This is a genomic window from Serratia sp. CY84636 (genome assembly GCF_052166245.1).
GTDB lineage: Bacteria > Pseudomonadota > Gammaproteobacteria > Enterobacterales > Enterobacteriaceae > Serratia > Serratia nevei.
The window spans coordinates 397349-455019 of the sequence record NZ_JBJNOX010000004.1 but is presented as its reverse complement, the minus strand read 5'-3'; the positions used below and the strand labels follow the sequence as shown (position 1 = coordinate 455019).

The 57671-nt window shown below is 61.2% G+C and carries 48 protein-coding genes and 1 riboswitch (2 of these 49 running past the window's edge); of the genes, 20 read left to right on the top strand and 28 right to left on the bottom strand.

Features of this window, described 5'->3' with window-relative positions:
- The 3 genes from ACJ8QI_RS16405 to sgrT all read right to left on the bottom strand — a co-directional run.
- Window positions 1-625: the 5' end (the start) of a DASS family sodium-coupled anion symporter gene (locus ACJ8QI_RS16405; RefSeq protein WP_442532826.1), read on the bottom strand. Its footprint begins 848 nt before the window's first position; the window shows 625 of its 1473 coding nt (coding positions 1-625); it begins with the start codon at window positions 623-625; its stop codon lies off the left edge, out of view.
- A gap of 144 nt (window positions 626-769) precedes the next feature.
- Window positions 770-1966, bottom strand: coding sequence for an MFS transporter (locus ACJ8QI_RS16400; protein WP_442532825.1), 1197 nt, complete (start codon window positions 1964-1966; stop codon window positions 770-772).
- Between the two features lie 154 nt (window positions 1967-2120).
- Window positions 2121-2294: a glucose uptake inhibitor SgrT gene (gene sgrT / locus ACJ8QI_RS16395; RefSeq protein ID WP_004932838.1), complete on the bottom strand. Its 174-nt coding sequence runs from the start codon at window positions 2292-2294 to the stop codon at window positions 2121-2123.
- A gap of 90 nt (window positions 2295-2384) precedes the next feature.
- On the opposite strand from sgrT, the gene sgrR reads away from it, so the two are divergent.
- From sgrR to ilvN, 7 genes are all read left to right on the top strand, one after another.
- Window positions 2385-4046, top strand: a complete 1662-nt coding sequence (gene sgrR, locus ACJ8QI_RS16390) for an HTH-type transcriptional regulator SgrR (RefSeq protein WP_060440783.1) — start codon at window positions 2385-2387, stop codon at window positions 4044-4046.
- Between the two features lie 37 nt (window positions 4047-4083).
- Window positions 4084-4202, top strand: a riboswitch (TPP riboswitch).
- Window positions 4203-4259: 57 nt separating this feature from the next.
- Entirely contained in the window at window positions 4260-5246 is a 987-nt protein-coding gene (gene thiB, locus ACJ8QI_RS16385; RefSeq protein WP_442532824.1) for a thiamine ABC transporter substrate binding subunit, read from the top strand.
- Window positions 5222-6829, top strand: coding sequence for a thiamine/thiamine pyrophosphate ABC transporter permease ThiP (gene thiP / locus ACJ8QI_RS16380; RefSeq protein ID WP_442532823.1), 1608 nt, complete (start codon window positions 5222-5224; stop codon window positions 6827-6829). The genes thiB and thiP overlap by 25 nt, the downstream gene beginning before the upstream one ends.
- On the top strand, window positions 6816-7520 hold the full coding sequence (thiQ, locus tag ACJ8QI_RS16375; RefSeq protein ID WP_038873430.1) for a thiamine ABC transporter ATP-binding protein ThiQ: 705 nt from the start codon (window positions 6816-6818) through the stop codon (window positions 7518-7520). Before thiP ends, thiQ begins: the two co-directional genes overlap by 14 nt.
- A gap of 88 nt (window positions 7521-7608) precedes the next feature.
- Entirely contained in the window at window positions 7609-7722 is a 114-nt protein-coding gene (ivbL, locus tag ACJ8QI_RS16370) for an ilvB operon leader peptide IvbL (RefSeq protein ID WP_154747116.1), read from the top strand.
- Window positions 7723-7833: 111 nt separating this feature from the next.
- The gene (gene ilvB, locus ACJ8QI_RS16365; RefSeq protein WP_038873428.1) at window positions 7834-9528 is read left to right on the top strand and encodes an acetolactate synthase large subunit; all 1695 of its coding nucleotides are present in this window, start codon (window positions 7834-7836) and stop codon (window positions 9526-9528) included.
- 3 nt (window positions 9529-9531) lie between these two features.
- Entirely contained in the window at window positions 9532-9825 is a 294-nt protein-coding gene (ilvN, locus tag ACJ8QI_RS16360) for an acetolactate synthase small subunit (protein WP_016929110.1), read from the top strand.
- Between the two features lie 29 nt (window positions 9826-9854).
- Here ilvN and ACJ8QI_RS16355 read toward each other — a convergent pair whose 3' ends face one another.
- Complete coding sequence (locus tag ACJ8QI_RS16355; protein ID WP_038873425.1) at window positions 9855-10631, bottom strand: DedA family protein; 777 nt, start codon at window positions 10629-10631, stop codon at window positions 9855-9857.
- A gap of 214 nt (window positions 10632-10845) precedes the next feature.
- Here ACJ8QI_RS16355 and ACJ8QI_RS16350 point away from each other — a divergent pair, with 214 nt between their 5' ends.
- The 3 genes from ACJ8QI_RS16350 (at window position 10846) to rluA (ending at window position 17074) form a co-directional block, all read left to right on the top strand.
- Window positions 10846-13212 carry a DNA polymerase II gene (locus ACJ8QI_RS16350; RefSeq protein WP_442532822.1) on the top strand — a complete coding sequence of 789 codons (2367 nt, stop codon included), beginning with the start codon at window positions 10846-10848 and terminating at the stop codon, window positions 13210-13212.
- Between the two features lie 247 nt (window positions 13213-13459).
- On the top strand, window positions 13460-16366 hold the full coding sequence (gene rapA / locus ACJ8QI_RS16345; protein ID WP_442532821.1) for an RNA polymerase-associated protein RapA: 2907 nt from the start codon (window positions 13460-13462) through the stop codon (window positions 16364-16366).
- A 57-nt stretch (window positions 16367-16423) separates the two neighbouring features.
- Entirely contained in the window at window positions 16424-17074 is a 651-nt protein-coding gene (gene rluA / locus ACJ8QI_RS16340; RefSeq protein WP_004932866.1) for a bifunctional tRNA pseudouridine(32) synthase/23S rRNA pseudouridine(746) synthase RluA, read from the top strand.
- A 143-nt stretch (window positions 17075-17217) separates the two neighbouring features.
- Here rluA and djlA read toward each other — a convergent pair whose 3' ends face one another.
- Entirely contained in the window at window positions 17218-18039 is an 822-nt protein-coding gene (gene djlA / locus ACJ8QI_RS16335; RefSeq protein WP_015376627.1) for a co-chaperone DjlA, read from the bottom strand.
- A gap of 228 nt (window positions 18040-18267) precedes the next feature.
- Here djlA and lptD point away from each other — a divergent pair, with 228 nt between their 5' ends.
- The 6 genes from lptD to apaH all read left to right on the top strand — a co-directional run bounded on the left by lptD (window position 18268) and on the right by apaH (window position 25029).
- Window positions 18268-20628 (top strand): LPS assembly protein LptD, encoded by a 2361-nt coding sequence (lptD, locus tag ACJ8QI_RS16330; RefSeq protein ID WP_060422429.1) that lies wholly within the window; start codon window positions 18268-18270, stop codon window positions 20626-20628.
- A gap of 65 nt (window positions 20629-20693) precedes the next feature.
- Window positions 20694-21995: a peptidylprolyl isomerase SurA gene (gene surA, locus ACJ8QI_RS16325; protein ID WP_048232625.1), complete on the top strand. Its 1302-nt coding sequence runs from the start codon at window positions 20694-20696 to the stop codon at window positions 21993-21995.
- On the top strand, window positions 21982-22974 hold the full coding sequence (pdxA, locus tag ACJ8QI_RS16320) for a 4-hydroxythreonine-4-phosphate dehydrogenase PdxA (protein ID WP_442532854.1): 993 nt from the start codon (window positions 21982-21984) through the stop codon (window positions 22972-22974). The genes surA and pdxA overlap by 14 nt, the downstream gene beginning before the upstream one ends.
- Complete coding sequence (gene rsmA / locus ACJ8QI_RS16315) at window positions 22967-23785, top strand: 16S rRNA (adenine(1518)-N(6)/adenine(1519)-N(6))-dimethyltransferase RsmA (RefSeq protein ID WP_060422426.1); 819 nt, start codon at window positions 22967-22969, stop codon at window positions 23783-23785. The genes pdxA and rsmA overlap by 8 nt, the downstream gene beginning before the upstream one ends.
- A 12-nt stretch (window positions 23786-23797) precedes the next feature.
- Complete coding sequence (gene apaG / locus ACJ8QI_RS16310; protein WP_016929119.1) at window positions 23798-24175, top strand: Co2+/Mg2+ efflux protein ApaG; 378 nt, start codon at window positions 23798-23800, stop codon at window positions 24173-24175.
- A gap of 2 nt (window positions 24176-24177) precedes the next feature.
- On the top strand, window positions 24178-25029 hold the full coding sequence (gene apaH, locus ACJ8QI_RS16305; RefSeq protein ID WP_442532820.1) for a bis(5'-nucleosyl)-tetraphosphatase (symmetrical) ApaH: 852 nt from the start codon (window positions 24178-24180) through the stop codon (window positions 25027-25029).
- Between the two features lie 44 nt (window positions 25030-25073).
- Here apaH and ACJ8QI_RS16300 read toward each other — a convergent pair whose 3' ends face one another.
- From ACJ8QI_RS16300 to ACJ8QI_RS16285, 4 genes are all read right to left on the bottom strand, one after another.
- Window positions 25074-26963, bottom strand: coding sequence for a PhoX family protein (locus tag ACJ8QI_RS16300; RefSeq protein ID WP_442532819.1), 1890 nt, complete (start codon window positions 26961-26963; stop codon window positions 25074-25076).
- Window positions 26964-27143: 180 nt separating this feature from the next.
- Window positions 27144-27626, bottom strand: a complete 483-nt coding sequence (folA, locus tag ACJ8QI_RS16295; protein ID WP_038873402.1) for a type 3 dihydrofolate reductase — start codon at window positions 27624-27626, stop codon at window positions 27144-27146.
- Between the two features lie 143 nt (window positions 27627-27769).
- The gene (locus ACJ8QI_RS16290) at window positions 27770-28234 is read right to left on the bottom strand and encodes a threonine/serine exporter (protein ID WP_033637072.1); all 465 of its coding nucleotides are present in this window, start codon (window positions 28232-28234) and stop codon (window positions 27770-27772) included.
- The gene (locus tag ACJ8QI_RS16285) at window positions 28231-29031 is read right to left on the bottom strand and encodes a threonine/serine ThrE exporter family protein (protein ID WP_442532818.1); all 801 of its coding nucleotides are present in this window, start codon (window positions 29029-29031) and stop codon (window positions 28231-28233) included. The genes ACJ8QI_RS16290 and ACJ8QI_RS16285 overlap by 4 nt, the downstream gene beginning before the upstream one ends.
- Window positions 29032-29158: 127 nt before the next feature.
- Between ACJ8QI_RS16285 and ACJ8QI_RS16280 the strand changes: the two genes are divergently transcribed.
- A complete protein-coding gene (locus ACJ8QI_RS16280; RefSeq protein ID WP_015376619.1) occupies window positions 29159-29773 on the top strand; it encodes a LysE family translocator in 615 nt (204 codons plus the stop codon).
- Between the two features lie 35 nt (window positions 29774-29808).
- Here ACJ8QI_RS16280 and kefC read toward each other — a convergent pair whose 3' ends face one another.
- The 8 genes from kefC to pvcA all read right to left on the bottom strand — a co-directional run bounded on the left by kefC (window position 29809) and on the right by pvcA (window position 41538).
- Complete coding sequence (kefC, locus tag ACJ8QI_RS16275; protein WP_038873391.1) at window positions 29809-31662, bottom strand: glutathione-regulated potassium-efflux system protein KefC; 1854 nt, start codon at window positions 31660-31662, stop codon at window positions 29809-29811.
- Window positions 31655-32212: a glutathione-regulated potassium-efflux system oxidoreductase KefF gene (kefF, locus tag ACJ8QI_RS16270; RefSeq protein WP_060422413.1), complete on the bottom strand. Its 558-nt coding sequence runs from the start codon at window positions 32210-32212 to the stop codon at window positions 31655-31657. The genes kefC and kefF overlap by 8 nt, the downstream gene beginning before the upstream one ends.
- A 171-nt stretch (window positions 32213-32383) precedes the next feature.
- Window positions 32384-35608, bottom strand: a complete 3225-nt coding sequence (carB, locus tag ACJ8QI_RS16265) for a carbamoyl-phosphate synthase large subunit (RefSeq protein WP_033649161.1) — start codon at window positions 35606-35608, stop codon at window positions 32384-32386.
- Between the two features lie 16 nt (window positions 35609-35624).
- Window positions 35625-36773: a glutamine-hydrolyzing carbamoyl-phosphate synthase small subunit gene (gene carA, locus ACJ8QI_RS16260; RefSeq protein ID WP_048232622.1), complete on the bottom strand. Its 1149-nt coding sequence runs from the start codon at window positions 36771-36773 to the stop codon at window positions 35625-35627.
- A 470-nt stretch (window positions 36774-37243) separates the two neighbouring features.
- On the bottom strand, window positions 37244-38065 hold the full coding sequence (gene dapB, locus ACJ8QI_RS16255; RefSeq protein WP_060422408.1) for a 4-hydroxy-tetrahydrodipicolinate reductase: 822 nt from the start codon (window positions 38063-38065) through the stop codon (window positions 37244-37246).
- 263 nt (window positions 38066-38328) lie between these two features.
- A complete protein-coding gene (locus ACJ8QI_RS16250) occupies window positions 38329-39588 on the bottom strand; it encodes a glycosyltransferase (RefSeq protein ID WP_060440791.1) in 1260 nt (419 codons plus the stop codon).
- 24 nt (window positions 39589-39612) lie between these two features.
- Window positions 39613-40476 (bottom strand): TauD/TfdA dioxygenase family protein, encoded by an 864-nt coding sequence (locus ACJ8QI_RS16245; protein ID WP_049272798.1) that lies wholly within the window; start codon window positions 40474-40476, stop codon window positions 39613-39615.
- Window positions 40477-40572: 96 nt separating this feature from the next.
- A complete protein-coding gene (gene pvcA, locus ACJ8QI_RS16240; protein ID WP_060422401.1) occupies window positions 40573-41538 on the bottom strand; it encodes an L-tyrosine isonitrile synthase in 966 nt (321 codons plus the stop codon).
- A 191-nt stretch (window positions 41539-41729) separates the two neighbouring features.
- Here pvcA and ACJ8QI_RS16235 point away from each other — a divergent pair, with 191 nt between their 5' ends.
- A complete protein-coding gene (locus ACJ8QI_RS16235) occupies window positions 41730-42656 on the top strand; it encodes a LysR family transcriptional regulator (RefSeq protein ID WP_060422398.1) in 927 nt (308 codons plus the stop codon).
- Window positions 42657-42930: 274 nt separating this feature from the next.
- Here the strand turns inward: ACJ8QI_RS16235 and ispH are convergent, their stop codons facing one another.
- The 5 genes from ispH to ribF are packed head-to-tail and all read right to left on the bottom strand — an operon-like array spanning window position 42931 to window position 48647.
- Window positions 42931-43884 (bottom strand): 4-hydroxy-3-methylbut-2-enyl diphosphate reductase, encoded by a 954-nt coding sequence (gene ispH, locus ACJ8QI_RS16230; protein WP_038873368.1) that lies wholly within the window; start codon window positions 43882-43884, stop codon window positions 42931-42933.
- The gene (gene fkpB, locus ACJ8QI_RS16225) at window positions 43865-44335 is read right to left on the bottom strand and encodes an FKBP-type peptidyl-prolyl cis-trans isomerase (RefSeq protein WP_033637057.1); all 471 of its coding nucleotides are present in this window, start codon (window positions 44333-44335) and stop codon (window positions 43865-43867) included. The genes ispH and fkpB overlap by 20 nt, the downstream gene beginning before the upstream one ends.
- A 1-nt stretch (window position 44336) precedes the next feature.
- Window positions 44337-44846, bottom strand: coding sequence for a signal peptidase II (gene lspA, locus ACJ8QI_RS16220; protein ID WP_038873364.1), 510 nt, complete (start codon window positions 44844-44846; stop codon window positions 44337-44339).
- Between the two features lie 13 nt (window positions 44847-44859).
- A complete protein-coding gene (ileS, locus tag ACJ8QI_RS16215; RefSeq protein ID WP_442532816.1) occupies window positions 44860-47676 on the bottom strand; it encodes an isoleucine--tRNA ligase in 2817 nt (938 codons plus the stop codon).
- 32 nt (window positions 47677-47708) lie between these two features.
- Window positions 47709-48647, bottom strand: a complete 939-nt coding sequence (ribF, locus tag ACJ8QI_RS16210) for a bifunctional riboflavin kinase/FAD synthetase (protein WP_033637054.1) — start codon at window positions 48645-48647, stop codon at window positions 47709-47711.
- A gap of 390 nt (window positions 48648-49037) precedes the next feature.
- Between ribF and rpsT the strand changes: the two genes are divergently transcribed.
- On the top strand, window positions 49038-49301 hold the full coding sequence (rpsT, locus tag ACJ8QI_RS16205) for a 30S ribosomal protein S20 (RefSeq protein ID WP_033637053.1): 264 nt from the start codon (window positions 49038-49040) through the stop codon (window positions 49299-49301).
- 71 nt (window positions 49302-49372) lie between these two features.
- Here rpsT and nhaR read toward each other — a convergent pair whose 3' ends face one another.
- From nhaR to dnaK, 4 genes are all read right to left on the bottom strand, one after another.
- Window positions 49373-50272, bottom strand: coding sequence for a transcriptional activator NhaR (gene nhaR, locus ACJ8QI_RS16200; RefSeq protein ID WP_004932962.1), 900 nt, complete (start codon window positions 50270-50272; stop codon window positions 49373-49375).
- A 192-nt stretch (window positions 50273-50464) separates the two neighbouring features.
- A complete protein-coding gene (gene nhaA, locus ACJ8QI_RS16195; protein WP_442532814.1) occupies window positions 50465-51631 on the bottom strand; it encodes a Na+/H+ antiporter NhaA in 1167 nt (388 codons plus the stop codon).
- A 236-nt stretch (window positions 51632-51867) separates the two neighbouring features.
- A complete protein-coding gene (dnaJ, locus tag ACJ8QI_RS16190; RefSeq protein ID WP_004932969.1) occupies window positions 51868-52992 on the bottom strand; it encodes a molecular chaperone DnaJ in 1125 nt (374 codons plus the stop codon).
- A gap of 106 nt (window positions 52993-53098) precedes the next feature.
- Window positions 53099-55012, bottom strand: coding sequence for a molecular chaperone DnaK (gene dnaK / locus ACJ8QI_RS16185; protein WP_004932972.1), 1914 nt, complete (start codon window positions 55010-55012; stop codon window positions 53099-53101).
- A gap of 324 nt (window positions 55013-55336) precedes the next feature.
- Between dnaK and satP the strand changes: the two genes are divergently transcribed.
- The gene (satP, locus tag ACJ8QI_RS16180) at window positions 55337-55936 is read left to right on the top strand and encodes an acetate uptake transporter (RefSeq protein ID WP_442532813.1); all 600 of its coding nucleotides are present in this window, start codon (window positions 55337-55339) and stop codon (window positions 55934-55936) included.
- A 44-nt stretch (window positions 55937-55980) separates the two neighbouring features.
- Here satP and ACJ8QI_RS16175 read toward each other — a convergent pair whose 3' ends face one another.
- The gene (locus ACJ8QI_RS16175; RefSeq protein ID WP_060422391.1) at window positions 55981-57288 is read right to left on the bottom strand and encodes an MFS transporter; all 1308 of its coding nucleotides are present in this window, start codon (window positions 57286-57288) and stop codon (window positions 55981-55983) included.
- A gap of 124 nt (window positions 57289-57412) precedes the next feature.
- Window positions 57413-57671 carry the final stretch of a molybdopterin adenylyltransferase gene (gene mog / locus ACJ8QI_RS16170; RefSeq protein ID WP_004932980.1) on the bottom strand. Its footprint extends 329 nt past the window's final position, so 259 of the gene's 588 nt are visible here — the last part of the coding sequence; its start codon lies beyond the right edge, outside the window; it ends in the stop codon at window positions 57413-57415.

Here is a 57671-nt window from a genome sequence, read left to right as displayed (position 1 = left end):
GCGGGTTAGGCGCGGTGGCGGTGATAAACATCGCCGAAGTGACCGGGTTGATGTTGTAATTCACCAGCGACAGATAGCGGCCGATCTTACCGGAGGTATTGAGCTCGGGTTTGGAACCGAAGCTGTCGGCGATCGACTTCATGATCGGATGAATGATCCCCCCGCCGCGTGCGGTGTTGCTCGGCGTCACCGGCGCCAGCGTGGTTTCCGCCAGCGTCAGCGCATAGGCGATACCCAGCGTTTTTTTGCCGAACAGCGAAATGAAGTAGTAGCCGATGCGCGCGCCCAGCCCGGTTTTGTTCAGGCTGAGGGAGATCATGATCGAAAAACCGATCAGCCAGATCAGCTGGTTGGAAAAGCCGCTGAGCGCGTCGTCCAGCGCGGCGCCCGGCTTGCCGGGGTTGGTGACGCCGGTCACCGCCACCAGGGCGATGGCAATCACCGAGACCGCGCCGATCGGCATCGCCTTGCCGATGATGGCGATGATGGTGCCGATAAACAGCGCCAGCAGCTGCCAGGCGTTGGGTGCAACGCCCTCCGGCACGGGAATGAGTAACCAGATAATCAGCGTGGCGGCGAGGGCGCACAGGGAAGGAAGCGGTTTGAGCGGTGTGAGTTTATCCATAACGTTCCCACTGTTCTAAACAACAAGGCGGCGTCTCAATAGCGAGACGGGCGTGGGCGCAACGATCGCGCTCCATATGCCTTCAGCTTGGGCGTCCGTTTCAGCCTTCTCAATGACTTGTATCAAGAATGCCGCCGTTTGACCTCACACTTCACGCACTTTGGCGCTCATCCAGAGCGCCGCCAGCGCCAACAGCGCCGCCATCCAATACACCGAGCCATGACCGAAGTTCTCCACCAGCGCCCCCTGCAGCACCCCGGCCAGGATCACCCCGGTCGAGATACTGTTGGTGAACAGCGTGGTGGCGGCGCCCGGTCGGCCCGGCATCAAATCTTGAAAATAGAGCATGCCGATACCGGCGACGATGCCGATAAACACCGCATTGAGCAGCTGCAGCGCTATCAGGGCCGGCTTGGCCGCCAGCACTATCAGCCCGAGATAAAACAGCACGCCCGCCGCCACCGCCAGCAGCATCATGTTGCGCTTGCCGAAGCGTTTGACGTAATAGCCGGCCAGCAGCATTGCCGGGATCTCCAGCCCGGCGGCGGTGCCCATCAGCACCCCGGCCAGCCCTTCCGGCAGGCCGAGATCGGCGGTGATATACAGCGGCATGTCGATGATGTACAGGGTGTTGCAGGTCCACATCAGCATTGAGGCGATGAATAGCCAGCGCACGTCGCGATTGCGCCAGGCACTGGCGGGCGCAATCGGCGCGGAAGCGCCTTCCCGCACCCCTTCGCCATCCGCCGCGCGCGGCACCGAAGGCAGCATGAATCCTACCAGCAGCACGCAGACCGCGAAGGTGGCGGCGGCGATCAGGAACATCACGGTAAAGCCGTAGTTCAGCGCCAACGCAAACGACAGCGGCGGGCCGATCACCCAGGCCAGCGAAAGCTGGGCGCGCATCACCGAGCTGAACATCACGACTTCACGCGCCTCGCTGTCGGCGTATTCCCGCGCCAACGCGAAGATCTGCGGCATGGCGGTGTTGGCGATCGCCGCCATCAATACTCCGGCGGTGATCAGCGTCAGGTAATCGCGGTTAAAGGCGAACAGCAGGCAGTTGCCGACCGCCATCAGGCAGCACAGCAGGATCAGTCTGCGCCGGTCGCCGCGGGTGTCAGAACGTTTGGCCAGCAGGAAGCTGACCACGATGCCGGCCACGGCGTTAGCGGTGTAAAACAGGCCGACCCACAGCGGCCGCACCTTGACCTCGGTGGTCAAAAACAGGCTGAGCGTCGGCGTCAGCAACGCGCCGGCGATGCCGGAGAGAAAAGCGATCAGCAGGAATGCGGCAAAGATGGGGTTGATGCGCAGTGACAACCGGCTCAGGCGTTGCATATCGTCTTCCCTGACCTTAAAGCAGAAGAATGAACCTTAGGCCACGACGAGAAAAATGCAAGCATATCGCCATGACCACGCATAAAAAAACCAGTGGGTCGCCCCACTGGCTGGTGAAACAGCACCATTACTCAGAAACTTGTTGCCGCCGCCCTTACAGGTGCTCGCGATACTGCTTATCGGTCATCTCTTTGATATCCCACTGGGTCAGGTGCGCCAGCATCGCCAGCCGCGCCTGTTCGGGCACCACGCTCAGCCAGTCGGCGCGCTGGCGGCGCACCGCGCTGAAATAGCGTTGATAGAACTGTCTGGATAAGAAAGCTTTCATGATTACGCCCTCCCCTTTCATTGATGAAAATTATCGGCGTAATATAGGGAAAGAAAAATTGACGAGTTGAGGCAGGAGTGTTCCTCTTTTATGTCTACGTCCCGATTGCAGCAGCAGTTCATCCGTCTGTGGCAACGTTGCCACGGTGAAACGACCGACACCACGCTGCAGGCGCTAGCGGAGGTGCTGAGCTGTTCGCGGCGCCACGTGCGCTCCCTGCTGAGCGCCATGCAGCGGGAGGGTTGGCTCACCTGGCAGGCGGAGTCGGGGCGCGGCAAGCGTTCGCGGTTAACCTTCCACTACACCGGCCTGGCGCTGCAGCAACAGCGGGCCGAGGAGCTGCTGGAACAGGACCGCATCGATCAGTTGGTGCAGCTGGTGGGCGACAAAAACGTGGTGCGCCAGATGCTGCTGTCGCAGCTGGGGCGCAGCTTCCGCCAGGGGAAACACATCCTGCGGGTGCTCTACTACCGGCAGCTGTACAACCTGCTGCCCGGCTCGGCGCTGCGGCGTTCGGAGACCCATTTGGCGCGCCAGATCTTCAACGGCCTGACGCGCATAAATGAGGAAAACGGGGAACTCGAGTCCGATCTGTCTCACCATTGGCAGGCGCTGACGCCGCTGCACTGGCGGTTTTACCTGCGCCCGGCGATCCATTTTCATCATGGCCGCGAGCTGGAAATGGCGGACGTCATCACTTCCCTTTCGCGACTGACCTCGCAACCGCTGTTCTCGCACATCGAGAGCGTCACCTCGCCGACGCCGTTCGTTATCGACGTGCAGCTGCGCAGCCCCGACCACTGGTTGCCCTGGCTGCTGGGCAGCGTGCAGGCCATGATCCTGCCGCGCGAATGGCGTGAACTGCCGGATTTCGCCCGCCATCCGGTCGGCACCGGCCCCTACCGCATGGTGCGCAACCATCCCAGCCAGATGAAGATCCACGCCTTCGACGACTATTTTGGCTACCGGGCGCTGATCGACGAGGTGAACATCTGGGTGCTGCCGGAGTTTTCAGAAGAGCTGGTGCACTCCGGCGTGCAGCTGCAGGGCGATGAAACCGGCAACAGCGAGCTGGAAAGCCGGCTGGAAGAGGGTTGCTATTTCCTGCTGTTCGATCAGCGTTCTCCGCTGGCCGCCGACCCCGCCATTCGCAGTTGGCTGTGCGAATTGATCAACCCCATTTCGCTGTTGAGCCACGCCGGGCCGCTCTACCAGCGCTATTGGTCGCCGGCGTACGGCCTGCTTCCGCGCTGGCACCACAACCGCACGCTGGCGCAGCAGCCCAAGCCCGCGGGCCTGACCGAACTGACGATGACCCACTTCAATGAACATTCGGAGTTTCACGCCATTCGCCAGGCGATCGAACCGCTACTGGCGCAGCACGGCATCCGCCTGATCGTGCAAAGCGTGGATTACGCCACCTGGCACCAGGGCGACGCGCGCAGCGATCTGTGGCTCGGCAGCGCCAACTTCTATCTGCCGCTGGAGTTTTCGCTGTTCGCCACGCTGTACGAACTGCCGCTGATGCAGCATTGCATGAACGAAGATCTGGCGCAGGACGCAGCGCTGTGGCGCGCCAACCGTTTGCCGTTGGCCGAGTTCTGCCAGCGTCTGGTCAGCAACCACCAGCTGCACCCGCTGTTCCACCACTGGCTGCAGCTGCACGGCCAGCGCAGCATGCGCGGCGTGCGGATGAACACCCTCGGCTGGTTCGACTTCAAGTCCGCCTGGTTTGCCCCGCCGGAGGCATAAGCGCCTTTCGCCCGGGTCGGTTAATCTTTACAATAGCGCCGTCTCAACGGGGTGCGGTAAGTCGGGCCGCGTGATAAGCCCGATTTTCCGCTGAGAGCACACCCGTCGAACCTGATCCGGTCAATACCGGCGGAGGGATTTGAGCCCAGCGAACCGGCGACGCCGCCTCGCCCCCTCAGATGCCCTTGCCCCCTTATTTTTCAGGAGTGCAACGTGGTCAAAACATATCTGCCCTGCTTATTGCTGCTGTGTGCCGCGCCGGTGTTCGCCAAGCCGACGCTGACGGTTTACACCTACGATTCCTTCGCCGCCGACTGGGGCCCAGGCCAGGCGGTGAAAAAAGCCTTCGAAGCCGAGTGCGACTGTGAACTGAAGTTCGTCGCGCTGGAAGACGGCGTCTCGCTGCTGAACCGCCTGCGCATGGAAGGCAAGAACAGCGCCGCCGACGTGGTGCTGGGGTTGGACAACAACCTGTTGCAGGCGGCGCAGCAAACCGGCCTGTTCGCGCCGAGCGGCGTCGACACCGCCAAACTGACGGTGCCGGGCGGCTGGCAGGACGCGACCTTCGTGCCATATGACTACGGGTACTTCGCCTTCGTCTACAACAAAGAAAAACTGAAGAACCCGCCAAAAAGCCTGCAGGAGCTGGTCAGCAGCGATCGCAACTGGAAAGTGATCTACGAAGATCCGCGCACCAGCACGCCGGGCCTCGGCCTGCTGCTGTGGATGCAAAAAGTGTATGGCGACAAGGCGCCGGCCGCCTGGCAGCAGTTGGCGAAGAAGACCGTCACCGTCACCAAAGGCTGGAGCGAAGCCTACGGCCTGTTCCTGAAAGGCGAAGGCGATCTGGTGCTCAGCTACACCACCTCTCCCGCCTATCACCTGATCGAAGAGAAAAAAGATCTCTACGCCGCCGCCACGTTCAGCGAAGGGCACTACCTGCAGGTGGAAGTGGCGGGCAAGCTGAAGGCCGCCAAACAGCCTGAGCTGGCAGAGCGCTTCATGCAGTTCATGGTGACGCCGGCCTTCCAGAACACCATCCCGACCGGCAACTGGATGTACCCGGTGATCAACACCCCACTGCCCGTCGGTTTTGAGCAGATGAACGTGCCGCATACCGCGTTGCAATACAGCGCCGAAGAGGTGGCCAAACAACGCAGCGGTTGGATCCGGGCATGGCAAACCGCCGTCAGCCGCTGATCCCCCGCTGGCTCTGGCCGGGGCTGCTGGCCGCCGGCGTGATCCTGCTGGTCGCCGCGCTGGCGATGGGCTCGCTGTGGCGTCACGCGCCGTACAGCGACTGGCGCGGCCTGTGGCAGGACAGCTACCTGTGGCACGTGGTGCGCTTCACCTTTTGGCAGGCGCTGCTGTCGGCGCTGATTTCGGTGCTGCCCGCCGTTCTGCTGGCGCGCGCGCTCTATCGCCGCCGCTTCCCCGGCCGGCAGCTGCTGCTGCGGCTGTGCGCTATGACGCTGGTGCTGCCGGTGCTGGTGGCGGTGTTCGGCCTGCTCAGCGTCTATGGGCGCCAGGGTTGGCTGGCGACGCTGTGCGGCTGGCTGGGCGTCGAGTATGGCTTCTCGCCCTACGGCCTGCAGGGCATTCTGCTGGCGCACCTGTTCTTTAACCTGCCGCTGGCCACCCGCCTGTTGCTGCAGGCGCTGGAGAATATCCCGGTGGAGCAGCGCCAGTTGGCCGCCCAGCTGGGCATGAATGGCTGGCAGCAGTTCCGCTTCGTCGAATGGCCGGCGCTGCGCCGCCAGATCCTGCCGAGCGGCGCGTTGATCTTCATGCTGTGCTTCGCCAGCTTCGCCACCGTGCTGTCTCTGGGCGGCGGGCCGCAGGCCACCACCATCGAACTGGCGATCTATCAGGCGCTGAGTTACGACTACGATCTGGGCCGCGCCGCCATGCTGGCGCTGATCCAGTTAAGCTGTTGTCTGGGGCTGGTGTTGATCAGCCAGCGGCTGAGCCAGGCGCTGCCGGTGGGCCATACCCACGCCCAGCGCTGGCGCAACCCGGAAGACAGCCTGTGGCGGCGCGTCGGCGATTTTCTGCTGATCGCCGCCGCGCTGCTGCTGCTGCTGCCGCCTCTGCTGGCGGTGATCGCCGACGGCGCCAATCAGGCCGTCGTCAGCGTGCTGCGCCAGCCGGTGCTGTGGCAGGCGCTGTTCACGTCGCTGCGCATCGCCCTCGGCGCCGGGCTGTTGTGCGTGGCGCTCACGATGATGCTGCTGTGGAGCAGCCGCGAGCTGAAGCTGCGGCAGCACCTGCGCGGCGGCCAGGCGCTGGAGCTGAGCGGCATGGTGATCCTGGCGATGCCGGGCATCGTGCTGGCCACCGGCTTCTTCCTGCTGCTGAGCGATACGATCGGGCTGCCGCAGTCGCCCTATGCGCTGGTGATCCTCACCAATGCGCTGATGGCGGTGCCCTATGCGCTGAAGGTGTTGGAGAATCCAATGCGCGACCTCGCCGAACGTTACAACCCGCTGTGCCTGTCACTGGATATCCACGGCTGGCAACGGCTGCGGCTGATCGAACTGCGCGCGCTGCGCCGCCCGCTGGCGCAGGCGCTGGCCTTCGCCTGCGTGCTGTCGATCGGCGATTTCGGCGTGGTCGCCTTGTTTGGCAACGAGCATTTCCGTACCCTGCCTTTTTACCTGTATCAGCAGATTGGCGCCTATCGCAGCAACGACGGGGCGGTGACCGCGCTGCTGTTGCTGCTGTTATGCTTCCTGCTGTTTACCCTGATCGAACGCTTACCGGGGCGCCATGCTGACGCTTGAAAAACTGACCTATCTGTATGAACACCTGCCGATGCGCTTTGATCTGCGCATCCAGCCGGGCGAGCGCGTCGCGGTGCTCGGCCCCAGCGGCGCCGGTAAAAGCACCCTGCTGAGTTTGATCGCCGGTTTTCTGCCGGCGGCCAGCGGCCGGCTGCTGCTGAACGACGAAGACCACACCGCCACGCCGCCGGCCAAACGGCCGGTGTCGATGCTGTTTCAGGAGAACAACCTGTTCGCGCACCTGACGGTGGCGCAGAACATCGGGCTGGGGTTGGATCCCGGTCTGCGCCTGACTGAACAGCAGCGCCAACAGCGGGCGCATATCGCCCGTCAGGTCGGTCTGGAGGAGCACCTGGAGCGCCTGCCGTCGCAGCTTTCCGGCGGTCAGCGTCAGCGCGCCGCGCTGGCGCGCTGTTTGATTCGCCAACGGCCGATCCTGTTGCTCGACGAGCCCTTCTCGGCGCTCGATCCGGCGCTGCGCAACGAGATGCTGCAACTGCTGCAGACGGTGTGCGAACAGCGCAACCTGACGCTGCTGATGGTGTCGCACAACCTCGACGACGCCGCGCGCATCGCGCCGCGCACGCTGCTGGTGGTCGACGGGCGCATCTACTACGACGGCCCGACGCAGGCCCTGCTGGACGGCAGCGCGCCCGAAGCGCGCGTGCTGGGCATTTCGGGTAAAGCGTGATCTGACGCGCGTTTTTTATGCTGCGGCAATAAACCTGTTGTGCGAATTTTGCGCCTGTGTTTTTATAAAAACCTGACTTTTTTTACTGATGATAAGGTTCCCTGTGATCGCATCCTCGCTGACTTCGACCCTACTAGTTACCGCGCTACCAGCCGCGGTGGTCGTCGTGCGTGTGGTGGTGGTCGTCGGCAATGCGCCGTAGGGTCCGAATCAACGCATCGATTCCCAAACCCCGCCGGCGCAAACCGGGCGGGGTTTCTTGTTTTAGCACCCTGCCCAGAAAAGCTCACCGGCCTTGAGAAAGGACAGGAACATGGCAACTTCGGGCACGCCTCAGCCGGGCACCAGCTTCACCGGCGCACAATTGATCGTTCATCTGCTGGAGCGGCAGGGCATCACCACCGTCGCCGGCATTCCCGGCGGCGCGGCGCTGCCGCTGTATGACGCGCTGAGCCAAAGCACCCGCATACACCACGTGCTGGCGCGCCACGAACAGGGCGCAGGCTTTATGGCGCAGGGCATGGCACGCGCCAACGGCAAAGCGGCGGTGTGCATCGCCTCCAGCGGGCCGGGCGCCACCAACCTGGTCACCGCCATCGCCGACGCCAAGCTCGACTCCATCCCGCTGGTGTGCATCACCGGTCAGGTGCCCTCCTCGATGATCGGCACCGACGCCTTCCAGGAGGTGGATACCTACGGCATTTCCATTCCGATCACCAAGCACAACCATCTGGTACGCGATATCCGCGAACTGCCACAGGTGATCGGCGACGCGTTCCGCATCGCCGAGTCCGGCCGCCCCGGCCCGGTCTGGATCGATGTGCCGAAAGACGTGCAGACCGCCACCATCACCCTGGAAGAGCTGCCGCCGATCGCCGTGCCGGACGCCGCACCGAGCTTCGATCCGGCGCTGGTTTCGCAGGCCGCCGCGATGATCAACCAGGCGAAACGCCCGATCCTCTACCTGGGCGGCGGCATCATCTGCGCTGACGCTCACCGGCAGGCGCTGGAACTCGCCGAACGCGCCGGTCTGCCGACCACCATGACGCTGATGGCGCTGGGGGCGATGCCGGTGGAACACCCGCTGTCGCTGGGCATGCTGGGCATGCACGCGGCGCGCAGCACCAACTTCATTCTGCAGGAGGCGGATCTGCTGATCGTGCTGGGCGCGCGCTTCGACGATCGGGCAATCGGCAAAACCGAGCAGTTCTGCCCTAACGCCGCCATCATTCACGTGGATATCGACCGCGCCGAGCTGGGCAAGGTCAAACAGGCCAACGTGGCGATCCATGCCGACGTCGGCCAGGTACTGCAACAGCTGCTGCCGCAGATCGACACGCAGCCGCGCAGCGCGTGGCTGAGCACCGTCAACGACCTGAAACGCGAGTTCCCGTTCAACATGCCGAACGCCGACGATCCGCTGAGCCATTACGGCCTGGTGCTGGCCGCCGCGCGCTGCGTGGACGACAGCGCCATTATCACCACCGACGTGGGCCAGCATCAGATGTGGGTGGCGCAGGCCTATCCGCTGAGCCGGCCGCGCCAGTGGCTGACGTCGGGCGGCCTGGGCACCATGGGCTTCGGTCTGCCGGCGGCGATCGGCGCGGCGCTGGCGGAGCCTGAGCGTAAAGTGCTGTGCTTCTCCGGCGACGGCAGCCTGATGATGAACATTCAGGAAATGGCCACCGCGGTCGAACACGATCTGGACGTGAAAATCATTTTGATGAACAACCAGGCGCTGGGGCTGGTGCACCAGCAGCAAACCCTGTTCTACCAGCAGCGCATCTTCGCCGCCGCCTATCCGAAGCGCACCGATTTCCTGAAGATCGCCGCCGGATTCGGGCTGGATACCTGCGATTTGAACGCCGCGGAAGATCCGCAGGCCGCACTGGCCGAAGCGATCCAACGCCCGGGCCCCTGCCTGATCCACGCGCTGATCGACATCAACGAAAAAGTGTTCCCGATGGTGCCGCCGGGCGCCGCCAACATCGACATGATTGGAGAATAAGCCATGCTGCAACCACAAGATAAACCCCAGGTGATCCTGGAGCTGGCCGTGCGCAACCATCCCGGCGTCATGTCGCACGTTTGCGGGCTGTTCGCTCGCCGCGCGTTCAACGTCGAAGGCATTCTGTGCCTGCCGCTGAAGGACGGCCAGCAGAGCCGCATTTGGCTACTGGTGGCCGACGACCAACGGCTGGAGCAGATGATAAGCCAGGTGGAAAAGCTGGAGGACGTGCTGCAGGTGAAGCGCCACAGCGAAGACGTGCGGGTATTTGAACAGCTGGAAGCGTTCTTCCAGTAAGGCGAACGGGGGCTGACGCCCCCTATCCATTATGATGATTGCCCGGACAGCACCTGCCACAACAGGTGCCGATACACCGGCATCAGCGGCTGCTGGCTCAGCAGATAACCGACCGCCAGCGCCGCCAGCCAACTCACGGCGCACACCACGCGCAGCCGCAGCGGCGTCAGCCAACGGCTCAGCCGATCGGCGTTGCGCTTGCCCTCACGCCACCAGCGCCAGCTCAGCCACACCGCCAGCCAGAGGGTGAGCGCCGCGGCGAGCAGCAGCCACTTGAACATCGCGCTGTTGGCGCCGGCGGGAATGTCGATCGCCACGCCCGCCAAAATGCCGGGGAAGAAATAGACCGGCGGCCAGGTCAGGCAGCCGATGATGTTCGGCAAGGCAAACTTGTACGGCGGCAGATCGAGCATGCCGGCCACCATCGGCACCAGCGGGCGCGTCGGACCAACGAAGCGGCCGATCAGAACGGTCGCCATGCTGTGCTGGTGCAAGGCGTGTTCGGTTTTGTCGAGTAGCGCTTTGTTCTTCTTCAGGAACGACCAGCGGTGCAAGGGCCCTTTGAAGGCGCGGCCGACGAAATAGGAGATCCAGTCGCCGAGCAGGCAGCCGACGATCCCCGCCGCCCAGGCGTAGTAGAAGTCCACCTTGCCGCTGCCGATCAAAGCGCCGATGCTGGCCATCATCACCGTGCCGGGCAGCAGCAGCCCCACCAGCGCCAGCGACTCGAGAAAAGCGACCAGCAGGACGACCATCAGGGTGAAAGCCAGTGACTGGGTGATCAAATCTTGTAAATAGGCTTCCATTACACCTCTGCGGATTATTCGGCCAAACGGGGCGAAGGATTTTCCAGTGCCGCCGCAGACGAGTCAATCGATGAATTGTATGCGTATTTGGCAACGCCGCACGGCAATGGACAATCACTGTATAAAAACCCATACTATAATTTATCTATATTAGCGCTAAAACCGGCATCTCGCTGAATGTCGCGCACGCCGCCCGGCGGAAGACGAAGGGGTTATGACAGCACTGCAACAGGGTTTCCTGCTCACTCGCCACTGGCGCGACACGCCCGCCGGCACCGAGGTCGAATTTTGGCTGGCGACCGACGCAGGCCCGCGTCAGCTGCGCCTGCCGCCGCAAACCTCGGTGGCGTTTATCCCCGCCGAACAAAAGCCGCGCGCGGAACTGCTGCTGCGGGAAGAACGGCAAGTAGAACTGAAACCGCTGGCGCTGACGGATTTTCATCACCGCCCGATGCTGGGGCTGTACTGCCGCCAGCACCGTCAGCTCATCAAGCTGGAAAAACTGCTGCGGGAAGGCGGCGTTACGGTCTACGAGGCCGACATTCGCCCGCCCGAGCGCTACCTGATGGAACGCTTCATCACCGCGCCGGTGTGGTTCAACGGCCAGGGCAACGGCGATGGGCCGTTGCTCAATGGCCAGATGAAGCCGGCGCCGGACTACCGCCCGACGCTCAGGCTGGTGTCGCTGGATATCGAAACCACCGCCCACGGCGAACTTTACTCCATTGCGCTGGAAGGCTGCGGCCAGCGCCAGGTCTACATGCTGGGGCCGGCCAACGGCGGCGATGCGCCGCTGGATTTCGATCTGGAATACTGCGCCAGCCGCCCCCAGTTGCTGGAACGGTTGAACGCGTGGCTGGAGCGCCACGATCCTGACGCCATCATCGGCTGGAACCTGGTGCAGTTCGATCTGCGGGTGCTGCAAAAGCACGCCGAACGCTACCAGATCCCGCTGCGGCTGGGGCGCGGCGGCAACCTGCTGGAGTGGCGCGAGCACGGCTTCAAACAGAACCACTTTTTCGCCGCCGCCGCCGGCCGCCTGATCATCGACGGCATCGAAGCGCTGAAATCCGCCACCTGGAACTTCCCCTCCTTCAGCCTGGAATACGTTTCGCAGGCGCTGTTGGGTGAAGGCAAGGCGATCGACAACCCTTATCAGCGCATGGCGGAGATCGACCGACGCTTCGCCGAAGACAAGCCGGCGCTGGCCCGCTACAACCTGAAGGACTGCGAGCTGGTGACGCGCATCTTCGCCAAGGCCGATCTGCTCAACTTCCTGCTGGAACGCGCCACCGTCACCGGGCTGGCGGCCGATCGCAGCGGCGGATCGGTGGCGGCCTTCAGCCACCTCTATATGCCGCGCATGCACCGACTGGGCTTTGTCGCCCCCAACCTCGGCGAACAGCCGGAGGAACACAGCCCCGGCGGATTCGTGATGGACTCCCAGCCCGGTCTGTACGATTCGGTGCTGGTGCTGGACTATAAAAGCCTGTATCCGTCGATCATCCGCACCTTCCTGATCGATCCGGTCGGGTTGGTGGAAGGCATGCGCCACCCAAATGACGCCGATTCGGTGCCCGGCTTTCGCAACGCCCGCTTCTCGCGCAGCAAACACTGCCTGCCGGCGATCGTCGAGCAGATCTGGCAGGGGCGCGAAGCCGCCAAGCGCCAGCACAACAAGCCCCTGTCGCAGGCGCTAAAGATCATCATGAACGCGCTGTACGGCGTGCTGGGATCGAGCGGCTGCCGCTTCTTCGATCCGCGGCTGGCGTCGTCGATCACCCTGCGCGGCCACGAGATCATGCGCCAAACCCGCGAGCTGATCGAAGCCGAAGGCTATCAGGTGATTTACGGCGACACCGACTCCACCTTCGTGTGGCTGAAACAGCCGCATGACGAGCAGCAGGCCGCGCAGATCGGCCGGGCGCTGGTGCAGCGGGTCAACGCCTGGTGGCAGCAGCATCTGCAGCAGCAGTTCGGGCTGGAGAACGCGCTGGAGCTGGAGTTCGAAACCCACTATTCCCGCTTCCTGATGCCGACCATTCGCGGCGCCGAACAGGGCAGCAAGAAGCGCTACGCCGGCCTGATCGCACGCGCCGGCGGCGAGGAAGAGATGGTGTACAAAGGTCTGGAAACGGTGCGCACCGACTGGACGCCGCTGGCGCAGCAGTTCCAGCAGCAGCTCTATCAGCGCATCTTCAAACGGCAGCCCTACCAGGACTATGTGCGCGACTACGTCGGCAAAACCCTGAACGGCGACTTCGACGATCAGCTGGTCTACCGCAAGCGCCTGCGCAGAAAGCTCGACGACTATCAGCGCAACGTGCCGCCGCACGCCCGCGCCGCGCGCATCGCCGATGACTACAACCGCAGCCAGGGGCGGCCGCTGCAGTATCAGAACGGCGGCTGGATCAGCTACGTGATGACCGTCGCCGGGCCGGAACCGCTGGAAACCCGTCATTCGCCCATCGACTATCAGCATTATCTCGAACGCCAGCTGCAACCGGTGGCAGACGCTATACTCCCTTTCTTGCACGACGATTTCACCACGCTGGTCACCGGGCAGATGGGGCTGTTTTGAGATTGCGCCAGGTTAAGAAAAATCATCCGGTTTTGCAGGTGACGAACGCGCCGCCTTCCATTACCATAGCGCCCTTCCCAAAACTGAACCACGCTTAGCCCTGCCGTCTCGCGACGTCTGCATGGCGTGAACGGCTATTGCCCGTCAAATTTAAAACAAACCGGGATTAGCAGACGTTCAGTACAGGTGCCGCGGCCCTTCCCGCCCGGTAACAAGACTTACTTACAAAGAATCGAGCCGACAATATATGCCTTTTACTCTTGGTCAACGCTGGATCAGCGACACGGAAAGCGAATTAGGACTGGGCACCGTCGTGGCGCTGGACGCGCGCATGATTACCCTGCTTTTCCCCGCCACCGGTGAAAACCGCCTCTATGCCAGAAACGATTCGCCGATCACCCGCGTGATGTTCAACCCGGGCGATACCGTCAGCAGCCACGAGGGATGGCAGCTGCAGGTGGAAGAGGTGAAAGAGGAAAACGGTCTGTTGACCTATATCGGCACCCGCCAGGACACCCAGGAAAGCGGCGTGGCGATGCGCGAAGTCCTGCTAGACAGCAAGCTGACCTTCAGCAAACCGCAGGATCGTCTGTTCGCCGGCCAGATCGACCGCATGGACCGTTTCGCGCTGCGTTTCCGCGCGCGCAAATACCAGAGCGAGCAGTACCGCCTGCCATTCGCCGGCCTGCGCGGCATGCGCGCCAGCCTGATCCCGCACCAGTTGCACATCGCCCATGAAGTCGGCCAGCGCCATGCGCCGCGCGTCCTGCTGGCGGACGAAGTCGGCCTCGGCAAAACCATCGAAGCCGGCATGATCATCCACCAGCAGCTGCTGGCGGGCCGCGCCGAGCGCGTGCTGATCGTGGTGCCGGAAACGCTGCAGCACCAGTGGCTGGTGGAGATGATGCGCCGCTTCAACCTCTACTTCTCGCTGTTCGACGACAGCCGCTACGCCGAAGCCAAGCTCGACAGCAGCAACCCGTTCGAAACCGAACAGCTGGTGATCTGCTCGCTGGACTTCGCGCGCCGCAACAAGCAGCGCCTGGAAGAGCTGGCGGACGCCCAGTGGGATCTGCTGGTGGTCGACGAAGCGCACCACCTGGCCTGGAGCGAAGAAGCGCCGAGCCGCGAATATCAGGTGATCGAACAGCTGGCCGAGCATATCCCCGGCGTGCTGCTGCTGACCGCCACCCCGGAGCAGCTGGGCCAACAGAGCCACTTCGCGCGCCTGCGCCTGCTCGATCCGAACCGTTTCCACGACTACGGCGAGTTCGTTGCCGAGCAGCAGAAATACCGCCCGGTGGCCGACGCCGTCACCCTGCTGCTGAGCGGTGAGCGCCTGGCCGATGACAAGCTGAACCTGCTGGGCGAACTGATCGACGAGCAGGACATCGAACCGTTGCTCAAAGCCGCCAACAGCGAAGGTGACAACGCCGAGCAGGCGCGTCAGGAGCTGGTTTCCATGCTGATGGATCGCCACGGCACCAGCCGCGTGCTGTTCCGCAACACCCGTAACGGCGTGAAGGGCTTCCCGCACCGCAACCTGCACCAGATCAAGCTGCCGCTGCCGACCCAGTATCAGACCGCGATCAAAGTCTCCGGCATCATGGGCGCCAAGAAGTCCGTCGAAGCGCGCGCGCGTGACATGCTGTACCCGGAGCAGATCTACCAGGAATTCGAAGGCGAAAACGCCACCTGGTGGAACTTCGACCCGCGCGTCGAGTGGCTGCTGGACTACCTGCTGGCCAACCGCAACGAAAAAGTGCTGGTGATCTGCGCCAAGGCCGACACCGCGCTGCAGCTGGAGCAGGTGCTGCGCGAGCGTGAAGCGATCCGCGCCGCGGTGTTCCACGAAGGGCTGTCGATCATCGAGCGCGACCGCGCCGCCGCCTACTTCGCCTCCGAAGAGGAAGGCGCACAGGTGCTGCTGTGTTCCGAGATCGGCTCCGAAGGCCGCAACTTCCAGTTCGCCAGCCAGCTGGTGATGTTCGATCTGCCGTTCAACCCGGATCTGCTGGAGCAGCGTATCGGCCGTCTGGACCGTATCGGCCAGATGCACGATATCCAAATCATGGTGCCTTACCTGGAGCACACCGCGCAGGCGGTGCTGGGGCGTTGGTTCCACGAGGGGCTGGATGCCTTCGAACACACCTGCCCGACCGGCCGCACCATCTACGACAGCTGCTACGAGCAGTTGATCGGCTATCTGGCCGCGCCGACCGAACAGGAAGGCTTCGACGAATTCATCCACGCCTGCCGCCAGCAGCACGATCAGTTGAAAGCGCAGCTGGAACAGGGCCGCGACCGCCTGCTGGAGATGCACTCCAACGGCGGCGACAAAGCCCAGGCGCTGGCCGCCGCCATCGCCGAGCAGGATAACGACGTCAATCTGGTGGGCTTCGCGCTCAACCTGTTCGACATCGTCGGCATCAATCAGGAAGACCGCAGCGACAGCCTGATCGTGCTGACGCCGTCCGATCATATGCTGGTGCCGGACTTCCCGGGCCTGCCGCAGGACGGCTGCACCGTCACCTTCGACCGCGATCAGGCGCTGTCGCGCGAAGATGCGCAGTTCGTCAGTTGGGAGCATCCGATCATCCGCAACGGCCTGGATCTGATCCTCTCCGGCGACACCGGCAGCTGTGCGGTGTCCCTGTTGAAAAACAAAGCGTTGCCGGTCGGCACCCTGCTGGTTGAGCTGGTTTACGTGGTAGAAGCCCAGGCGCCGAAGCACCTGCAGCTGACCCGCTTCCTGCCGCCGACGCCGATCCGCATGCTGATGGACCGCAAGGGCACCAACCTGGCGGCGCAGGTCGAGTTCGAAAGCTTCAACCGCCAGCTGAACGCGGTCAACCGCCACACCTCCAGCAAGCTGGTCAACGCCGTGCAGCAAGACGTGCACGCCATGCTGCAGCAGGCGGAAAGCCTGGTGGAAGCGCAGGCGCGCACGCTTATCGAACAGGCGAAGCAAGAGGCGGACGACAAGCTGAGCGCCGAGCTGGCGCGTCTGGAAGCGCTGAAGGCGGTCAACCCGAACATCCGCGACGACGAAGTCGAAGCGCTGGAGTTCAACCGCCGTCAGGTGCTGGCCAACCTCAATGAAGCCGGCTGGCGCCTGGACGCCATTCGTCTGGTGGTGGTCACCCACCAGTAACCGGCGCGACGCGGGGAGGCAACCGCCTCCCCGTTCGGCCCTTATCGCGGAGCCAAGATGGAACCCTACAATCCCCCGCAGGACCCGCTGCACATCCTGTATCAGGATGAACACATCATGGTGGTCAACAAGCCCAGCGGCTTGCTGTCGGTGCCCGGCCGCGCGCCGGAAAACAAAGACAGCCTGATGACCCGCATTCAGGCCGATCATCCAGCCGCCGAATCGGTGCACCGGCTGGACATGGCCACCAGCGGGGTGATCGTGGTGGCGCTCAACAAGGCCGCCGAGCGTGAGCTGAAGCGTCAGTTTCGCGAACGCGAACCGAAGAAATCCTATATCGCCCGCGTTTGGGGGCATATGGAGCATGACGAAGGGTTGGTGGACTTGCCGCTGATCTGCGATTGGCCGAACCGGCCGCTGCAGAAAGTGTGTTTTGACACCGGCAAAGCGGCGCAAACGGAATATCTGGTGTTGTCGCGCGACGCCGACGGCAGCACCCGCGTGAAGCTAACGCCGATCACCGGCCGCTCGCACCAGCTGCGGGTGCACATGCTGGCGCTGGGGCATCCGATCCTCGGCGACGGTTTCTATGCCCCGCCGGAGGCCAAGGCGATGGCGCCGCGGCTGCAGCTGCATGCGCAAGAGCTGCGCATCACCCACCCCGCCTTCCAGACGCCGATGCACTTTCGCGCCGAGCCGGATTTCTAAGCGCATCACCCAGGGATACCCTAAATAATTCGAGTTGCAGGAAGGCGGCAACTAAGCGCAGCCCCGGGAGCGTACAAAAAGTACGTGACCGGGGTAAGCGCGGGCAGCCAACACACCTGCAGCTCGAAGTATGACGGGTATCGTTATTTAAAGCCTTTCTCACGTTTGATCAGGTCGTACGCCGCCTGAATCTCCTGCGCTTTCTGCTTGGCCATTTCCATCATCTGCGGCGGCAAGCCTTTCGCCACCAGCTTATCCGGATGGTGTTCGCTCATCAGTTTGCGGTAGGCGCGTTTGATGGTGGCGGCATCGTCGCTGCTGCGCACGCCGAGCACCTTGCACGCGTCGTCGAGCGTCGGGCCGCGCTGAGCCTGCTGATAGCCGCCCTGCGAATATCCGCCCTGCTGACCGCCGCCGAACTGGCGCCCACCTTCCATCATGCTGAGGAACTGGTCGAACTGCGCGCGTGAAATACCCAGCTCCTCGGCGATGACGTACAGCACCTGGCGTTCGTTCGGGTGCAGCGAGCCGTCGGCGAACGCCGCCTGAATCTGAATTTCCAGAAACATCCGAATCAAATCGAAGCGGCCAAAACAGATGCTGCGGAACTGCTGCAGCGTCTCACGCAGCGGGAACTGACTCTGTTTGCCCTCGCGGAACGCCTGCTGCGCCGCGGTGCGCGCTTCGCCATGCAGCTGCAGGCGATCCATGAACAGGCTGGCGATCTGGATATCCGCCTCGGTAACGCGTCCTTTGGATTTGGTCAGGTGGCCCATCACCTGAAAAGTGGTGCGGAAAAACAGCGTTTGCCGCGTTTGCTGGTCGGTGAAGAACCCCCGGCTGCGCTTGTTGCTGCGCGCCGTATCGATCATATGACCGATAATCAGCCCCAGAACTACACCCCAGAATCCCGCGCCAGACCAGATGGCGACGATGACGCCGAGCAGTTTTCCCCAATACTGCATATACTCCTCAATTATCATGCCGAAAGCCGCCCACTCCCCTTCGCTTCAGGAAAGGGTGCAGGCGATTTTTCCTAGAATTTGGATTATCATACCTGTCATTTATCTTTGCGCCTAACGACGACGCAAGTAAACGGCTGGATTTAGCACTAGCGCAACGCAGATGAGTAATATAGTCTCTGACCGTTTGCCGGACATGACGCCTCTGATGACGGAACACCAAAACCGCGTATGAAAAAAAGTTTCCCAACACTGCTGGCCACGATGATTTGGACGGCACTCTACAGTCAGCATGCGCTGGCTGATCTGGCCGAGCAATGCATGCTTGGCGTTCCCGTTTACGACAAGCCTTTGGTCAGCGGCGATCCGAACAGCCAACCGGTGACGATCAATGCCGATGACTCGCGCGCCGACTACCCGAAAAGCGCCCTGTTCAGCGGCAACGTGCGCGTCGAGCAGGGCAACAGCACCCTGACCGCCAAAGAAGTTGAGCTGAACCAGACGGAAAAACCCGGCCAGACGGAGCCGGTGCGTACCGTCACCGCAACCGGCGACGTGCACTACAGCGACAATCAGATCAAACTGAAAGGCCCGAAGGCCTGGTCGAACCTGAACACCAAAGATACCGACGTCTATGAAGGCGACTACCAGATGGTAGGCCGTCAGGGGCGCGGCGACGCCGACAAGATGAAGATGCGCGGCGCCAACCGTTACACCATTCTGGAAAACGGCACCTTTACCTCCTGCCTGCCGGGCGACGACAGCTGGAGCGTGGTCGGCTCCGAAGTGATCCACGATCGCGAAGAACAGGTAGCGGAAGTGTGGAACGCCCGCTTCCGCATCGGCGGCGTGCCGGTGTTCTACAGCCCGTACCTGCAGCTGCCGGTCGGCGACAAGCGCCGTTCCGGCTTCCTGATCCCGAACGCCAAGTACGGCAGCAACAACGGCTTCGAGTTCATGTTGCCGTACTACTGGAACATCGCGCCGAACTACGACGCCACCATCACACCGCACTATATGTCCAAGCGCGGCCTGCAGTGGCAGACCGAGTTCCGTTATCTGGTGCAGCCGGGCCTCGGCCTGATGGAGTTCGACTGGCTGCCGGACGACAAAGAATACGGCAAAGATCATGACGACAACAAACGCTGGCTGTTCTACTGGAACCACAACGGCGTCATGGATCAGGTGTGGCGCTTCAACGTCGACTATACCAAGGTCAGCGACTCTAAATACTTCACCGACCTGGACTCCAAGTACGGCTCCACCACTGATGGCTACGCCACGCAGAAATTCAGCCTCGGCTATGCCAACGAGAACTGGAACGCCACGCTGAGCTCCAAACAGTTCCAGATTTACGACGACACCGATCGTTCACAGTCGGACTCGTATAAAGTCCAGCCACAGCTGGATCTGAACTACTACAAGAACGACCTCGGTCCGTTCGACTTCCATATCTACGGTCAGGCGGCCAAGTTCACCAGCGTCAACCCATACAGCCCGGACGCCACCCGTCTGCATATGGAGCCGACGCTCAACCTGCCGTTGACCAACGGCTGGGCCAGCCTGAACACCGAAGCCAAGGTGATGGCGACCCATTACCAGCAGGATATTCCTGACGGTTTCGCCGCCAACTACCAGAGCCGCAAAGGCGTCGCTGCACCGGAACTTGATGACTCGGTCAACCGCGTACTGCCGCAGTTCAAGGTTGACGGCAAGCTGGTATTCGAACGACCGATGATCTGGGCCGAAGGCGCCACCCAGACGCTGGAGCCGCGCGTGCAGTACCTGTACGTGCCGTACCGCGACCAGAGCAACATCTACACCTACGACACCACGCTGCTGCAGACCGACTACTCCGGCCTGTTCCGCGACCGCACCTACAGCGGCCTGGATCGCATCGCTTCGCAGAACCGCGTCTCCACCGGTTTGACCACCCGCATTTATGATGACGCGCTGGTTGAACGTTTTAACGCTTCCGTGGGTCAAATCTACTACTTCAGCCGTTCGCGCACCGGCGACCAGGTAACCGGGTACGACAACAACGACGACACCGGCAGCGTGGCCTGGGCCGGCGATACCTACTGGAAAATCGACGATCGTTGGGGCCTGCGCGGCGGCCTGCAGTACGACACCCGCCTGAACAGCGTCTCGCTGGGCAACGGCGTGGTGGAATACCGCCAGGATGCCGAGCGCGTGGTGCAGCTGAACTACCGTTACGCCACGCCGGAATATATCCAGACGGCGTTGAACACCAAAACGGTTCCGGCCTTCCAGGACGGCATCTCGCAGGTGGGCATCACCGGCAGCTGGCCGATCGCCGATCGTTGGGCGGTGGTCGGGGCGTATTATTACGACACCCGCGCCAAACAATCCGCCGATCAGCTGGTGGGGCTGAAGTACAACACCTGCTGCTGGGCAGTGACCCTGGGCTATGAGCGCAAGATCACCGACTGGAACAACAGCAACAATACCAGCGTTTACGACAACAGAGTTTCGTTCAACGTCGAACTGCGCGGCCTGAGCAGCGATCATAGTCTCGGCTCCGCAGAAATGCTGCGCTCCGGCATTCTGCCGTATCAGCGCGCATTCTGACGCTTTGCAACACTTTGAAAACGAGAACTTTCACCCGCATTTGCGGATTACATAATGGGAAATGTATGAAGAACTGGAGAACGCTTATTCTCGGATTGGTGGTTTGCGCCAATGCCGCGTTCGCAGCACCCCAAGAAGTGGATAAAGTCGCCGCCGTCGTGGATAACGGCGTGGTACTCGAAAGCGACGTCAACGGTCTGTTGCAGTCAGTGAAGCTCAACGCCCAGCAGGCCGGCCAACAGCTGCCGGACGACAAGACGCTGCGCCATCAGATCATCGAACGCCTGATCATGGATAACATCCAGCTGCAGATGGCCAAGAAAATGGGCATCACCGTGTCCGACGCCGATCTGGATAAAGCGATCGCCAATATCGCCGCACAAAACAAGATGAGCGTCGATCAGCTGCGCAGCCGCCTGTCGTACGAAGGGTTGAACTACAACACCTACCGTTCGCAGATCCGCAAAGAGATGCTGATCTCCGAAGTGCGTAACAACGAAGTGCGCCGCCGCGTCACCATCCTGCCGCAGGAAGTGGACTCGCTGGCCAAACAGGTGGGCGCGCAGAACGGCAGCGACACCGAAATGAACATCAGCCACATCCTGATCCCGCTGCCGGAGAACCCGTCTCAGCAGCAGGTCGACAAAGCCGAAGAGCTGGCCAAACGCCTGGTGGGTGAGATCAACAGCGGCGCCGACTTCGGCAAGCTGGCGATCACTTACTCCGCCGACTCTCAGGCGCTGAAAGGCGGCAACATGGGCTGGGGCAAGCTGCAAGAGATCCCGACCCTGTTCGCGGAACGTCTGGTGAGCGCCAAGAAAGGCGACGTCGTCGGCCCAATCCGTTCCGGCGTCGGCTTCCACATCCTGAAAGTGAACGACATCCGCGGCGCGAGCCAGTCGGTGTCGGTTACCGAAGTGCACGCCCGTCACATCCTGCTGAAACCTTCGGTGGTGCTGACCGACGATCAGGCGCGCGCCAAGCTGCAATCCGTTGCGGAAGCGATCAAGAGCGGCCGCGCCAAGTTTGCCGACGAAGCCAAACAGCTGTCGCAGGATCCGGGTTCCGCCATGCAGGGCGGCGATCTGGGCTGGGCTTCCCCGGACATCTACGATCCTGCCTTCCGCGATGCGTTGCTGAAGCTGAGCAAGGGTGAAATCAGCGCGCCGGTCCACTCTTCCTTCGGTTGGCACCTGATCCAGCTGCTGGATACCCGCCAGGTGGATAAGACCGACGCCGCGCAAAAAGATCGCGCTTACCGCATGTTGTTCAACCGTAAGTTCGCCGAAGAAGCACAGACCTGGATGCAGGAACAGCGCGCTCAGGCTTACGTGAAGATCCTCGATGGCAGCGATGCACAGCAATAAACGCGTCGTCATTACCCCCGGCGAACCCGCCGGGGTAGGGCCGGATTTGGTGGCAGCGCTGGCGCAACAGGATTGGCCTGTTGAGCTGGTGGTGTGCGCCGATCCGGCCCTGCTGCTTGAACGCGCCAAGCGTTTGGGCCTGCCGCTGACGCTGCGCGACTACCAGCCGCAGCAGCCGGCCGAAGCGCAACGCGCCGGCACGCTGACCGTGCTGCCGGTCTCGCTCGCTCACCCGGTCACCGCCGGGGAGTTGAACGTCGGCAACAGCGCCTACGTGGTGGAAACCCTGGCGCGCGCCTGCGACGGCTGCCTGAACGGCGAATTCGCTGCGCTGATCACCGGCCCGGTGAACAAGGGCGTGATCAACGACGCCGGCGTGCCGTTTATCGGCCATACCGAATTCTTTGCCGATCGCAGCCGCTGCGATCGCGTGGTGATGATGCTCGCGACCGAAGAGCTGCGCGTGGCGCTGGCGACCACCCACCTGCCGCTGCTGGCGGTGCCGGGCGCCATCACGCAACAGAGCCTGTTCGAAGTCATCCGCATCCTCGACCACGATATGAAAACCAAATTTGGCATCGCCCGGCCGCACATTTACGTTTGCGGTCTGAATCCCCACGCCGGGGAAGGCGGCCATATGGGGCACGAAGAGATAGACACCATCATCCCGGCGCTCGACGCGCTGCGCGCTGAGGGCATCCATCTTGTCGGCCCGCTGCCGGCGGACACCCTGTTCCAGCCCAAATATCTGCAAGATGCCGATGCGGTGCTGGCGATGTATCACGATCAGGGGCTGCCGGTGCTAAAATACCAAGGGTTCGGCCGCGCGGTGAATATCACCCTCGGTTTGCCTTTCATACGCACCTCGGTCGACCACGGTACCGCTCTGGAACTGGCCGGCACCGGCACCGCCGATGTCGGCAGTTTCCAAACGGCCCTGAATCTCGCCATTAAAATGATAATTAATTGTAATGAATAACAGAGTCCACCAAGGGCACTTTGCCCGCAAACGCTTTGGACAAAACTTTTTAACCGATCAGTTTGTCATCGATAGCATTGTCTCCGCCATTCACCCGCAGCCGGGCGAAGCGGTGGTCGAGATCGGCCCCGGCCTCGGCGCCCTGACCGAGCCGGTCGGCGCACGCATGGACCGCATGACGGTGATCGAACTGGACCGCGATCTGGCCACCCGGCTGGAGAACCACCCGCGGCTGAAAGACAAGCTGACCATCCACCAGCAGGACGCCATGACGGTGAATTTCGCCGAACTGGCCGAGGAAGCTGGCCAACCGCTGCGCGTATTTGGTAACCTGCCGTACAATATTTCGACGCCGCTGATGTTCCACCTTTTCAGCTATACTCAGGCAATCCGCGACATGCACTTTATGTTGCAAAAAGAGGTGGTCAACCGTCTGGTGGCCGGCCCGAACAGCAAGGCCTACGGGCGTTTGACCGTGATGGCGCAGTACTACTGCAACGTCATTCCGGTGCTGGAAGTGCCGCCGACCGCGTTCGCGCCGCCGCCGAAAGTCGATTCCGCCGTGGTGCGCCTGGTGCCGCACAGCGTGCTGCCGAACCCGGTGGGCGACGTGCGCATGCTGAGCCGCATCACCACGCAGGCGTTCAACCAGCGGCGGAAAACCATCCGCAATAGCCTGGGCGACCTGTTCACGCCGGAGCAGCTGACGGAGCTGGGCGTCGATCCTTCGCTCAGAGCAGAAAATATTTCTGTGGCACAGTACTGCAAGCTGGCGAACTGGCTGTCAGCCAATCCGACGCCGCAGCAATAAGGAGTTGTTGTCATGATTGATTCGCCCCGCGTGTGTATTCAGGTTCAGAGCATCTATGTGGAATCACAGTCGATCCCTGAAGAAGAGCGTTACGTCTTCGCCTATACCATCACTATCCGCAATCTGGGGCGGACCGACGTGCAACTGCTGGGCCGTTACTGGCTGATCACCAACAGCAACGGCCGCCAAACCGAAGTTCAGGGCGAAGGCGTGATCGGCGAACAGCCCGTCATTCCGCCCGGCGGAGAGTTTCAGTATACCAGCGGCGCGATTCTGGAAACGCCGCTGGGCACCATGGAAGGCCATTACGAAATGGTGGACCATCAGGGTCAACCGTTCCGCACCGCTATTCCCGTGTTTCGCTTAGCCATTCCAACGCTGATCCATTAATTATGTCGACATACCTTATCGGCGACGTTCACGGCTGTTACGATGAACTGAAGTCGCTGCTGGCTCAGGCTGCTTTCGATCCCGAGCGCGATCGGCTGTGGCTGACCGGCGATCTGGTGGCGCGCGGCCCCGCCTCGCTGGACGTGCTGCGCTTCGTGCGCTCGCTCGGCCCGGCGGTGCGCATGGTGCTGGGCAACCACGATCTGCACCTGCTGGCGGTCTACGCCGGCATCAGCCGCAACAAACCCAAGGATCGCATCACCCCGCTGCTGGAAGCGCCGGACGCCGACGAGCTGATCAACTGGCTGCGCCGCCAACCGGTGCTGCAGGTGGACGATGAGCAAAAGCTGGTGATGGCGCACGCCGGCATCACCCCGCAGTGGGATATCGACACCGCGAAAATGTGCGCGCGCGAAGTGGAAGCGGTATTGAGCAGCGACAGCTACCCGCTGTTTCTCGACGCCATGTACGGCGACATGCCGAACAACTGGGCGCCGGAGCTGAGCGGCCTGGCGCGCCTGCGTTTCAGCACCAATGCGTTCACACGCATGCGCTACTGCTTCCCCAACGGCCAGCTCGACATGATCTGCAAAGATGCGCCGGGCACCGCGCCGGCGCCGCTGAAGCCGTGGTTCGAACTGCCGCGCCTGGTGGATCCGGAATACACCATCATTTTCGGCCACTGGGCCTCGCTGGAAGGCAAGGGCACGCCGGAGGGCGTGATCGGGCTGGATACCGGCTGCTGCTGGGGCGGCGATCTGACGATGCTGCGCTGGGAAGACCGTCGTTACTTCACGCAGCCCGCCAACCGTGGCGAGGCGCCTGACCACGCCGGCAGACTGGCCGCATCCTGAAAACATAAAGGCGGCCCAGGGCCGCCTTGATTCTCTTTACTGCCTTACGCCCCAATCACCCCGCCATCTTCACGCGTAATCATCAACACCGATGAACGCGGACGCGGGCTGTTGTTCGGGAAGTGCGAATCGCCTTCTTCTCCCGGATGCTGCACGTTGACGAACATCGTCTTGTAGTCCGGAGTGAAGGTGATGCCGGTCAGTTCGCAGGACTTCGGCCCCACCATGAAACGGCGAATTTCGCCGCTGACCGGATCGCCCACCAGCATCTGGTTGTTGCCCTGCCCGACGTAATCCCCCTTGTTGCTGTACTTGCCGTCGGTGAGGATCCACAGGCGGCCGGCGCGATCGAAGCCCAGCCCGTCCGGGCTGTTGAACGTGTTGTCCGCCGTGATGTTCGGCGTGCCGCGGTTGACGCCTTCCGGGTAGGCAATCGGGTTGCCGCACAGCGCATACATGTCCCAGGCAAAGGTGCCGGCGGTGGCGTCACCGCCTTCGTCCCAGCGAATGATCTGGCCATAGATATTGTTCGGCCGCGGGTTGGCGGCGTTCAGCGGCATCCCTTCCTCACCGCGTTTGCTGTTGTTGGTCAGCGTGCAGTACGCACGGCCGTCATGCGGGTTCACCGCGATCCACTCCGGGCGATCCATTTTGGTGGCGCCGACCTGCTGCGCCGCCTTGCGGGCGAAGATCAGCACTTCGGCCTCATCGCGGAAACCGTTCTCCGGCGTCAGGCCGTTCTTGCCGAACTCGAGCGCAATCCAGCGCCCTTTGCCCTTCAGCGGCGTGCCGGCGTCGTCGCCGTCGAACTGCGCCACGTACAGCGTTCCCTCATCCAGCAGCGTGCGATTGTTGGCCGGATTGGCGGCGTCGACCACGCCTTTGGAAACGTACTTATAGATATGTTCGCCGCGCTCGTCGTCCCCCATGTACACCACCAGACGGCCATCTTTGGCCACGGTCACCGCCGCATTTTCATGCTTGAAGCGGCCCAGCGCGGTGTGCTTGATGGGCGTCGAAGTCGGATTCAGCGGATCGATCTCCACGATCCAGCCGTGGCGGTTGAATTCGTTGGGGTTCTTCGCCACGTCGAAACGCTCGTCATAGTCCGGCCAGTTACGCTCCGGCTCGCTGACCTTCAGCGTATAGCGCTTCTGTTCCGGCGTGGTTGGGTAATCGGCCTGACGGGTGCCGAAGTAGGTATCGAAGTTTTCTTCGCAGGTCAGGTAAGTGCCCCACGGCGTCTTGCCGTTGGCGCAGTTGCCGAAGGTGCCCAGCACCTTACGCCCGCTCGGATCGGCGGCGGTCTGCAGCAGTGGATGCCCGGCGGCCGGGCCGCTGAACTGCATGTCGGTGTTGGCGGTGATGCGGCGGTTATAGCGCGACGGGCGCTCCACTTCCCAACGCTGGCCGTCGCCGACGCGCTTTACCGCCACGATGGAAACGCCGTGCGCCGCCTGGGATTTACGCACCTCTTCCAGGCTGGTGGCCTTAGTGCCGCCGTGAGCGAACAGGTATTGCTCGTTGACGTATTCGTTATTGATAGCCATCACGCCGTGGCGATCGTCGATCGGGAAGAAGCTCATGCCGTCGTTATTGTCGCCGAACTGTTTTTCCTGATCGGCGGCGCTGTTGTTGCCCTGCGGATCGAAGGCCGGTGCGCCATCCACCAGCGGCTCCCCCCAGGAGATCAGCACCTCCGCACGGTAGCCCGGTGCGATGGTCACCTCGTCGGCGGTAGAGGCGGCGATGCCCTGAAAGCCCAGCAGTTTGTTAGGCGGCAGATCCTCGGCCAACGCCTCGGCGGAGACCGACCAGATGCCGCCGCCGAGAAAGCCGGCCAGGCCGACGGCGCCGGCGCTGCCGAGCAGCAGTTTGCGGCGAGTGGGATCGATCAGGCGGTCGACGTCTAATTGCTCAATTTGCTTGGTCATAGCGTGGTTACCTTTTTAGTTATGGCGCCGCGGTCAAGATTCACCAGAGTTGCCGGGGCGCTCGGAGTTGGGCTTCATACTAATCAGGTAATGTGACGGAAAGGTTACGGACGACGGGCGCAAAAAGGCCGGGGGCGCAATTGCTTGCGCCCCCGGGGAGAGTTGGCTAACGCGCTGAAATCAGCGGCGCTGCAGGATCTCGAAGCAGTAGCTGTGCGAGTTCAGATCGTCGGCGTCGTGGAACTCGCTGAACGTGGTTTCCCACTCGTCCGGCTCGTAATCCGGGAAGTGGGTATCGCCGCCGACCTCGGCGTCGATGTGCGTCAGGTACAGGCGATCGGCACGCGGCAGCAGCTGGGTATAGATGCGCCCACCGCCGATCACCATCACTTCTTCCACGTCGCCGGCGGCGGCCAGCGCTTCATCCATCGAGGTCACCCAGGTCACCCCGGCTTCGCTGCCCGGACGGCTGCTCAAAACGATATTGTGGCGGCCCGGCAGCGGGCGGCCGATGGACTCGAAGGTCTTGCGGCCCATAATAACCGGCTTATTCAACGTGTTGCGTTTAAACCACGCAAGGTCCGCCGGCAGGTGCCACGGCATGGCGTTTTCCATGCCAATAACGCGATCCGCCGCCAAGGCAGCGATCAGGCTGATAATCATTGTTTAACCCTGTGTAGGCAGCAAAATTGGTGACACTATACGTAAAGGCCTGAGTGCCGTCGATAGGCTAATCAAGCAAGATGAATATATAAGATAGCTCTTATCAGCATATCTAATAACCAACGATCTCCCGCCGGGAAATTTCACACGCCGGGGCGTTTGCGGTACAGCCACAGACCCGGCAGCGACAGGCCGATCGACAACGCACCGACGATGAAACTGGCCTTGAGGAAGTTGGTGATCATGGTCTCCATCAAGGCTTCGCTGTAGCCCAAATGTGAGATCTCTACCACAGTTATCATCGCGGTATAGGCGGAAATGCCGGGGAACATCGGGATCACCGCCGCCACGGTGAACACCTTCGGGTGCGCCAGCAGCCAGCGCGACCAGTAGATACCGATGATACCGATCAGGATCGCCGCCAGCAGCGAGGCCCACTCGATGTTCATGCCGCCGTGCATCATCAGCATGCGCGAACCGCGCCCGATGGCCCCAAGCAACGCACAATAACGCAGCGCGCGCAGCGGCACGTTGAACACCATGGCGAAGCCCAGCGCCGGCACCGCCGCCAACAACATCTCCTGCAACAAGGCCCACAGCAGACTCATGACCACCCCCGCAGATCCCACAGCGACATCGCCATCACCACCCCGATGCAGGTCGCCAGCGTCAGCAGGCTGGCCATCGCCCAGCGCGCCAGCCCGGTATTGACGTGCCCCTTGAACATATCGGCCACCGCGTTGATCAGCGGGAAGCCCGGCACCAGCAACAGCACGCTGGCGGCCATCGCCACGCTCGAGGTGTCTTTAAACGCCGGCAGGCGCAGCAGCAGCCCGGAGATCGACGTAGCAACAAACGCCGTCAGGCAAAAATTGATCAGCGGATTCATATGGCGGGCGGTGAGAATTTGGCGCACCAGCATCGCCGTGCCACTGGCGATAAAGGTCACCAGGAAGGCGTCAGCGCCACCACCGTTAAGCATGCTGAAGCATCCGCAGGACAACCCCACCATCAGCACCACCAGCCAGCGCGGGTAGCGCAACGGCCGGATCCTGTCAAAACGGCGCGCCACGTCGTGCGCATCCGCCAGGTGGTGCTCGGCGAGGATCACGATATGCTGCACTTCAGTCACCACCTGCATATTGATGCCGCGATCGACGTTCTTGCGGGTGGTGGTCAGACAGGCGCCGTGGCTGAGGGTGGTCAACACCACCGCATTGGCGGAGATCGAGCTTTCCACGCTGTCCATCCCCAGCGCCAGCCCCAGGCGGGTCGACAGCTGTTCCACCACCGTGCTCTCAGCGCCGTGCTGCAACAGCAGCAGCGCGCATTGAATGCACAGGCGGGTTATTTCACGCTGTTGCCGGTGCGGTTCCAGCCTATCTGTGGCGTTAGTCTGCTGCATAGGGCTCCGTCGCTGGCGGTAGATGAATAATTATCATAGAGCCTAACAATACCTCATTGGGTTGATGCGCATCAGAGGAAGCGGCGTTATTATCGCCAGAACTCTGTCTTTTGCGCGAGACGCTCCCATGCTTGAAACTTCGCTGTTCGTCGCCGGCATTGCCGCCCTCGGCATGCTCTCCCCCGGCCCGGATTTTTTCCTGGTGATCAAAAACGCCGCCCGCTATCCGCGGCTGGCCGCCATGATGACCGCCTTTGGCGTGATCTGCGGCGTCGCTACCCACATGTCCTACTGCGTCGCCGGGCTGGCGGTGGTGATCACCACCACGCCGTGGTTGTTCAACCTGCTGAAATACGCCGGGGCGGTGTATCTGGTGTGGATCGGCATCCAGGCGCTGCTGTCGCGCGGCGGCGGTAAGATGAACGTCAGCAATCTGCCGCAGCAGCAGGTCAGCCTGAAGAGCGCCTTTGCGCAAGGCTACCTGTGCAACCTGCTGAACCCGAAAGCCACCCTGTTCTTCCTGGCGGTATTCACCCAGGTGCTGCAGATCGATTCCGGCCTGGGCGACAAGCTGTGGTACGCGGGGATTATTCTCGGCCTGTCGGTCATCTGGTGGCCGCTGCTGGTGTTCCTGATCCAGAGCGGGCCGGTGCGCCGCGGGTTGGAAAAGACCCAGAAGATCGTCGACAAGCTGCTGGGCGGTATGCTGATCGCCTTGGGCATCAAGGTCGCACTGAGCTAAGCAAAAAAAGGGGCGCCGATCTGGCGCCCCTACTCTTATCCTTTAGCTTCCACCACTTCATCCTCCGGCGCCTTGCCGTCGATACTGCCGCGCCAGCCGGTCTGCTGCACCCGCGCCAGCCGATTCTGATCCTGCTCGATGGCCGCGCTGAGCATCTCCTTGGCCCGCTGCAGGCTGGCGATGCGGAACTCGGTGTCCTGATAATTCTCCAGCGTGTCTTCCAGCATCTTCAGGTTATAGCGGCGGAACGTATCCGCCTTCTCGCGCGCCTCATAGGCGTCCAGCCCCAGCAGCTCAAGCGTTTCACGGCCGATGCGCAGCGAGCTTTCAAAGGTTTCGCGCTCCGGTTTTTCCACCCCCAGCTGCCGCAGCTGATACCAGTGATCGACGTCGCGCGCTCGCGCCACCACCTTCAGATGCGGGAAGTGCTGCCTGGCCAGCTCGGTTAACGCCAGGCTGTCTTCCACGTCGTCGATGGCGTTGATCAGCACCTTGGCGTGGGCGGCGCCGGCGGCTTCCAGCAAATCGGCGCGCGTGGCGTCGCCGTAGAACACCTTGGTGTCGAATTTGCGCAGCGTCTCGATATGGTCCGGATCGTGATCCAGTACCACGGTGTGTACGCCGTTGGCCAACAGCAAGCGGCCGGCGATCTGACCGAAACGGCCGAAGCCGGCGATGATCACGCTGGCATTCTCGTCGTCGATAACGTCAGCCGGGCGCTCCTCTTTCGGCGCATTTTTCTCCAGCTGCGCGGCGATCACCAGCAGCAGCGGCGTGGCCGCCATCGACAGCGCCACCGCCAGCGTCAGCGACTTGGCCCATTCGACCGGCAGGACGCCGGCCAGCTGCGCGGCGCTGAAGATCACGAAGGCGAATTCACTGCCCTGCCCCAGCAGAATGGCGAACAGGCCGCGCTGGCGCTTCGGCACGCCGAGCAGCGGCCCAATCAGCCACAGCAGCGCCGCCTTGATCAGCATAAAGCCCAGCAGCAGCGAGGCGATCAGCAGCGGGTGATGGAACAGCGTGCCGAAGTCGATCGACATGCCGACGCCGATAAAGAACAGCCCCAGCAGCAGCCCCTTGAACGGCTGAATATCGCTCTCCAGCGCGTGGCGGTATTCCGAGCTCGCCAGCAGCACCCCGGCGAGGAACGCCCCCATCGCCATCGACAGCCCGGCCATCTCCAGCAGGATGCCGAAACCGAACACCAGGAACAGCGCCACGGCGCTGAACACCTCGCGCATGCCCGAACGAGCGACGAAGTGCAGCAGCGGGCGGGTGACGTAGCGGCCGAGCAGTACCACTATCGTCAACGCGCCCACCACCTTGGCCGCCGACAGCACGAAAGCGCCCAGCGTGGTGGTGGCGCCGCTGCTAGCCAGCAGCGGGATCATCGCCACCAGCGGGATCGCCGCGATATCCTGGAACAGCAGCACCGCAAATGCGCTGCGGCCGATCGGCGACGGCGTCAGGTTGCGTTCGCTCATCGCCTGCATGGCGATGGCGGTGGATGAGAGCGCCAGCGTCAGGCCAATCAACAGCGCCACCTTCCAGTTGAGTCCCAGGAAGTAACAGAAGGCGCTCAGCGCCAGGCCGCAGCCCACCATCTGAATGCTGCCGCCGCCGAACACCGAGGCGCGCAGCGTCCACAGCCGCTTGGGATCCAGCTCCAGGCCGATGATAAACAGCATCAGCACCACGCCGATCTCGGCGAAGGTCAGGATCGACTCGGCATCCGACACTAGCTTCAGCCCCCAGGGGCCAATGATGCAGCCGGCAATCAGGTAGCCGAGCACCGAGCCCAGCCCCAGTCGCACCGCGATCGGCACAAACAGCGCGGCGGAGCCGAGGTAGATCAGCCCCTCGATCATCATGTGGTGGTTATCCATGGCTGGCCTCCCGTGTTTCCGCTTCGGCATGTTCCATCAGGTAGTCAACCAACCGCTGCCGGTAGGCTTCGCCGGCGGCGAGCAGCGCCGGTTCGTTGCAGGTAAAGGTGTTATGCAGAGCGAAAAAAGGCTGCCAGTTCATGCCGCAGTAAATCGCCGTGGCCTGCAGCGGCTGCGCCAGCGCGGCGAAGTTGGGAAAGTCGCCCAGCTCGAAGTGGTGCTCGTCGCCGCCGCTGGTCACCGCCCACAGGCAGTCTTTCCCCACCAGCGCGTTGCCGTCGTGGCCGTAGGCCCAGCCGTGCTCCAGCACTTTGTCGATCCACAGCTTCAACAGCGGCGGGAAGCTGTACCACTGCATCGGATGCTGCAGCACCACCAGGTCGGCGCGCTCCAGCGCCCGCTGCTCGGCGTTGATGTCGATATTGAAATCGGGGTACAGCTCATACAGCGAGCGCACCTCTACCTCGGGGAGATCCCTCACCGCCTGCAGCAGGCGCTGGTTGGCATGCGAATGCCGGGGATACGGGTGAGCATAAATTATCAGAATCATTGTTATCGTCGTTCCTTCGTTCCTTGCCAATACACCAAGCATATACCAATCACACAGGGTGACAGTTTGCCCACTGATTGATAGCGGAAATTTTTAACGCCAGCCGACAAATTCGCTGAATAAAAAAGGGCGCTGCATCTGCAGCGCCCCTGGCGTAGCGTTATCGCGCGGTTATTTGCCGATGCGCGCGTGCATTTCCTGCACCGACGTGACCTGCTCGGTCGGATCCGCTTTCAGCGCCATCGCGGTGGCAAAGCCGCCGTTCAGCGTGGTGTCGTAGTGCACCTTGTACTGCAGGGCGCTGCGGCGAATCAGCTTGGAGTCTTCAATCGCCTGACGGCCGGCCGTGGTGTTGACGATGTAGGTGTACTCGCCGTTCTTGATACGGTCCTGAATGTGCGGACGCCCTTCGTGCACCTTGTTGACCAGGCGCGGGTTGATGCCCGCTTCGCCCAGCACCACCGCGGTGCCGTGAGTGGCGTCCAGCTCGAAGCCCTGCTTCAGCAGGCTGGCGGCCAAATCGACCACGCGAGCCTTGTCGCCTTCACGCACCGACAGCAGCGCGCGGCCCTGCTTTTTCATGCCCGAGTTACTGCCCAGCATCGCTTTGGAGAAGGCTTCCGCGAAGGTGCGGCCCACGCCCATCACTTCCCCGGTAGAGCGCATTTCCGGCCCCAGAATCGGGTCGACGCCCGGGAATTTGTTGAACGGCAGCACCACTTCTTTCACCGAGTAGTACGGCGGGATAATTTCTTCGGTCACGCCCTGCTCAACCAGCGTTTTGCCCGCCATCACGCGCGCGGCCACTTTGGCCAGCGGCACGCCGGTCGCTTTGGACACGAACGGCACGGTACGCGCGGCGCGCGGGTTCACTTCAATCAGGTAGACTTCGTTGTCTTTCACCGCGAACTGCACGTTCATCAGGCCGCGTACCTGCAGCTCGAACGCCAGCTTTTCCACCTGACGACGCATTACGTCCTGAATTTCCTGGCTCAGGGTGTACGCCGGCAGCGAACACGCGGAGTCACCGGAGTGCACGCCCGCCTGCTCGATGTGCTCCATGATGCCGCCAATCAGCACGCGCTCGCCGTCGCAGATGGCGTCGACGTCCACTTCCACCGCGTCGTCCAGGAAGCGGTCCAGCAGCACCGGCGCATCGTTGGACACGCTGACCGCAGTCTGGAAGTAACGGCGCAGGTCGGTTTCGTCATAGACGATCTCCATCGCCCGGCCACCCAGCACGTAGGAAGGGCGCACCACCAGCGGATAGCCGATGCCCGCCGCCTTCTCCACCGCCTGCTCGATGGCGGTGACGGTGGCGTTGGCCGGCTGCTTCAGGCCCAGACGGTTGACCGCCTGCTGGAAGCGCTCGCGGTCTTCGGCGCGGTCAATGGCATCCGGGCTGGTGCCGATGATCGGCACGCCCGCAGCTTCCAGCTCGCGCGCCAGCTTCAGCGGGGTCTGGCCGCCGTACTGCACGATCACGCCCTTCGGCTTCTCGATGCGCACGATTTCCAGCACGTCTTCCAGCGTCACCGGCTCGAAGTACAGGCGGTCGGAGGTGTCGTAGTCGGTGGAGACGGTTTCCGGGTTACAGTTGACCATGATGGTCTCGTAGCCGTCTTCGCGCAGCGCCAGCGAGGCGTGCACGCAGCAGTAGTCGAACTCGATGCCCTGGCCGATACGGTTCGGCCCGCCGCCCAGCACCATCACTTTCGGCCGGTCGTTGGTCGGGTTGGACTCGCACTCTTCTTCATAGGTGGAGTACATGTAGGCGGTGTCGGTGGCGAATTCCGCCGCGCAGGTATCCACGCGCTTGTACACCGGATGCAGGCCGTGGCTGTGGCGCAGCTTGCGAATTTCGCTCTCGGCGACGCCGGCCAGCTTGGCCAGACGCGCATCGGCGAAGCCCTTGCGCTTCAGGGTGCGCAGGAACGCTTTGTTCAGGCCGTTGATGCCCGCGTCGGCCACCTGCTCTTCCAGGCGCACCAGCTCTTCAATCTGCACCAGGAACCAGCGGTCGACGTTGGTCAGGTTGAAGACGCCGTCAACCGACAAACCGGCGCGGAAGGCGTCGGCGATGTACCAGATGCGGTCAGAGCCGGCGTCTTTCAGCTCGCGGCGGATCTTGGTCAGCGCTTCCGGATCGTCCAGGCTGACTTTCGGGTCGAAGCCGGTAGCGCCCACTTCCAGGCCGCGCAGCGCTTTTTGCAGCGACTCCTGCTGGGTGCGGCCGATGGCCATCACTTCGCCGACCGACTTCATCTGGGTGGTCAGGCGATCGTTGGCGCCGGCGAACTTCTCGAAGTTGAAGCGCGGGATCTTGGTCACGACGTAGTCGATGGACGGTTCGAACGATGCCGGGGTGCGGCCGCCGGTGATGTCGTTCATCAGCTCATCGAGGGTGTAGCCCACCGCCAGCTTGGCGGCGATCTTGGCGATAGGGAAGCCGGTGGCTTTCGACGCCAGCGCCGAAGAGCGCGACACGCGCGGGTTCATTTCGATAACGATCAGGCGGCCGGTTTTCGGGTTGACCGAGAACTGCACGTTGGAGCCGCCGGTTTCGACGCCGATCTCACGCAGCACCGCCATCGAGGCGTTGCGCATGATTTGGTATTCCTTGTCGGTCAAGGTCTGGGCCGGTGCGACGGTGATCGAGTCGCCGGTGTGGATGCCCATCGCGTCGAAGTTTTCGATGGAGCAGACGATGATGCAGTTGTCGTTCTTATCACGCACCACCTCCATCTCGTACTCTTTCCAACCGATCAACGATTCATCGATCAGCAGCTCGTTGGTCGGCGACAGGTCCAGACCGCGTTCGCAGATCTCTTCGAACTCTTCGCGGTTATAGGCGATGCCGCCGCCGGTGCCGCCCATGGTAAAGGAAGGGCGGATGATGCACGGGAAGCCGACGTCAGCGGCTACCGCCAGCGCTTCTTCCATGGTGTGCGCAATGCCGGAACGCGCGGTGTCCAGACCGATTTTCTTCATCGCCACGTCGAAACGGCGACGGTCTTCGGCCTTGTCGATCGCATCGGCCGTCGCGCCGATCATGGTAACGCCGAACTCGGCCAGCACACCCTGACGCTCCAGCTCCAGCGCGCAGTTCAGCGCCGTCTGGCCGCCCATGGTCGGCAGCACCGCATCCGGGCGCTCTTTTTCGATGATCTTGCGCACCACTTCCCAGTGGATCGGCTCGATATAGGTCGCATCGGCCATTTCCGGGTCGGTCATGATGGTCGCCGGGTTGGAGTTAACCAGAATGACGCGGTAACCCTCTTCGCGCAGCGCTTTACACGCCTGGGCACCCGAGTAGTCGAACTCACACGCCTGGCCGATAACGATCGGGCCAGCGCCGAGGATCAGGATGCTTTTTATGTCTGTACGTTTTGGCATTTTTTACTGCTCCTGATTATTTGGCGTTAGAACGGTAAGTCTCAATCAGTTCGATGAAGTGATCGAACAGCGGCGCGGCATCGTGCGGGCCTGGGCTGGCTTCCGGGTGACCCTGGAAGCTGAACGCCGCTTTGTCGGTGCGGTGAATGCCCTGCACCGTATGGTCGAACAGCGATTTGTGCGTGACGCGCAGGTTCGCCGGCAGGTTGTTTTCATCGACGGCGAAGCCGTGGTTCTGCGCGGTGATCATCACGGTGTTGTTGTCCAGATCCTTCACCGGGTGGTTGCCGCCGTGGTGGCCGAGCTTCATCTTCATGGTTTTCGCCCCGCTGGCCAGCGCCAGCAGCTGGTGGCCCAGGCAGATGCCGAACACCGGAATGTCGGTTTCCAGGAACTGTTTGATGGCGGCGATGGCGTAGTCGCATGGCTCCGGGTCGCCCGGGCCGTTGGACAGGAAGATGCCGTCCGGATTCATTTTCAGCACCTCGTCGGCCGGGGTCTGCGCCGGCACCACGGTCAGGCGGCAGCCGCGATCCACCAGCATGCGCAGGATGTTGCGCTTGGCGCCGTAGTCGTAAGCCACTACGTGGAACGGCAGCTCCGCGGCGGTCTTGGCTTCAGGCAGGTCGCCTTCAAGCGTCCAGCTGCCTTGCTGCCAGCTGTAGGCCTCTTGGGTGGTGACCTCTTTCGCCAGATCCATGCCCTTCAACCCCGGGAAACCTTGCGCCTTGGCCAGGGCCAGCGCGGCGTCCGGCGAGTCGGCGGCGATGATGCAGCCGTTCTGGGCGCCCTTCTCGCGCAGCAGGCGGGTTAATTTACGGGTATCGATATCGGCGATTGCCACGATGTTGTGACGCTTGAGGTAGTCGGACAGGCTTTCTTCGTTGCGGTAGTTGCTGGCGATCAGCGGGAGGTCACGAATGACGAGGCCTTGGGCGTGTACTGCGGAGGATTCTTCGTCGGAAGCATTAGTGCCGACATTGCCGATATGAGGATAAGTAAGAGTAACGATCTGGCGGGAATAGGAAGGATCAGTGAGGATTTCTTGATAACCGGTCATCGACGTATTGAAGACCACTTCCCCCACTGCCGTTCCCTCTGCCCCGATGGCCCGACCGTGGAATTGGGTTCCGTCTTCCAGAACCAATAGCGCTGACTTTATCAAAACACCCTCCGAGGAATAATCAATCACAATATTTGCATATTAATTCAGATATCGCGATCTAAATCAATGCAAAAACCGTCCGCGAGGCCAATTTTTGGCAAATTGGGCGCATTTTAATGATGAGTGCCAGGCTTGTCTACCCAAACTGCCGTTTTTTGTTTTATTTTTGCAGTTCTCGCCGCTCATGCGGCTTGAGCGGCGATAAAAACACAGAAAACCGGGGCTGGAAAACGGTTGCGAGGCTGAATGACGAAAAATGGCGCCAGAATGGGCTCCAAAAGACGCTGAAATAAGATCTGGTGGATAAAAACGGGATGATTAGCAAGGTAAACATCAACAAATAACAATCAATGAAATAAAAACACACCAATACTTCATTTTTCATGTTAAAAAAAAGGACAATAAAATTATTGTCCGATTATCATAGTATTATGATCAATACAACCACATCACGATGGTATGCAAATTAATTATAATTGGTCCAGATTCAGCACATCACGCATATCAAACAGACCTTTATCCCGGTTATGCAACCAGGCAGCCGCACGCACCGCGCCGCTGGCAAAAGTCATCCGGCTGGAGGCCTTATGGGTAATTTCCACCCGTTCACCGATGTCGGCGAACATCGCGGTGTGCTCGCCGACGATGTCGCCGGCGCGAATGGTGGCAAAGCCGATGCTTTTCGGATCGCGTTCGCCGGTATGGCCTTCGCGCGCATAGACCGCGCAGCTTTTCAGGTCGCGCCCCAGCGCGCCGGCGATCGCTTCGCCCATGGCCAGCGCCGTGCCCGACGGCGCATCCACTTTGTGGCGGTGGTGCGCCTCAACGATTTCGATATCGGTATAGTCGCCCATCACCTGCGCGGCCTTCTCCAGCAGTTTCAACACCAGGTTGACGCCGACGCTGAAGTTGGCGGCGAACACGATGCCGATATGCTGCGCCGCATCGCGGATCGCCTGTTTGCCGGCGTCATCGAAGCCGGTAGTGCCAATCACCATCGCCTTGTGGTGCGCCACGCAAAAATCCAGGTAACCCCGGGTGCTTTCCGGGCGGGTGAAGTCGATCAAAATATCGAACTCGTTCGCCACCTTCTCCAGACTGTCGCTCACCTTGACGCCCAGCGCGCCGATGCCCGCCAGTTCGCCGGCGTCGACGCCGACCAGGCTGGAGCCCGGGCGCGACAGCGCCGCCCCCAACACCACGCCTTCCGCCTGCTGCACCGCCTGGATCAATTGACGGCCCATCCGGCCGCCGGCGCCCGCAATCGCAATGCGGATTTGTGAATCACTCATGCTTGCTCTCTTCTTGATTTGACGCCTATCCCATTAGGCTATCGATTCAGGGTAACCGCCCCGCTTCAGCGTCGCCAGAGGATTCATTTCATAATTAGAAAATTATGATATTCCTCCGTTCTCATCAGCGGCGCTGTCGTGAGATTAACATTCAACCGATTTGGCGGCCTGCGACGATTGTACATAATCATGCAGTTTCCATGGCAAAAAAATGCAGAAAAAAGGCGCCGAAAACGGCGCCAGAGGAAGGAAGAACGGCGAGGTCAGGCGGTAATGGCGGCCACTTCGTTGGCGATCGCCGTCAGCGCGTCGTGGCGGGCATAGTCCTCACGCACCAGCGCCGCGCGTTGCCGATAGATCGGCTGTTGCAGAATGCGCGTCGCCGCCGCCAGGATCTGTTCGGCGGTCGGCGTGCTGGTGTGCAGGCTGATGCCGCAGCCGGCGGCCACCACGCGCGCGGCCGCCTCCAGCTTGTCCTCGCCGGTGCCGGCGACGATCAGCGGCACGCCGCTGTCCAGCGCATAGTTGATCGAGCCGTAACCGCCGTTGGTGATCAGCAGCGCCGTCTCCGGCAGCCAGCGTTCGAAGGAGATAAACTCCCGCACTCTGGCATTGCCCGGCAGTGCCTCCATCAGCCCTTCCGTCGCCCGTCCGCCGGTCGTGGCCAGCACTCGCACCGGCAAATGCGCCAGCGCTTGCAGCGTCGGTACGATCAGCTGATGCAGATCGACATTGGCCAGCGTGCCCTGTGTCACAATCACCAACGGCCGACGGTCATCCGTCTCCCACAGCGTCTCTTCCGCCGCCGGCTGGCCGCCGCTGCGCAGCGGGCCGACGAACCGCACACCGCTCGGCAGATCGTCACGCTCATATTCCAGCGCCGTGGTAGCCAGCTGCAGGAAACGCTCGCAGCCGCCGATCAGCGCGTCGGTGAATGGGCGATCCAGCGCCCGCCCGCCCGCCTGCACCAGCGCGGTATCGAAGCTCTGCTGTACTTCATCGAGCAGCACGCGCGTTTCTTCATCCACCAGCTGCTCACGGGTCAACGCCTGTGGCAGCAGCGCCGGCGGGATACGCGGGCCATAAAAAATAGCATCGCGCGAAGAATACGACAGCGGCGTAACGCCGATACCGAAGACCGGCGGCCGCTCGGCGGACTGCAGCAGCGGCAGCACGCCGTAGAAGCAGTTCTCCACCATCAGCAGATCGGTCTTTTCGGCGGCGATGGCCGCCCGCAGCTGCCGATCCAGCAGCGGGATCGGTGCGGCGAAGAAATCCTTCAGCGCCAGCGCCATCTGCGCATTGCCCGGCGGCAGCGCGGCGCGCGCCGGGAAGTGCTCTTCCAGGTGGCGATAGTCGAAATCCACCTGCGCGTCGAACGGCACGAAGTTCGCGCCCGCCGCCTCGGCGCGTTCGCGAAACAGCGCGCCGGTCATCACCCGCACCTGATGCCCTTGGGCAATCAGGTGGCGAGCGATGGCTAACATCGGGTAGACATGCCCCGGAGTGGCGACCGCCGCCATCAGTATCCTTGCCATAATGCTCCTTTACGCTTCTGCGTTGGCCGGCTTCAGCGCCAGATTGGCGCACACCGGGTTGCTCTGAATATGCACGCGCTGCAAATGACGCGCGGAACGGGCGGTAAAGCCCTCACGGCCGTGCAGCAGCGAGAAGTTGTCCGCCACCACCACGTCACCCTGTTGCCATTGGTGAGCATAATAGTGACGCGGATCGTACAAATGCTGCTGCAGGGTGTGGTGGAACTGTTCCTGCTGCTGTTCAGGCACGCCGTGATATTCCAGCGCATGCTGGTTGAGGAATTTTTTCCCCTCCGTCGGCGGTTCATTGTAGCGCATGATTAACCCCCTGCCGTTCGGGTGCTGCACCACCAGCGGCGAACAGACCTCACCACCGTAATGCACCACCTGCTTGATGCGGTAGGTGATCGAGACCGACAGCCACTGATCCAGCAGCGCTTCGTCCGCATTGGCCAACAGCCGTGTGGTATCGACGAAGGTGGTGCATCCGCCTTCGTCCTGAGAGGGTGCCGCCACGCAGTGGAACAGCTGGAACTCGGGGATGGTCGGCTTATACATGCCATCCCAATGCAGCGGGACGTAGCTGCTGTCGAAGATATGATCCTTGGCGTCCGGATGTTCCTTCACGTCCAGCACCGCACCGAACGGCCACATCATGATTTCGCCCCACTGTTCGGCATAGCGAGTCAGGACTTCCGCCTCGCTGAAACCGGAGTCGAATCCGCGCAGCACCAGCAAGTGGTGTTCCTGTGCCAGCGCTCGCAGCGCCGCCACCGGCAGCTCGCCGATCTTTTGCCCCGGGTGCTGCGGCGTCAGGATCGCGCCGAACGGGGTATTCGGTTGGATATGGCAATTAAGCGGTTGGTTGTTCATCGGTGATTCTCCTTGCATCGAATGTGCTGCTCACACGGCAACGTGCCGTCAAAAACGCGCCCGCCAGGATTTCGGGCGCAAAAGCCTGCGGCGGCCTCAGGCCATCTGTGGCTGCTCGATCAGGTAATGGCTCGGCGTGCCGCGGATCTCCACCAGTTCGCCGTCCAGGCTCTGCGCGTCTTTACGCTTCATCAGCACGAACTGGCCGTTCACGTTCGCCGCCACGCCGTGCCACGGCGTCAGCCAGTCGTCTTTGGTCGGCATCATGTGGATGCCCATTTTCAGGCTGTCGACCGGCTGCGGGTGAATCGACAGGCGGATCGCAGCCGGGAAATGTTGCGCCAGCAGGTTGCCCCAGGCCCAGCTGCGTTGGATCACGCCGCAGGCGCGCTGCTTGGCGTCCTTCTGCAGCGCGGCGTTGGAACCGCTGTAGCCCGGCAGCTGGCTGTCTTCATACAGGAAACGCGTGATGGCGCGGTACAGCAAGAGGCCCTGTTCGTCCTGCATCAGCTGTTGCTTGATCGCCTCTTCCGACTCGGCGTAGCCGTCCACCAACAGCCGGCGCAGCAGATCGTAATCGTCGGTATGCTCCGCCAGGCCTTTGACGTCGCCGAGGTTGAACACGCTCAGGTGCGTCGCACCCACTTCATGCAGCAGGCCTTCAATCTCGCGCTGATAGTGGTTGATCGCTTCGTCGCTGACGCGGATCAGATCGCCGAACACGTGGCCGTCGGAGCAGATAACGATATGCGCACCCGGCGGGTAATAGAGTTGAATACGCTGGCACAGCGAGTTGAGGAAGATCAGCGACAGCCGCTCCGCCATGTCCGGCACCGCGCCGATCACCTTGTTGGTGTTGGGCGACTTGGTCGGAAAGGCCGGCAGCACGAATTCGATGCGCTGCTCGTTTTCAATGAATGCCCGAATGCGTGGCAATTGCACCTGAGTGACCCGTTGTTCTTCTTCGGCAATTGAGGTGTCGCCACCGGGGAAACGGCGGCGGTATTGCAATAATTCACGTAGGATTTTTAACGCTATTTCATCTTTCTGAACGCTGTCCACAATGTGCTCCTGTTGCGATGCGGCGCGGGTGTATTATTGAAAAGCGCAATAAGATTTATCAAAAAGAGAAAAAACCTCTGCGAGATAATAATTAGCCCGGCGTTTATATGCTTCAGGCAATATAGAAGAGATGGTGCTATATTATTAGCCCGTATAATTCACAATCTTGGTTAAGTTGTGCTTAACAAACTATGAGCAATATTTTAAAACGCATGGCCATTTTCTCAAAAGTGGTCGATTGCGGCGCATTCAGCATGGCGGCAAAAGAATTGGGCATGACGACCTCGGCCGTCAGCCAACATATTCGCCAGTTGGAGGAACATCTGGGCATTCAATTACTGTTGCGGTCGACGCGTTCATTGAGTCTGACCGAAGCCGGATTGTGCTTTTATGAAGATTGCCTGCTGATGATCCACGCCGCCGAACGCGGCCAACAACGGATCGCCGCGCTGCGTGGCGAACTGGTGGGTGAACTACGCGTCGCCACCTCGACCGAATTCGCCACCCACTATCTGGTGCCGGCGCTGCAGAGCTTCCTCGACGAGCACCCGCGGCTCACGCTGCGGCTGGAAATCCACGATGAGAAGATAGACCTCATCACGCAACGCATCGATCTGGCGATACGCGGCGGCGTGCTGGCCGACTCCAGCTACGTTTCCACCCGGCTGGCGCGCTGCCGCGAAGTGCTGTGCGCCTCGCCGGCCTACCTGGCGCACCACGGCGTGCCGGATTCGCCGCAGGCGCTGACGCATCACCACTGGGTGACCTTTACACCGCTCGGAAACCCGCAGTTTGTTCGTCTGATCCATCGCGACGGCGGTGAACACCGCATGCGCATGACCGGGCGCTTGTTCACCAACAGCGGTATGGCGATGAAGGAGTTGGCGCTGACCGGCAAGGGTATCATTCGCAATTTCTTCGCCAACGTTGAGCGTGAGTTGCTCAGCGGCGAGCTGATTGAAATATTGCCCGACTGGCGATTACCGGAAATAAATTGCTATGCCATTATGCCGCGTCGGGAGATTCAGCCATTAAAAGTCCGACGATTGCTGGAGCATATGAAGCTCTATTTAAAGGAGAAAGGATTAAACGCCTTAGAACATATTCGGCAGGAATAAAATAAGAAACATCTGCAACACCCATTATTGTAATTATTGTAATCACCTTGCCAACGCCAGGCCTTATTTAGATTGCAGACTAATGATACCTTGATTAATGACTTTTCGTCAGCTTATATAATTAATGACACCGACGCTATTTCAAATACTCAGAATAAATTTGACTTTAGTTAGCAGAAAATTTGAATATGCGCAGCGTTTTATTTTCAATGCCATGCGAATGCCCAAAAAAAACGGGAAGCCTGGGCTCCCCGTTGTCATCCGCCGGCGCCTGTCAGTCTATCTGACGAACGTCCACGCGCAGCTCTTTCGGCACTTCGAACACGATGTTCTCTTCACGCCCGCTGATTTCATGCACGTCCATACCGCCCAGCGCTTTCAGGCGAGAGATCACCTCCTGCACCAGCACGTCCGGCGCTGAGGCACCGGCGGTAACGCCGATATGGCGCGCCCCGCTCAGCCAGCTCTCCTGAATATCCGCCGCCGAATCGATAAGATAAGCCGGTTTGCCGACGCGCTGCGCCAGTTCCGCCAGTCGGTTGGAGTTGGAGGAGTTTTTTGACCCCACCACCAGCACCACGTCCGCATCGCCGGCCAGGTTACGCACCGCTTCCTGACGGTTGGTGGTGGCGTAGCAAATGTCATCCTTGCGCGGGCCGATAATGCTCGGGAAACGCTGGCGCAGGGCGTCGATCACGTCCGAGGTATCATCTACCGACAGCGTGGTCTGCGTCATGAAGCACAGGTTGCTTTCATCTTTCACCTGCAGCTTCCACACGTCCTCCGGCGACTCGACCAGATACATGCCGCCCTGCGGGTTGCTGTACTGGCCCATGGTGCCTTCCACTTCCGGGTGCCCGGCGTGGCCAATCAGAATCGCTTCGGTGCCGCGGCGGCTGGCGCGCGCCACTTCCATATGCACCTTGGTCACCAGCGGGCAAGTGGCGTCGAACAGCATGGTCAGATCGCGCGCCTTGGCTTCGGCGCGCACCGCCTGAGAAACGCCGTGCGCCGAGAAGATCAGGATAGAGCCGTCCGGCACTTCCGCGATCTCTTCGATAAACACCGCGCCGCGCTCACGCAGGCTGTCGACCACGTAGCGGTTGTGCACCACTTCATGCCGCACGTAGATCGGTGCACCATACAGTTCCAGCGCGCGTTCCACGATGCTGATCGCACGATCAACCCCGGCGCAGAAGCCGCGCGGGTTAGCCAGCAATATTTGCATGCATCTCCTCCTGCTGCGGATCGATCTCCAGCACTTCGATATCGAAGGTCACCGGATGGCCCGCCAGCGGATGGTTGAAATCGACGGTGATCGAATCTTCCGCCACCGCGCGCACCACGCCCGGCATTTCACTGCCGTCGATGGCGGTAAACAGCATGATGGTGCCCACGTCCGGCACGCCGGTTTCCGCGAAGTCGCGGCGCGAGAAGAACTGGACCAGATCCGGGTTCTCCGCGCCGAACGCCGCTTCCGGCTGCAGGGTAAAGGCGCATTTGTCGCCCGCGCGCAGGCCAAGCAGCTGCGCTTCCAGCGGTGCCGACAGGCTGCCGTCACCCAGGCGGAACAGCGCCGGCTTGCCGCTGCTGCGGGTGGATTCGGCGGTCGAACCGTCTTCCAGTTTCAGCGTAAAGTGAACCAGCACCGCGCTGTCACTGATAACCTGAGCCGTCATATTACTCACCTTTACTCTTTGCGTCTTTGTTCGCCGGCGACAGGAAACCTTCCAGCACGATCATCGCCGCGCCCACGCAGATGAAGCTGTCCGCCAGATTGAAGGTCGGGTAGTGCCAGTCACCGACGTAGAAGTCGATGAAATCGACCACGAAACCGTGCCACAGGCGATCGAACAGATTGCCCAACGCCCCGCCGATAATAAAGGCGTAGGCGATGTTGTTCAGCTTCTGCTGCGCGGTGCTGCGGTACATCATCACCAGCAGCACCGCAACGATGGCGATGGCGATGCCGGCGAAGAACCAGCGCTGCCAGCCGCCATGGTCGGCCAGGAAGCTGAACGCAGCGCCGTAGTTGCGCGCGTAAAACAGGTTGAACGACGGGATCAACGGCTGGGACTGGCCCAGCGTAAAGTTAGCGAGGATCCACTGCTTGCTGCCAAAATCCAGCGCCAGCACCGCCACTACAACCCACAGCCAACGCAGGCCGGTCGAACAAATTGATTTACTCATCAGGCGCGAGTTCTCAGGCAAAGTTACGCTTCTCGCCGTCACCGGCGACGTTGCTCACACAGCGGCCGCAGATGTCTGCGTGTTCCGCCACCAGGCCGATATCGGTGGTGTAATGCCAGCAGCGCGGGCACTTCTCACCCGGTGCCGTGCTGAAGGCGATCTTCAGCCCTTTCAGCAGCTCGGAAGCCTGCGCGTCGGCCGGCGCATCCTCCAATGGCGCAACGCTTGCCGCAGAGGTCAGCAGCACGAAGCGCAGCTCATCCTGCAGGCTGTTCAGGCGCGCCGCCAGCTCGCTGTCGGCATACAGCGTTACCGCCGCTTCCAGCGAGCCGCCGAGGCGTTTGTCGGCACGCGCCTGCTCCAGCACCTTGTTCACTTCGCCGCGCACTTTCAGCAGCTCAGCCCAGAAAGCGTCGTTCATCGGCTCGCCTTCCGCCAGCCCGAACAGGCCGTCGTACCACTCTTCGGTAAACACGTACTGCGCGCGTTTTCCCGGCATGAAGCCCCAGATCTCGTCCGCAGTGAACGACATGATCGGCGCCATCCAGCGCACCAGCGCTTCCACGATGTGATACAGCGCGGTCTGGCAGCTGCGGCGGGCGACGCTGTCGCTCTTCGCGGTGTACTGACGATCCTTGATGATATCCAGATAGAAGGAGCCCATCTCGACCGAGCAGAACTGCATCAGACGCTGCACCACTTCGTGGAAATCGTAGTTGGCGTAAGCCTGCTCGATATCCTGCTGCGCCGCCAGCGCACGGCCGACCGCCCAACGATCCAGCACCACCATGTCTTCCGGCGCCACGCAATCGGTGCTCGGCTCGAACCCGTTCAGGTTGGCCAGCAGGAAGCGCGCGGTGTTGCGGATGCGGCGATAAGAATCAGCGGAACGCTTGAGGATCTCGTCGGAGACCGCGATTTCGCCGGTGTAATCGGTCGATGCCACCCACAGACGCAGAATGTCGCCGCCCAGCTTGTTCATCACGTCCTGCGGGCTGACGGTGTTACCGATCGACTTGGACATCTTGCGGCCCTGGCCGTCGACGGTGAAGCCGTGGGTCAGCACTTCTTTATAAGGCGCCTTGCCTTTCATCGCGGTGGAGATCATCAGCGATGACATGAACCAGCCGCGGTGTTGGTCGGAGCCTTCCAGATACATGTCGGCGCTGTGGCCCTGGAACTCAGGGCGCACGTCAACCACCGAAGCGTGGGTGGAACCGGAGTCGAACCACACGTCCAGCGTATCCGGCACTTTCACGTAGTCGGCGGCTTCCGCGCCGAGAATATCGGCCGCGTCCAGATCCCACCAGGCCTGAATGCCGTCTTGCTCGACGCGCTTGGCCACTTCTTCCATCAGCTCAACGGTGCGCGGGTGCAGCTGCTCGGTTTCTTTGTGCACGAACAGCGACATCGGCACGCCCCAGGTGCGCTGACGCGAGATGCACCAGTCCGGGCGGTTGGCCACCATCATTTCGATACGCGCCTGGCCCCAATCCGGGATCCACTGCACGCCTTTGATCTCTTCCAGCGACTGCTGACGCAGGCCTTTCTGATCCATGCTGACGAACCATTGCGGCGTGGCGCGGAAGATGATCGGCGTCTTGTGGCGCCAGCAGCACGGATAGCTGTGCAGGAACTTCTCGACGTGCAGCAGCGCGCCTTTCTCACGCAGCAGGTCGACGATCAGATCGTTGGCCTTGAAGACGAACTTGCCGTCCAGCAGCGGGTGAGTGCCGGTCAGGTAGCAGCCGTTCGGCCCTACCGGGTTGGCGATCTCCAGACCGTATTTTTGGCTGATGACGAAGTCATCCGGGCCATGACCGCCTGCGGTGTGCACCGCACCGGTACCGGCGTCCAGCGTCACGTGCTCGCCGAGGATCGCCGGCACGTCGAAGTCCATGAACGGGTGATTGAAGCGCAGCAGCTCCAGATCGGCGCCTTTGCAGCTGCCCAGCACCGTCCACTCGGTGATGCCGGCGCGTTTCATCACGCTTTCCACCAGCTCGGCCGCCAGGATCAGGCACTGGCCGTCAACCTGCACCAGCTGATAGGTGAAGTCCGGGTGCAGCGAGATCGCGCGGTTGGCCGGCAGGGTCCACGGGGTGGTGGTCCAGATAACCAGGGAGATAGTCCCGTTGAAGTGGCTCACGCCGAACTTGGCCGCCACGGCAGCCGCGTCGGCCGCATGGAAGGTCACGTCGATCGACGGCGAAGTCTTGTCGTAGTACTCCACTTCCGCTTCCGCCAGCGACGATCCGCAGTCAGTGCACCAGTGAACCGGCTTGGCGCCTTTCAGCAGGTGGCCGTTGCTGATGATCTTGCCCAGCGCGCGGATGATGTTGGCTTCGGTTTTGAAGTCCATGGTCAGGTATGGGCGATCCCAGTCGCCCAGCACGCCCAGGCGGATGAAGTCCTTCTTCTGGCCTTCAACCTGCTCGGCCGCGTACTCGCGGCACTTCTGGCGGAACTCGGCCGCCGTCAGCTTCTCGCCCGGTTTGCCGTACAGCTGTTCAACCTTCAGTTCGATAGGCAGGCCGTGGCAGTCCCAACCCGGCACATAAGGCGAGTCGAAGCCGGCCATCCCTTTCGACTTGATGATAATGTCTTTGAGAATCTTGTTAACCGAGTGACCAATGTGAATGCTGCCGTTCGCATACGGAGGGCCGTCATGCAAAATGAAGGTTTTTTTGCCCTTTTTGGCAGTACGAATAATCCCGTACAGATCCTGTTCATACCAACGTTGCAGCATGCCAGGTTCGCGCTTGGCGAGGTCGCCGCGCATCGGGAACCCTGTTTCCGGCAAGTTCAGGGTATTCTTGTAGTCACTCATTAGATTCTCGGTTCCGTTTTCGGCTATAGAGATTAAACCGGTGTCTGTAGCCCGAAGAACTTCCGGGCCGTCACCACATCATTGGCGATTTGCTGCTTCAGGGCATCGAGCGAAGCAAACCGTTGTTCATTGCGCAATTTTGCGCGGAGCACCACCTCAATATGGCGCCCGTAAAGATCCATTGTGACATCCAGCAGATGCACTTCCAGCTGCTGGCGCACGCCGGCGACGGTCGGGCGCGTACCGATATTGGCCACGCCCGGCAGCGGCTGCGGCCCCAGGCCGTACACTTCTACCGCATACACCCCTTTCACCGGCGCCACCAGGCGCTTGAGCGGCAGGTTGGCGGTCGGGAAGCCGATGGTGCGGCCCAGCTCGTCGCCGTGCACCACGCGCCCGGAAATGCTGTACGGGTGGCCCAGCAGTGTCTCCGCCAGCGGCAGATCGTCCTCGCTCAGCGCGGTGCGGATCGCGGTGCTGCTGATGCGCCGCTCGCCTTCGCGGAAGGTCGGGGTGCTGACCACCTCGAAGCCGTACTCTTTTCCGGCCTGCTGCAATAGCGGAAAATCGCCCTGACGCCCGGCGCCAAAGCGAAAATCATCCCCCACCATCAGGAATTTGACGCCCAGTTTTTCCACCAGCAGCTCGGCGACGAACGCCTGCGCGGTGTTGGCGGCAAAACGCGGATCGAACTTGACGCACAGCAGGTAATCGACGCCCGCCTGCGCCAGGTAGTTGGCCTTGTCGCGCAGGCGCGTCAAGCGGGCCGGCGCCTTGTCTGCGGCGAACATCTCCAGCGGCTGCGGCTCAAAGATCATGACCATCACCGGCAGCCCGAGGCGTTGCCCTTGTTGCTTCAACTGCTCCAGCAGCGCCTGATGACCGCGGTGTACGCCGTCAAAGTTGCCGATGGTGAGCACGCAACCATGGTGGCGCGCCCGGATATTGTGAATGCCGCGAATTAGCTCCATAGCTGGCTCAAAACAGTGGAAATCGGCGGATTATACCTTGTACAGCCGGTAAGGTTAACCCGCGATTGGTGCCTTTATGTAATAGACATACCATACCGGAGATAATCTGCGCGTGAAACGGCTTCGCCGCAGTTTATCCGGCACTGCCGGGCCGATTCTCGACCGCGGCCAACGGCTTGCGTCCGCCGCGGCAAAACATTGGCGAATTTTCTCGCGAAACACTGTATTCCCAAGAGCGAAGCTGGTAAAATCCTGCGCCATCACAACGTAGCGAGTGCCGCCTGTACAAACGGCGCTTATTTGCACAAATCCATTGACAAACGAAGGCTAAAAGGGCATATTCCTCGGCCTTTGAATTGTCCTCAATAGAATATATTTGGGAGTTGGACCTTGGCTAATATCAAATCAGCTAAGAAACGCGCCGTACAGTCTGAGAAACGCCGCAAGCATAACGCTAGCCGTCGCTCAATGGTGCGTACCTTCATCAAGAAGGTAGACGCAGCTATCGCAGCTGGCGACAAAGAAGCAGCACAAACTGCATTCCTGGTAATGCAGCCACTGGTGGACCGTCAGGCAGCTAAAGGCCTGATCCACAAAAACAAAGCAGCGCGTCATAAGTCAAACCTGACTGCACGCATCAACGCAATGCAATAAGCATTTCGTTATCTGCTTGATAAAAAAACCGGCTCAGGCCGGTTTTTTTACGCCCTGCGTTCAGTGAACCACTAGCAGGAAAACAGCGCCGAGAAGTCTTTGTTGCACACGCGCTGCACCGCCGGATGCTGGATCATGCGCTCGGCGAAGATGATGTAATACTCCTCCTGCACGCTGTCGATGCGCCCAATCTCCACCACGTTGTCATCGTTATAGGTATCCTGCGCATACAGCGTCGGCGCCACGAAAATCGCATTGTGGTACATGCCGAAAGCCTTCATCAGCGCCGCATCGTCGAACTCGCCCAGGATTTCCACCTGAATGCCCTGCGTATTGAACCAGTTGAGCAGCTTGCGCCCCAGCATCGAGCGGCGGCCGGGGATCAGCAGCTTGCGCTGCTCCAGGCAGGCCGGGAACGGCAACTCCGGCGCCGGCTGGCGGCAGAAGAAGCTGATGCCGCACTCGCCCAGCTTCAGCGAGAACAGCCCTTCCTGCTGGCTGGAATCCACCGGGCAATCCGACAGGATCATATCCAGCTTGTGCTGGCTGAGCTGCTCCAACAGCATCTCGTGCGTCGATTCAAAACAGCGCAGGTGGATCTGTTCGTTATCCACCACTACCGCCGTTTCCAACACCTGGCTGACCAGGCGCTTCGACAGCGCGTCCGCCACGCCAACGTCGAACAGCAGGTTCGACTCTTTGCGGTAGTTGACAATATCCAGCATTTCCTGGCTGAGCATAAACATCTTGTCGGCATAGCGGAACACCAGCTGCCCCAGCTCCGAAGGCACCAACCCGCGCCCCTGGCGTTTGAACAGCTTGCCGTCCAACCGCTCCTCCAGCGCTTTGATCTGGCCGGTGATGGTCTGCGGCGTCAAAAACAACGCTTCGGCGGCACCGACCACGGAACCGGCCTTGCAGACCTGCCAGAAATAATAAAGGTGATTAAAGTTGATATGCGACATCCTCACGAGCGGCTCTCCTTAACAACGTTTCGCAGCGGCAAACGGTGTGCCGTGACGAGCGACAAACTTCCTTTCCCTGCTTCAGACAACGTATAGCCCCATTAGTCCCAACGAAGAACGGCCGAAGCTGCACATATTTTATACCGCGCAGCTCCGACCAGCCATTTTATTGTGTGCCCTTATCGGGCACACGCAGGATTAACGCACCCGCGGCAACGCCAGACGCAGCAACCCATACCCTGCCACCGCCGCCGCAGTGGAGCCCAGCAGGATCCCCAGGCGGGAATAGGTGCTGAGCGCCGCATCCGCATCGCCAAACGCCAGCGAGGCGATGAAAATCGACATGGTGAAACCAATACCACAGAGCACCGAAACGGCAAACACCTGTTTGAAACCGATCCCCTCAGGCAAGCGGGCGATGCCCATTTTCACCGCCAGCAGGCTGAAGAGGAAAATCCCCAGCGGCTTGCCGATAAACAGCCCGGCCGCAATCCCTACCGGCAGCAGCGACGTCAATCCTTCCAGCGATACGCCCTGCAAAGAAACCCCGGCGTTGGCGAATGCGAACAGCGGCAGGATCATAAACGCGACCCAAGGGTGCAGCTCATGCTCCAGCGTTTCCGACGGCGACGGCCCCTTCTTCACGTTCAGCGGGATCATAAAGCCGACGATCACCCCGGCCAGCGTCGCATGCACTCCGGACTTGAGGATCGCCACCCACAGCACCAGGCCGACCATCATGTACAGCGAGGTCTTGCCGACGCCGCGCCAGTTCATCACCGCCAGCAGCGCGGTCGCCGCCGCCGCCACGCCCAGCGCCACCATCGACACTTCGTGGGTATAGAACAGCGCGATGATGATAATCACGCCCAGGTCATCGATGATCGCCAATGCCAGCAGGAACACTTTCAGGCTGGTCGGGACGCGATTGCCCAGCAACGCCATCACGCCCAAGGCGAAGGCGATGTCGGTCGCGGCCGGGATCGCCCAGCCCTGGCGGGTGACTTCGTCCGCGCCGTTGAACAGCAGGTAAATCAGCGCCGGCGCCAGCATGCCGCCCAGCGCGGCGATCGCCGGAAACACCGCCTTGTCGCGCCCGGACAGCGAGCCCTGCATCAGCTCGCGCTTGACCTCGAGCCCCACCACCAGGAAGAAGATGGCCATCAGGCCGTCGTTGATCCACAGCAGCAGCGGCTTGGCGATCTCCAGCGAAGCAATCTTCACCATCACCGGCAGGTTAAGGAATGCCTGATAGATCCCCTGCGCCGGGGTGTTGGCCATGATCAGGGCGACGATCGCCGCCGCGATCAGAATGATGCCGCCCGCGGCTTCCTGACGTAAAAATTGACGAATGATGTTGGTCACAATACGTCTCTCCAAATCTGTGCAGGGCGTAGCGCCCTGCGAACCACAGTCATGAAGTGAGTATAGAGGGCGTTTTAGTTCGAAAAAATAAGTTTATAAATGCTAAATAACTCGATAAAACCGATCAAAAGCACGAATAAGTCACATTATTGATAGGGAATTAGGGGTGTGACATGCAAATAAAAACCCCGGGACAGACGCCCGGGGTTCTAATATAAACCAGCAGAAACAGCAGGTTAACGAGTCAGGTCGTCAAAGAACTTTTTCACCCCGTCGAAGAAGCTCTTCGAACGCGGGCTGTTCTTGTCACCGGACGGGCCGCCCAAGCTCTCTTCCAGCTCGCGCAGCAATTGCTTCTGCTTGTCGTTCAGATTGACCGGGGTTTCCACCACTACGCGGCACAGCAGGTCGCCCTGGCTGCCACCACGCACCGATTTCACGCCCTTGCCGCGCATGCGGAACAGTTTGCCGGTTTGGGTCTCCGAAGGCACCTTCAGTTTCACCCGGCCGTCCAGCGTCGGCACTTCAATCTCGCCCCCCAGCGCCGCCATGGCGAAGTTGATCGGCACTTCACAGTACAAGTTGTTGCCTTCGCGCTCGAAGATCGGGTGCGCCTTCACCTGCACCTGAACGTACAGATCGCCCGCCGGTGCGCCGTGCTCGCCGGCTTCGCCTTCACCCGCCAGGCGGATGCGGTCACCGGTATCGACGCCGGCCGGAATTTTCACCGACAGCGTTTTGGATTTTTCTACCCGGCCGTGGCCGTGGCACTTGTTGCACGGATCTTTGATGATCTGACCGCGGCCATGGCAGTGCGGACACGCCTGCTGCACGGTGAAGAAGCCCTGACGCATCTGCACCTGGCCCTGGCCGTGACAGGTTGGACAGGTCACCGGCGAGCTGCCCGGCTTGGCGCCGCTGCCGTGGCAGACGTCGCACTCTTCCAGCGTCGGGATGCGGATCTCTTTGGTGACGCCACGTACCGCTTCCTCGAGGGTCAGCTCCATGTTATAGCGCAGATCGGAACCGCGGCTGGCGCGCTGACGGCGGCCTCCGCCGAAGATGTCGCCAAACACGTCGCCAAAGATATCGCTGAAGTCGGCACCGCCGCCAAAGCCGCCGCCGCCCATGCCGCCCTGTTCAAAGGCCGCGTGCCCGTACTGATCGTAGGCCGCGCGTTTCTGGTCGTCGGTCAGGACTTCGTAAGCTTCTTTAACTTCTTTAAACTTGGTTTCGGCGTCTTGTTCCTGGTTGCGGTCAGGATGGTATTTCATCGCCAGGCGTTTGTACGCCTTTTTGATCTCACGTTCATCCGCCGTCTTGCTGACGCCGAGAATCTCGTAATAGTCTTTCTTCGCCATTCTTTCGCTTACCCTTAACATGCGTGCACGGGCGCAGAGTTGCCTCGACGCCCGTGCTGGTTTCCGGGAGCGGCATCTCGGCCGCCCCGTGCCCGCTTAAGGGCGATTATTTTTTGTCTTTAACTTCTTCGAACTCAGCGTCAACCACGTCGTCGTCTTTCTGCGCCGCGTTGTCCGCGCCGGCGTCAGCACCCTGCTGAGCCTGCTGCGCCTGGGCCATTTCCAGCAGTTTGCCGGAAACCTGCACCAGAGCCTGAGTCTTCGCTTCGATCTCGGCTTTATCTTCGCCTTTCACCGCCGCTTCCAGATCTTTCAGCGCCGCTTCGATCGCCGTTTTGTCTTCCGCCGGCAGTTTGTCGCCCGCTTCTTCCAGCTGCTTGCGAGTGCCGTGGATCAGGTGATCGGCCTGGTTACGTGTCTGTACCAGCTCTTCGAACTTGCGGTCGGCTTCAGCGTTCAGCTCGGCGTCGCGCACCATTTTCTGGATTTCGTCTTCGTTCAGGCCAGAAGATGCCTTGATGGTGATCTTCTGCTCACGACCGGTGTTCTTGTCTTTGGCAGACACGTGCAGGATGCCGTCGGCATCGATATCGAAGGTGACTTCGATCTGCGCCATGCCGCGCGGTGCCGCCTGAATGCCGTCCAGGTTGAACTGGCCCAGAGATTTGTTATCGCTGGCGCGCTTACGCTCACCCTGCAGCACGTGGATGGTTACCGCAGACTGGTTGTCTTCAGCGGTAGAGAACACCTGGCTGTGCTTGGTCGGGATCGTGGTGTTTTTGGTGATCAGCGGCGTCATCACGCTGCCCATGGTTTCGATACCCAGCGACAGCGGGGTCACGTCCAGCAGCAGAACGTCCTTCACATCACCGGCCAACACGCCGCCCTGTACCGCAGCGCCCACGGCAACCGCTTCGTCCGGGTTCACGTCTTTACGCGGCTCTTTGCCGAAGAAGTCTGCGACTTTCTTCTGCACCATTGGCATACGGGTCTGGCCGCCCACCAGGATCACGTCCTGGATGTCGGAAACCGACAGGCCTGCGTCTTTCAGCGCCACTTTCAGCGGCTCGATAGAACGTGCAACCAGATCTTCAACCAGCGACTCGAGTTTGGCGCGAGTCACTTTGATGTTCATGTGTTTTGGACCGGTCGCGTCTGCCGTGATGTACGGCAGGTTAACGTCGGTCTGCTGAGCGGAAGACAGTTCGATCTTCGCTTTCTCAGCGGCTTCTTTCAGACGCTGCATCGCCAGCGGATCGTTGCGCAGATCGATACCCTGATCTTTCTTGAACTCTTCCACCAGGTAGTTGATCAGACGGCTGTCGAAGTCTTCGCCACCCAGGTGGGTGTCACCGTTGGTCGCCAGCACTTCGAAGGTTTTTTCGCCGTCAACGTCGTCGATTTCGATGATGGAGATATCGAAAGTACCGCCGCCCAGGTCATAAACCGCGATGGTGCGGTTGCCAACTTCTTTGTCCAGACCGTAGGCCAGGGCCGCAGCGGTTGGTTCGTTGATGATGCGCTTGACTTCCAGACCCGCGATGCGGCCGGCGTCTTTGGTCGCCTGACGCTGGGCGTCGTTGAAGTAAGCCGGTACGGTGATAACCGCTTCAGTTACCGGTTCGCCCAGGTAATCTTCCGCCGTTTTCTTCATTTTCTTCAGCACTTCCGCAGAGATCTGCGGCGGAGCCATTTTCTGGCCTTTCACTTCCAGCCAAGCGTCGCCGTTGTCGGCTTCGACAATTTTGTACGGCATGATCGCTTTGTCGCGCTGCGCTTCTTCATCCTGGAAGCGGCGACCGATCAGGCGCTTGATGGCGAACAAGGTGTTTTCAGGGTTGGTCACTGCCTGACGCTTAGCCGGCTGGCCAACCAGAGTTTCACCGTCCTGGGTATATGCGATAATAGAAGGAGTGGTGCGGTCGCCCTCGGCGTTTTCCAGCACGCGTGCCTTGGCACCATCCATAATTGCTACGCAAGAGTTGGTAGTACCCAGGTCGATACCAATAATTTTACCCATCTAAACGTCTCCACTAAAAAATTCATAATCAGTCAGGTTGCTAACCTATATGCGGGCGATTTTTTGCTTTTCAACTGCCCGATATCTCAGTGCGACCCGCGGTTAGCAACTGCGGTTGCAAATAAGATGGGGCCATCCAATCCGGCATCAAGGGGCAAGGCGAAAAAAATTTCTTTTTTTATCGTCATTCAGATCATTGTTTCCGGCTGCGGGGATCATTATGATGCGCGCGCTCTGGTGGAAAACTTCGATTTTTTGGCCATTCAGACCATTTATTATTTTACTTCGCTGTTTCCGTTAATTTTCTGTTATCGCAGAGGACTTATGCACACCAACAAGTTGGCGAATCCCGGCCCTCTCGGCCTGATGGGCTTCGGGATGACCACCGTCTTGCTGAACCTGCACAACGCGGGCTTTTTCCCACTGAACTCCGCCATCATCAGCATGGGAATTTTCTTCGGTGGCCTGGCCCAGATCCTGGCCGGTCTGCTGGAATACAAGAAGGGCAACACCTTCGGCATGACCGCTTTCACCGCCTACGGCAGCTTCTGGCTGAGCCTGGTCGGCCTGCTGCTGCTGCCGCGTCTGGGCCTGGCTGAGGCCACCGAGGCGCACGTGCTGGGCATCTACCTGGCACTGTGGGGCGTCTTCACCCTGTTCATGTTCTTCGGTACTCTCGGCGCCAACCGCGTGCTGCAGTTCGTGTTCGCCAGCCTGACGCTGCTGTTCGCCCTGCTGGCCGTCGGCAACATCACCGGCAACCACGCGCTGCTGACCTTCGCCGGCTATGAAGGCATCATCTGCGGCACCAGCGCCATTTACCTGGCGATGGCCGAAGTGCTCAACGAACAATACGGCCGCACCGTGCTGCCGATTGGCGAGCCGGCTCCGGCCCGCGTCGCGGCCTCGCCGGTCACGGCGTAATCGCCCTCCCCTGATGAAAAAGCCCTGCAGTGCAGGGCTTTTTTTTAGCTGTAGGAATCGGCTCGCCGCTCCCCGGCTTCGCTGTTCAGATCGCGATGCAGGTAGAAGCCGAGCAGCAGCCCGATGAGCGACAGCGCCAACACGTAGTAAGCGGGCGCTAACGGGGTCAATTTCATGATCAGCGTCACAAAAATAGGGGTTAAACCGCCAAAAATAGCGTACGAGACATTATATGAGAACGAGATGCCGGTAAACCGCACTTCCGCCGGGAACGCCCGCACCATCACGTACGGCACGGCCCCCACCACGCCTACGCTGAACCCCACCAGCGCATAGCAGGCGAATAGCATTTCCGGGTGCACGCCCACCGTCTGATAGAACAGCCAGCTGCAGCCGGCCAGCAGCACACTGCCGACCACCAGCGTTTTGCTGGCGCCAAAGCGATCGGCCGATAAACCGGCGACGATGCAGCCGGCGATCAGCATGATGGTGGCGATGCTGTTGGCCTGCAGCGTCAAGGCCGGCGCAATGCCGAACTGCTTTTGCAGATAGGTCGGGGTCATCAGGATCACCACCACGATGCCGGCGGAGAGCAGCCAGGTCAGCAGCATCGATACCACCACTTCCCGCTTGTGGTTGAGCACCACCGACTTCAGCGGCAGCTCCTCGGCCAGCGCTTTACGCGCCTGCATCTCGATGAAGATCGGCGTTTCCTGCAGCCAGCGGCGCAGGTACATCGCCACCAAGCCGAACATGCCGCCCAAGAGGAAAGGAATGCGCCAGCCGCCGCCGGCGATGCTCTGCGGGCTGAGCGTAGTGTTGATCACCGTCGCCACCACCGAGCCCAGCAGGATGCCCACCGTCAACCCGGCGGTCAGCGTGCCGCAGGCGAAGCCGATGCGCCGGCGCGGCACGTGTTCGGCAACGAAGACCCAGGCGCCCGGCACCTCACCGCCTATCGCCGCCCCCTGCAGCACGCGCATCAACAGCAGCAGCAGCGGCGCAGCAATGCCGATGCTGGCGTAGGTCGGCAGCAGGCCCATCGCCAACGTCGGCAACGCCATCAGCAGAATGCTCAGGGTAAACATCTTCTTGCGGCCGACCAGATCGCCGAAGTGCGCCATCACGATGCCGCCCAGCGGGCGGGCCAGATAGCCGGCGGCGAAGATGCCGAAGGTTTGCACCAGACGTAGCCACTCCGGCATGTCCGCCGGGAAGAACAGATCGCCGACCACGGCGGCGAAGAACACGAAGATGATGAAGTCGTAAAACTCCAGCGCGCCGCCCAACGCGGCCAACGTCAGCGTTTTGTAGTCTTGCCGGTTCAGCCGGCGATTAGTGTCGTGAGGCATAGGGCACCGTCGGTAAAGGCTGTAAAAATAAAAGCCGCAGGCTTTCTGTAAAAGAATCCTTACTATAGCGGCAAATTATTTTCACACCAGACGGGCTGAAGCCGATCTCGCAGAATGCTGAAATTTAGAGGTTTATCTCGCGACGCGCGCTCTTTGGCCGAAATGCTGCTACCACCGCGGCGTGCGTTTCGACGTAAGGCCCGTCGAGCAGCTGAATGCAATAAGGCACGCTGGCGAAGATGCCGTGTACCACCGCATTGCCCTGCTCATCCTTTACCCCTTCCAGCGTTTCCTTGATCGACTTCGGTTGGCCGGGCAGGTTGATGATCAGCGCCTGTTTGCGGATCGCCCCCACCTGGCGAGAAAGAATTGCCGTTGGCACA

Excerpts from the sequence above, each read along its gene's own strand:
- kefC (WP_038873391.1), bottom strand. The coding sequence starts at position 31,662 with ATGGATAACCACCACATGATGATCGAGGGGCTGATCTACCTCGGCTCC.
- satP (WP_442532813.1), top strand. The coding sequence starts at position 55,337 with ATGCACACCAACAAGTTGGCGAATCCCGGCCCTCTCGGCCTGATGGGC.
- ispH (WP_038873368.1), bottom strand. The coding sequence starts at position 43,884 with ATGCAAATATTGCTGGCTAACCCGCGCGGCTTCTGCGCCGGGGTTGAT.
- djlA (WP_015376627.1), bottom strand. The coding sequence starts at position 18,039 with ATGCAGTATTGGGGAAAACTGCTCGGCGTCATCGTCGCCATCTGGTCT.
- thiQ (WP_038873430.1), top strand. The coding sequence starts at position 6,816 with ATGCTGACGCTTGAAAAACTGACCTATCTGTATGAACACCTGCCGATG.
- rsmA (WP_060422426.1), top strand. The coding sequence starts at position 22,967 with ATGAATAACAGAGTCCACCAAGGGCACTTTGCCCGCAAACGCTTTGGA.
- ACJ8QI_RS16400 (WP_442532825.1), bottom strand. The coding sequence starts at position 1,966 with ATGCAACGCCTGAGCCGGTTGTCACTGCGCATCAACCCCATCTTTGCC.
- sgrT (WP_004932838.1), bottom strand. The coding sequence starts at position 2,294 with ATGAAAGCTTTCTTATCCAGACAGTTCTATCAACGCTATTTCAGCGCG.
- ACJ8QI_RS16235 (WP_060422398.1), top strand. The coding sequence starts at position 41,730 with ATGAGCAATATTTTAAAACGCATGGCCATTTTCTCAAAAGTGGTCGAT.
- ribF (WP_033637054.1), bottom strand. The coding sequence starts at position 48,647 with ATGGAGCTAATTCGCGGCATTCACAATATCCGGGCGCGCCACCATGGT.
- ACJ8QI_RS16250 (WP_060440791.1), bottom strand. The coding sequence starts at position 39,588 with ATGGCGGCGGTCGCCACTCCGGGGCATGTCTACCCGATGTTAGCCATC.
- carB (WP_033649161.1), bottom strand. The coding sequence starts at position 35,608 with ATGCCAAAACGTACAGACATAAAAAGCATCCTGATCCTCGGCGCTGGC.
- rluA (WP_004932866.1), top strand. The coding sequence starts at position 16,424 with ATGGAACCCTACAATCCCCCGCAGGACCCGCTGCACATCCTGTATCAG.
- thiP (WP_442532823.1), top strand. The coding sequence starts at position 5,222 with ATGGCAAACCGCCGTCAGCCGCTGATCCCCCGCTGGCTCTGGCCGGGG.
- lptD (WP_060422429.1), top strand. The coding sequence starts at position 18,268 with ATGAAAAAAAGTTTCCCAACACTGCTGGCCACGATGATTTGGACGGCA.
- apaH (WP_442532820.1), top strand. The coding sequence starts at position 24,178 with ATGTCGACATACCTTATCGGCGACGTTCACGGCTGTTACGATGAACTG.
- ACJ8QI_RS16300 (WP_442532819.1), bottom strand. The coding sequence starts at position 26,963 with ATGACCAAGCAAATTGAGCAATTAGACGTCGACCGCCTGATCGATCCC.
- ACJ8QI_RS16355 (WP_038873425.1), bottom strand. The coding sequence starts at position 10,631 with ATGGAAGCCTATTTACAAGATTTGATCACCCAGTCACTGGCTTTCACC.
- dnaJ (WP_004932969.1), bottom strand. The coding sequence starts at position 52,992 with ATGGCGAAGAAAGACTATTACGAGATTCTCGGCGTCAGCAAGACGGCG.
- ACJ8QI_RS16290 (WP_033637072.1), bottom strand. The coding sequence starts at position 28,234 with ATGAGTCTGCTGTGGGCCTTGTTGCAGGAGATGTTGTTGGCGGCGGTG.
- ACJ8QI_RS16285 (WP_442532818.1), bottom strand. The coding sequence starts at position 29,031 with ATGCAGCAGACTAACGCCACAGATAGGCTGGAACCGCACCGGCAACAG.
- fkpB (WP_033637057.1), bottom strand. The coding sequence starts at position 44,335 with ATGACGGCTCAGGTTATCAGTGACAGCGCGGTGCTGGTTCACTTTACG.
- ilvB (WP_038873428.1), top strand. The coding sequence starts at position 7,834 with ATGGCAACTTCGGGCACGCCTCAGCCGGGCACCAGCTTCACCGGCGCA.
- ACJ8QI_RS16245 (WP_049272798.1), bottom strand. The coding sequence starts at position 40,476 with ATGAACAACCAACCGCTTAATTGCCATATCCAACCGAATACCCCGTTC.
- folA (WP_038873402.1), bottom strand. The coding sequence starts at position 27,626 with ATGATTATCAGCCTGATCGCTGCCTTGGCGGCGGATCGCGTTATTGGC.
- apaG (WP_016929119.1), top strand. The coding sequence starts at position 23,798 with ATGATTGATTCGCCCCGCGTGTGTATTCAGGTTCAGAGCATCTATGTG.
- rapA (WP_442532821.1), top strand. The coding sequence starts at position 13,460 with ATGCCTTTTACTCTTGGTCAACGCTGGATCAGCGACACGGAAAGCGAA.
- surA (WP_048232625.1), top strand. The coding sequence starts at position 20,694 with ATGAAGAACTGGAGAACGCTTATTCTCGGATTGGTGGTTTGCGCCAAT.
- ACJ8QI_RS16280 (WP_015376619.1), top strand. The coding sequence starts at position 29,159 with ATGCTTGAAACTTCGCTGTTCGTCGCCGGCATTGCCGCCCTCGGCATG.
- pdxA (WP_442532854.1), top strand. The coding sequence starts at position 21,982 with ATGCACAGCAATAAACGCGTCGTCATTACCCCCGGCGAACCCGCCGGG.
- ACJ8QI_RS16175 (WP_060422391.1), bottom strand. The coding sequence starts at position 57,288 with ATGCCTCACGACACTAATCGCCGGCTGAACCGGCAAGACTACAAAACG.
- kefF (WP_060422413.1), bottom strand. The coding sequence starts at position 32,212 with ATGATTCTGATAATTTATGCTCACCCGTATCCCCGGCATTCGCATGCC.
- ileS (WP_442532816.1), bottom strand. The coding sequence starts at position 47,676 with ATGAGTGACTACAAGAATACCCTGAACTTGCCGGAAACAGGGTTCCCG.
- ivbL (WP_154747116.1), top strand. The coding sequence starts at position 7,609 with ATGATAAGGTTCCCTGTGATCGCATCCTCGCTGACTTCGACCCTACTA.
- ACJ8QI_RS16350 (WP_442532822.1), top strand. The coding sequence starts at position 10,846 with ATGACAGCACTGCAACAGGGTTTCCTGCTCACTCGCCACTGGCGCGAC.
- lspA (WP_038873364.1), bottom strand. The coding sequence starts at position 44,846 with ATGAGTAAATCAATTTGTTCGACCGGCCTGCGTTGGCTGTGGGTTGTA.
- dapB (WP_060422408.1), bottom strand. The coding sequence starts at position 38,065 with ATGAGTGATTCACAAATCCGCATTGCGATTGCGGGCGCCGGCGGCCGG.
- ilvN (WP_016929110.1), top strand. The coding sequence starts at position 9,532 with ATGCTGCAACCACAAGATAAACCCCAGGTGATCCTGGAGCTGGCCGTG.
- dnaK (WP_004932972.1), bottom strand. The coding sequence starts at position 55,012 with ATGGGTAAAATTATTGGTATCGACCTGGGTACTACCAACTCTTGCGTA.
- sgrR (WP_060440783.1), top strand. The coding sequence starts at position 2,385 with ATGTCTACGTCCCGATTGCAGCAGCAGTTCATCCGTCTGTGGCAACGT.